The sequence below is a fragment of the Streptomyces sp. NPDC019443 genome, from assembly GCF_044389785.1.
In the GTDB taxonomy this organism is placed as follows: domain Bacteria; phylum Actinomycetota; class Actinomycetes; order Streptomycetales; family Streptomycetaceae; genus Streptomyces.
Map to the genome: position 1 here is coordinate 137,881 of NZ_JBIRYJ010000012.1, position 57,671 is coordinate 195,551.

Here is a 57,671-nt window from a genome sequence, read left to right on the forward strand (position 1 = left end):
GCGGCATGAACTGGAACAAGCGGAACAGAAGGGCCCCGGCGCCGTCGCGCGGCGTCGGGGCCCTTCTCATGTCCGGTACCTGTGCGGCCCGGCGCTACGCGGCGCTGACCTCCACGCCGTGCTCCGCGGCCAGGCGGCGCAGGTCGTCCAGCTCTGCCTGCTCGACATCCGCAAGGAAGTCGTCACCCGTCTCGCGAGCCAGCGTGAGGTCTGTCTCCGCGGCCTTTATGCGCTGCAGCAGTCCTGCGGTGAATGCGTCCATGGTGCGCCCCCTCGTCGTGGGTCGGTGGCACGGGGGTGTGCCGACGGTGGAGTTGATCAACCCGGGAACAGGTCGTGGCGTGCCACATACAGGGCGTGATCTCGGGTGTGCAGTCGTCTTCCCCAGGCCCTCCCTCAGAGAAACCTCAACCGCCCCGGGAATCCGGATATTTCCTCGAGGCTCCGGACGGTCGTCACGGACCTGCATCCGCCTTACAGCCGGTTTACGCGCGTAACGGGCAGGATGGATGCGCACAGCCAGTGCTCACACACCTGCCCTGATCACGGGGTGACGGGCCCAGAGGAAGGATCACGACGTGCGCGTACTCGTCGTCGAGGACGAGCAGCTGCTCGCCGATGCGGTGGCCACCGGACTTCGCCGGGAGGCCATGGCCGTCGACGTCGTGTACGACGGCGCGGCGGCCCTGGAGCGCATCGGGGTCAACGACTACGACGTGGTCGTCCTGGACCGCGACCTTCCGCTGGTCCACGGCGACGACGTGTGCCGCAAGATCGTCGAGCTGGGAATGCCGACCCGGGTGCTGATGCTGACCGCGTCCGGTGATGTGAGCGACCGCGTCGAGGGCCTGGAACTGGGCGCGGACGACTACCTCCCCAAGCCCTTCGCCTTCAGCGAGCTCACCGCCCGCGTACGGGCGCTGGGCCGCCGTACGACCGTGCCGCTGCCGCCCGTCCTGGAGCGCGCCGGCATCAAGCTCGACCCGAACCGCCGTGAGGTCTTCCGCGACGGCAAGGAGATCCAGCTCGCCCCCAAGGAGTTCGCGGTCCTGGAGGTCCTGATGCGCAGCGAGGGCGCTGTCGTCTCGGCCGAGCAGCTGCTCGAAAAGGCATGGGACGAGAACACCGACCCGTTCACCAATGTCGTGCGCGTGACCGTGATGACCCTGCGCCGCAAGCTCGGCGAGCCGCCCGTGATCGTCACCGTGCCCGGCTCCGGCTACCGGATCTGATCGATGGCCACCACCCCGGCGCCACCGGCGGCGCCTCCGAAACCGACCTGGGACCCGCGGGAGCCTGTGCGGCCCTGGCTGCGCCCGACCATCCGGATACGGCTCACGCTGTTGTACGGCGGGATGTTCCTGATCGCCGGAATCCTGCTGCTGTCGATCATCTATCTGCTCACCGCGCAGGCGCTGCAGGTCAGGGTCGGCGACCTGCCCTTCAAGATCGTGACAGGACAGGTGCAGCCCACCACCGAGTGGTGCCGGCTGCCGGAGCAGGGGACCGGCGAGCAGTTCAACGAGGCCGTCGCGGGGTGCCTCCAGCACCAGCGCGAGATGGCACTCGACGACCTGCTGCGCCGTTCGCTCTTCGCGCTGCTCGGCCTCAGCATCATCGCCTTCGCCTTCGGCTACGCCATGGCGGGCCGCGTCCTGTCCCCGCTCGGCCGGATCACCCGCACCGCCCGTCAGGTGGCCGGCTCCGACCTCGCGCGGCGGATCGAGCTGGACGGCCCGGACGACGAGCTCAAGGAGCTCGCCGACACCTTCGACGAGATGCTGGACCGCCTGGAGCGGGCCTTCACCGCGCAGCGGCGATTCGTCGCGAACGCCTCGCACGAGTTGCGTACGCCGCTCGCGATCAACCGCACGCTGCTGGAGGTCCACCTCTCCGACCCCGGGGCGCCGGTGGAGCTTCAGCAGCTGGGCAAGACCCTCCTGGCCACCAACGAGCGCAGCGAACAACTGGTCGAAGGCCTGTTGCTGCTCGCCCGCAGCGACAACCAGATCGTCGAGCGCAAGCCGGTGGACCTCGCCGAGGTGGCAACGCGCGCCGTCGACCAGGCGCGCGCCGAGGCCGAGGCGACAGGCGTGGAGATCCGCGGGAGGCGCGCGCCCGCCGTCGTGCAGGGCAATGGCGTGCTGCTGGAGCGGATCGCCCTGAACCTGGTGCAGAACGCCGTGCGCTACAACATCCCGGAAGGGGGTTGGGTGGAAGTCACCACCGAGACCGAGCAGGGCCAGGCGGTGCTGGTGGTCTCGAACACGGGGCCGGTGGTTCCCGCGTACGAGATCGACAACATCTTCGAGCCCTTCCGGCGGCTGCGGCAGGAGCGCACCGGCAGCGACAAGGGCGTCGGCCTGGGGCTTTCGATCGCCCGCTCGGTGGCTCGGGCTCACGGAGGCCGTATTATCGCGGAGCCTCGGGAGGGCGGAGGCCTCGTGATGCGCGTCACCCTCCCGGTCTGAGATGCTGAGCGACGCGCCTCGCTTCGTTCGCTTTACGCGGAATTTTCGGGACGCGTGCCCGAGAAGGCCGTGTGTGATCGATCACAGAGGCGAATTTCAGGCCATCCACTCTCCGTGATCAAGGATCTGCCGGAAAACCGGGAAAAGTCCGGGTTTCCGGGGGCCGAGATCACGGGAAGTACACGGGGTGGCGCCCGTGAAGTGCGACATTCGGACCGTGTACGGTCCCGATCGCCATCCAACCAGAGCACTCTTGAGGAATCCGGTTGGGTGTCGATTGAGTAACAGACCTTGATGTGAGGCAAAATCTCCGCCTCGGGTCGGGCACAAGTCCGGCCTCTCACGCGTTACGTGCGCTGGAGACACCGCAGACACCCAGAGGGGGAGAGCGACATGGCAACGGACTACGACACCCCACGCAAGACCGACGACGACGTCGATTCGGACAGCCTTGAGGAACTGAAGGCTCGCCGGAACGACAAGACGACGTCGTCCGTCGACGTCGACGAATTCGAGCAGGCCGAAGGCCTGGAGCTGCCCGGAGCGGACCTTTCCAACGAGGAACTGTCCGTTCGCGTGCTGCCCCGGCAGGCTGACGAGTTCACCTGCATGAGCTGCTTCCTGGTGCACCACCGCAGCCAGCTGGCACGAGAGAAGAACGGTCAGCCGATCTGCCGCGACTGCGACTGAGGTCCGGCCGGCCGTGGCAGGCGATACACCGTCCAGGAAGCGGCGCCTTCGGCGTCACAAGCCGCCGGAGGCGCATCAGGGCGGTACGGGCCCGGCACACGACGCCAAGGCGTCTGCCGAGCACTCGGCCGCCTTGCTGCCCCACGGCGCAGCAGACGACGACGGGCGGGGCCTGCCGGCCTCGCTCGAAGCAGCCGGTCAGGCGGGGTCCCCGAGCAGGGCTCCACGCCTGACCGCCGTACGGCACAGCGTCCGGAAGGGTGGCGAGAGCGCCAGAGCGGTGCTCGCGTACATCGCCGACCGGATCATCGAGAACGCACCACGCGTGCCGGTGCGCGATCTCGCGACGCTGCGCAAGCAGTTCCCCGGCCTCGCTCCCGAGCAGCTTGCGGACAAGCTGGTCGCGGGCGCGGCAAACGGCACATCCACGGTCGGCGCGGGTATCGGCGCGGCCGCGATGATGCCCGTACCGCCGGCGATGCCGGCCGAGCTGGCCGCGGAGATCATCAGCGTCGCCGCGATCGAGCTCAAGCTCATCGCCGAGCTTCACGAGGTCTATGGCATTCGGGCGCCGGGCACCCTCACGGAGCGCAGCGCCGCCTATCTGACCTCCTGGACGGAGGAGCGCGGGATCGACGTGACCAAGCCGTCCTCGGTGAACGCCGCACTCGGCGGCCGTTTCAAGCGCGAGCTGCGGCAGCAGATCACGAAGCGCATGGTCCGCAATCTGCCGAACCTGATGCCGTTCATGGTCGGCGCGGCCGTCGGAGCCGTGCTGAACCGCAGGGACACCAAGAAGCTCGCAGAGCGCATCCGCAAGGACCTGCGCAGCAAACAGGTCCCCTGGGACGCGCTGCCGCCACTCCCGCCGCTGGAGCAGCCCAAGGACCCGCTGGAGACGGGTCAGGGCCCCCGCGAACTGGGCCGCTGACGCCTTGGGCCGTCAGGCCGTGCGCACCGCCGTCAGGGCGGCGGCCAGCGCCTTCGGTTTCCGGGTCGAGAGATAGACGTACGGCGTCGGGTCGGCCGGATCAGTGATCTCGATCCGCAGGGCCGTCGGGACATAGCTGCGCAGCAGCATGAAGGCCCGGGGATCCGCCTTGTACGAGCGCCAGGCGCGCGCCTCGTCCGCGTCCAGCACCTCGGCGTCACCGAGCGCCGTCAGCGGGATCCGGGCGTCGCCCGCGACCAGCGAGTCCGCCACCACGCGGATGCGTACCGAGCCGTACGAACTGACCACGATCGCCGCCACCGCTGCCGCGCCGATCAGGCCGCCGAGCATCGGCAGCGTCCCCAGCGGCAACATCAGCAGGCCGCCCGCGACGCCCACGAGGGCGGTGATGACCCACCACGAACGGGGTGCGGTCAGACGTTCTTCGTAGTGCGGGACGGAAGGCTGCATGAAGCCAAGCTTGGCACGGTGCGGCCCGCGGGTAGCCGCGCGGGTAAGGTCTGCGCCTGTGAGCACTGCGAAATCCCGGGGGGCGCCCCCCGGACCCTCGGGCCGGGCCGCGGCTATGACCCCTCCGGCCGACGCCATACCGCCGGTGAGGCACCCCGAAGCCCCGGCGCCCGGTGAGCTCCTCGGCGCGCACTACGAGCACTGTTTCGGCTGCGGCGAGGCTCAGCCGCACGGACTGCACCTTCAGGCGCGGGCCGGCGAGGGTGTAAGCGTCACCGCCGAGTTCACCGTCAAGCCCGCGCACCAGGGCGCGCCCGGCCTCGCGCACGGCGGCGTACTCGCCTCGGCTCTCGACGAGACGCTCGGCTCGCTGAACTGGCTGCTGCGGACCATCGCGGTCACCGGCCGGCTCGAGACCGACTTCGTACGCCCGGTGCCGGTGGACACTGTGCTGCACCTCCAGGCCGAGGTGACCGCGGTCGCCGGACGCAAGATCTTCTCCACTGCCGTCGGCCGGATCGGCGGCTCCGACGGACCCGTCGCCGTCCGTGCCGACGCCCTCTTCGTCGAGGTCAAGGTCGACCACTTCATCGACAACGGCCGCCCGGAGGAGATCCAGGCAGCCATGGCCGACCCCGACCAGATCAGGCGCGCCCGCGCCTTCGAGGTGAACCCCTGATGCGCAACCCTGTCGATGTGCTGATCCGTCGTGTGGACCCCGAGGTGCCGCTCCCGGCGTACGCACACCCCGGCGACGCCGGCGCCGATCTCGTGACCACCGAGGCGGTCGAACTCGCCCCCGGCGAACGGGCCGTGCTGCCCACCGGGGTGTCGGTCGCCCTCCCCGACGGGTATGCGGCCTTCGTGCACCCGCGGTCCGGTCTCGCCGCCCGCTGCGGAGTAGCCCTCGTGAATGCCCCGGGGACGGTGGATGCCGGGTACCGTGGGGAGATCAAGGTGATCGTGGTCAATCTCGATCCGCGCGAGACCGTGCGGTTCGATCGGTTCGACCGGATTGCCCAACTGGTCGTCCAGCAGGTCGAGAAGGTGCGCTTCCACGAGGTGGCGGAGCTTCCCGGCTCGGCGCGGGCCGAGGGGGGCTTCGGGTCCACCGGCGGTCATGCCGCCGTGGACGGCTCAACGGGTGGGAATCGATACGCTTCGGTCGTATCCGACCGGGAAGGACAGTGACGTGTTCGGACGTCGCAAGAAGAGTGGTTCCGCCAGGGACGCGGCGGACGCAGCGGGCGAGGCCGAGCAGGTCGTCGACGAGCGTGACGCTCGGTACTCCGACGAGGCAGCCGAGTCTGCCGAGGAGGGGACGTCCCGCCGGGCGAACCTTCCGCCGGCGCCCCGGCCCGACGGCCCCTGGGACGTCTCCGAGGTATCCAAGCCCGGCGAGGGCCGGGTCGATCTGGGCGGCCTTTTCGTGCCCGGAGTCGAGGGAATGGAGCTGCGCGTCGAGGTCGCGGGTGACGCGATCGTCGCCGCCACCGTCGTGCTGCGCGACAGCGCCGTACAGCTGCAGGCCTTCGCAGCGCCCAAGAAGGAAGGCATCTGGGGCGAGGTCCGCGAGGAGATCGCCTCCGGCATCACGCAGCAGGGCGGCATCATCGACGAGGTCGAGGGGCCTCTCGGCTGGGAGCTGCGGGCCCAGGTGCCGGTACAGCTGCCGGACGGCACGGGCGGTGTGCAGCTGGTGCGCTTCGTCGGCGTCGACGGGCCGCGCTGGTTCCTGCGCGGAGTGATCTCCGGGCAGGGCGCCGTCCAGCCGACGGCCGCCGGGCTGCTCGAGCAGATCTTCCGGGACACCGTCGTCGTACGGGGCGACGGGCCGATGGCGCCGCGCGACCCGATCGTCCTCAAGCTGCCGGACGATGCGCAGATGGTGCCCGAGGGCGTCCAGCAGGAGGAGCAGGGGAGCTCCCGCTTCTCCGGTGGTATGGGGCAGCTGCAGCGCGGCCCCGAGATCACCGAGGTGCGCTGACACCTCGGGCGGAAGTCGACCGGGCCGGTGGGCCGCACTCCTTTACGGGAGTGCGGCCCACCGGTCTGTCCGGCCCCGGCGGGAACGGGCTGCATCAGAATCGCGTCAAATACGCAGCTGAGGCCTGCCTCATGCCCGAAATATCGGAAACTCTGGCCGTAGGGTCGAGGCAGTGTGAACAACTGTCTGAAAGACAATGGGGCCATGGGACGCGGCAAGCTACGGATCTATCTCGGCTCGGCACCGGGCGTCGGAAAGACCTACGCCATGCTCTCCGAGGCGCATCGCCGTGTGGAGCGTGGCACCGACTGCGTGGTCGCCTTCGTCGAGCACCACTGCCGAGCGCGCACCGAGGTGATGCTGCACGGCCTGGAGCAGATCCAGCGCCGCGAGATCGAGTACCGCGCCACGGCCTTCACCGAGATGGACGTCGACGCGGTCCTCGAGCGCCGTCCGGCCGTAGCGCTCGTGGACGAACTGGCTCACACGAATGTGCCGGGCTCCCGCAACGCCAAGCGATGGCAGGACGTCGAGGAGCTGCTCGCGGCGGGCATCGACGTCATAACGACGGTCAACATCCAGCACTTCGAGTCCCTGGGCGACGTCGTCGAGTCGATCACGGGTGTACGACAACGGGAGACCGTCCCTGACGAGGTCGTCCGCCGGGCGGACCAGCTCGAACTGGTCGACATGTCGCCACAGGCGCTGCGCCGTCGCATGGCCCACGGCAACATCTACAAGTCGGACAAGGTCGACGCGGCCCTTTCCAACTACTTCCGACCCGGAAACCTCACCGCGCTGCGGGAGTTGGCCCTGCTCTGGGTCGCGGACCGGGTCGACGAATACCTCCAGCAGTACCGCGTCGAGCACAATATCCGCTCCACCTGGCAGGCGCGTGAGCGCATCGTCGTCGGCCTCACCGGCGGCCCCGAGGGCCGCACTCTGATCCGGCGCGCCGTCCGGCTCGCGGAGAAGGGCGCCGGCAGCGAGGTGCTGGCCGTCTACATCGCCCGCAGCGACGGGCTGACCTCGGCCTCGCCCAAGGAGCTGGCCGTCCAGCGGACCCTCGTCGAGGACCTCGGCGGCACCTTCCACCACGTCATCGGCGACGACGTCCCGTCCGCGCTCCTGGAGTTCGCCCGCGGAGTCAACGCCACCCAGATCGTGCTCGGTGCCAGCCGCCGCCGGACCTGGCAGTACATGTTCGGCCCCGGCGTCAGCGCGACGGTCGCCCGCGAATCCGGTCCCGACCTCGACGTACACATCGTCACGCACGACGAGGCGGGCAAGGGCCGGGGACTGCAGGTGGCCCGCGGCGCCCGGCTCGGCCGGTCCCGTATCGTCGCGGGCTGGCTCGTCGGCGTCGCCGGTCCCGTGCTGCTCTCGCTGATACTGACCAGCCTCGACGACAGCCTGGGGCTCGCCAACGACGTCCTGCTCTTCCTCTTTCTGACCGTGACGTCAGCGCTGCTCGGCGGACTGCTGCCTGCGCTTGCCTCGGCCGCCGTCGGCTCGCTGCTGCTGAACTACTACTTCACGCCGCCAACCCACACCCTGACGATCTCGGACCCGAAGAACATCGTCGCCATCGTGATCTTCTTCGCGGTGGCCGTCGCTGTGGCCTCCGTGGTGGACCTGGCGGCCCGCCGCACCGATCAGGCGGCCCGGCTGCGTGCCGAGTCCGAGATCCTGTCCTTCCTGGCCGGCAGCGTGCTGCGGGGCGAGACCACGCTGGACGCGCTGCTGGAGCGGGTCCGCGAGACCTTCGGTATGGAGTCCGTGGCGCTGCTGGAGCGGCAGAGCGACGTCGAGCCGTGGACCTGCGCGGGCAGCGTCGGCCCCAGCGCCGTCCGGCGCCCCGAGGATGCGGACGTGGACATGCCGGTCGGCGACCATATGGCGCTCGCCCTGTCCGGCCGCGTCCTGCCCGCCGAGGACCGCCGGGTGCTCGCCGCCTTCGCCGCCCAGGCCGCCGTCGTACTGGACCGCCAGCGACTGGTCGGCCAGGCGGAGGAGGCCCGCAGGCTGGCCGAGGGCAATCGCATTCGTACGGCTCTGCTCGCCGCCGTCAGCCACGATCTGCGCACCCCGCTGGCCGCGATCAAGGCAGCCGTCTCCTCGCTCAGGTCCGACGACGTCGCCTGGTCCGACGAGGACGAGGCGGAACTGCTGGAAGGGATCGAGGACGGCGCCGACCGCCTCGACCATCTCGTCGGCAACCTACTTGACATGTCCCGCCTCCAGACCGGCACTGTCACCCCGCTCATCCGGGTGACCGATCTCGACGAGGTCGTCCCGATGGCGCTCGTCGCGGTGCCTGCGGAGAGTGTCGAGCTCGACATACCCGAGACGCTGCCCATGGTGGCCGTCGACCGGGGACTGCTGGAACGTTCCGTCGCCAACATCGTCGAGAACGCCGTCAAGTACAGCCCCTACGCCACACCCGTCACCGTCTCCGCGAGCGCCCTCGGCGACCGCGTCGAGGTGCGGGTCGCGGACCGCGGCCCCGGTGTCCCCGATGACGAGAAAGAGCGGATTTTCGAGCCGTTCCAGCGCTACGGTGACGCTCCACGCGGTGCCGGTGTGGGCCTCGGTCTCGCGGTCGCCCGCGGCTTCGTCGAGGCCATGAGCGGCACGCTCACCGCGGAGGACACCCCCGGCGGTGGCATGACCATGGTCCTCACCCTCAGGGCAGTACCCGGAGCCGCTCCGGTCAGCCCTGAACTTCCCGCCCGGGTCATCTCCTGACCGGGACGCCAGTGATGGCGGTGCAGAGCCGAAATGTCAGTGCAGAGCAGAAAGGCAGGCCCGCAATGACCCGGGTGCTCGTGGTCGACGACGAGCCGCAGATCGTACGCGCCCTCGTGATCAATCTGAAGGCGCGCAAGTACGAGGTGGACGCGGCCCCCGACGGCGCGACGGCGCTCCAGCTGGCTGCGGCCCGCCACCCCGACGCCGTCGTACTCGACCTCGGTCTGCCCGACATGGACGGTGTAGAGGTGATCAAGGGCCTGCGCGGCTGGACCCGCGTCCCGATCCTGGTCCTCTCCGCCCGCCAGACCTCCGACGAGAAGGTCGAGGCGCTGGACGCCGGTGCCGACGACTACGTCACCAAGCCCTTCGGCATGGACGAACTGCTCGCCCGGCTGCGCGCCGCGGTCCGCAGGGCGGAGCCCGTCGGCGGGGACGACGACGCCGTGATCGTCGAGACGGAGGGCTTCACAGTCGATCTCGCGGCGAAGAAGGTGCACCGCGACGGGCGCGATGTGCGGCTGACCCCGACCGAGTGGCATCTGCTGGAGGTCCTCGTACGCAACACCGGCCGGCTGGTCAGCCAGAAGCAGCTGCTCCAGGAGGTCTGGGGCCCGTCCTACGGCACCGAGACCAACTATCTGCGGGTCTACATGGCGCAGCTGCGGCGCAAGCTGGAGGCCGACCCCTCACACCCCAAGCACTTCGTCACCGAGCCCGGTATGGGTTACCGCTTCGAGCGCTGATCCAGAATCGGATCTCCGGCCGGATCCCGTGTCTGTGGCGGCCGGTACGCTTTCTTGTATGAGTGCCGTACCCCGTTCCGAGAAGGCCGAGAGGCCGGCGAAGCCCGCCGGCCGATTCCGCCGCATGCTCGACCGGCTGTCCACGTCCCAGCAGGACCTCGAGTCCGAGGAACTGCAGGAGGACGCGGAGGCATCGGGGTGTACCCGCATCGCGGAGTGCAACGACCGCCAGATAGTCCGGGTGACTGGTACCTTGCGCACGGTCACCCTGCGTCCGCGGGCCGGGGTGCCCGCGCTGGAAGCGGAGCTTTTCGACGGTACGGCCCCGCTGGACGTCGTCTGGCTCGGCCGGCGGTCCATCGTGGGCATCGAACCGGGCCGCAGGCTCATAGCCTCGGGCCGGATCTCGATGAGCCACGGCCGCCGGGTGCTTTTCAACCCCAAATACGAACTCCGACCGCTCGGACAGGAGTAGCCGGTGACGTCTCTCGACAAGCCGACCACCACGACGAACGACCAGAAGCAGCAGGACAGCGACGCCAAAGCAGTCACGGAGGCAGCGCTGTTCGAGGCCTTCGGCGGCGTGCGCGGAATGGTGGAGACGGTCCTTCCCGGACTGCTGTTCGTCACGATCTTCACGATCAACAAGGACCTGCACATCTCGGCCATCGCGGCCCTGGCGCTCTCGCTGCTGCTCGTCGCGGTCCGGCTGATCCGCAAGGACACCGTCAAGCATGCGTTCAGCGGGGTCTTCGGAGTGGCCTTCGGCGTCATCTTCGCGATGATGACGGGCAATGCGAAGGACTTCTATCTGCCGGGCATGATCTACACGCTCGGCCTGGCGGTGGCATACATCGCGACGACGATCGCGGGCGTCCCACTGATCGGCCTGATCCTGGGCCCGGTCTTCAAGGAGAACCTCTCCTGGCGGACGCGTAACCCGGGCCGGAAGAAGGCGTACGCGAAGGCGAGCTGGGCGTGGGGGCTGATCCTGCTCGCGAAGTGCGCGATCCTCTTCCCGCTCTACTGGTGGGCGGACACCACGCACCTCGGCTGGGTCCTGGTCACCCTGAAGATCCCGCCGTTCCTGCTCGCGGTGTACCTGACCTGGGTCTTCCTGGCGAAGGCGCCGGCGCCGATCGACGTCTTCGCGGAGATGGAGGCGGAGGAACGCGCCGAGAAGGAACGCGAAGCGGCGTCGGCGCAGCGCGAGGTGTAGCCGCGGCCGGCACGTAACCGCGGCCGGACACGCGCGAAGGGGCCCGGGGAACCGATCAGGTTCCCCGGGCCCCTTCGCGTACGGAACCCGTCAGCTCGTCGCGTCCTCGCGGCGGACCGACAGCAGGTCCTCCAGCTGCTCCTCGCGGGCCTGCGCCGCCACGAACAGCAGCTCGTCGCCCGCCTCCAGCGTCTCCTCCGCGCCCGGCGTCAGCACCCGCGAGCCGCGGATGATCGTGACCAGTGAGGTGTCCTCCGGCCAGGCCACATCGCCCACCTGCGTGCCGGCGATCGCCGACTCCGGCGGCAGGGTCAGTTCGACCAGGTTCGCGTCGCCGTGGCTGAAGCGGAGCAGCCGTACGAGATCGCCGACGCTCACCGCCTCCTCCACCAGCGCCGACATCAGGCGCGGCGTGGAGACCGCGACATCGACGCCCCAGGACTCGTTGAAGAGCCACTCGTTCTTCGGGTTGTTGACCCGGGCGACCACCCTCGGCACGCCGTACTCCGTCTTGGCGAGCAGCGAGACGACCAGATTGACCTTGTCGTCACCCGTCGCCGCGATCACAACGTTGCACCGCTGCAACGCGGCCTCGTCCAGCGACGTGATCTCGCACGCGTCCGCCAGCAGCCACTCGGCCTGCGGCACCCGCTCCACCGAGATCGCGGTCGGCGCCTTGTCGACCAGCAGCACCTCGTGCCCGTTCTCCAGCAGCTCGCCCGCGATGGAACGGCCCACCGCGCCGGCGCCCGCAATAGCGACCCGCATCAGTGACCGCCTTCCTCAGGGCCCTCGGCGAAGGCCGCCTCGACCTTCTCGATCTCGTCCGTACGCATCATCACGTGGACGAGGTCGCCCTCCTGCAGCACGGTCTGCGACGTCGGCAGAACCGCTTCCCCCAGCCGGGTGAGGAAGGCGACGCGCACGCCCGTCTCCTCCTGCAGCGTGCTGACCTTGTGCCCTATCCAGGACGGCGAAGTGTGCACCTCGGCCAGCTGCACCCCGCCGCTCGGATCCCGCCACAGCGGCTCCGCGCCGGACGGCAGCAGCCGCCGCAGCATCTGGTCGGCCGTCCAGCGGACGGTGGCGACGGTCGGGATGCCAAGGCGCTGGTACACCTCGGCGCGCCGCGGGTCGTAGATACGGGCCGCGACGTTCTCGATGCCGAACATCTCCCGAGCCACCCGCGCGGCGATGATGTTGGAGTTGTCGCCGCTGCTGACCGCGGCGAACGCACCGGCTTCCTCGATCCCCGCCTCACGCAGAGTGTCCTGGTCGAAACCGACTCCGGTGACGCGGCGGCCGCCGAACCCGGAGCCCAAGCGGCGGAAGGCCGTGGGGTCCTGGTCGACGACGGCGACCGTGTGCCCCTGCTGCTCCAGGGTCTGCGCGAGAGCGGCTCCCACTCGCCCGCATCCCATGATGACGATGTGCACGACCGTCCTTCCGGCTGTCAATGGTCTGGCTCAGGCTTAACAGGGTCTCAGACCGCGGCCCAAGCTACACACGCGCGGTCCGTCCCGGGACCCCTTTGTGCTGCGAGAACGGAGATTCCGGGGGAGAGCGGGGTAGTGAGTGGGCGTCGTCGATACGGAACGCTTACGATCCTCTGCGTGTCCAAACTGACCGACGTGCCCAAACGGATCCTGATCGGCAGGGCGCTGCGCAGCGACAAGCTGGGGGAAACACTTCTCCCGAAGCGCATCGCACTGCCCGTCTTCGCGTCCGACCCGCTGTCCTCGGTGGCGTACGCACCGGGCGAAGTCCTTCTGGTGCTCTCCATCGCGGGTGTGTCGGCCTACCACTTCAGCCCGTGGATCGCAGTCGCTGTCGTGGTGCTGATGTTCACGGTGGTCGCCTCCTACCGGCAGAACGTCCGCGCCTACCCGAGCGGCGGCGGCGACTACGAGGTCGCCAACACCAACCTCGGACCCAAGGCCGGCCTCACCGTCGCCAGCGCCCTGCTCGTCGACTACGTCCTCACGGTGGCCGTGTCGATCGCCTCCGGAGTGGAGAACCTCGGCTCCGCGGTCCCCTTCGTCGTCGAGCACAAGGTCCCCTGCGCCATCGCGATAATCGTCCTGCTGACGCTGATGAATCTGCGCGGCGTGAGGGAGTCGGGCAAGCTCTTCGCCATCCCGACGTACGTCTTCGTCGCCGGCGTCTTCATCATGATTGCGTGGGGCGCCTTCAGGGGCATCGTCCTCGACGACACCATGAGGGCCCCGACCGCCGACCTCGAGATCAAGCCCGAGCACCAAGGGCTGGCAGGCTTCGCGCTGATCTTCCTGCTGCTGCGGGCCTTCTCCTCCGGCTGTGCCGCGCTCACCGGCGTCGAGGCGATCAGCAACGGCGTGCCCGCCTTCCGCAAGCCCAAGAGCAAGAACGCCGCGACCACCCTGCTGCTCATGGGCGCCCTGGCCGTCACCATGTTCTGCGGCATCATCGGCCTGGCCATGGCCACCGATGTGAGGATGGCCGAGACGCCCGCGCACGACCTGCTCCGAAACGGCATCCCGGTCGGCGGTGACTACGTCCAGAACCCGGTGATCTCCCAGGTCGCGGCCGCCGTCTTCGGCGACGGCACGTTCTTCTTCGTACTGCTCGCCGCGGCCACCGCGCTGGTCCTGTTCCTCGCCGCCAACACCGCGTACAACGGCTTCCCGCTGCTCGGCTCGATCCTCGCGCAGGACCGCTATCTGCCGCGCCAGCTGCACACCCGCGGCGACCGGCTCGCCTTCTCCAACGGCATCGTGCTGCTGGCCGGGGCGGCAATCCTGCTGGTCTGGCTCTACGGGGCCGACTCGACCAAGCTGATCCAGCTCTACATCGTCGGCGTCTTCGTCTCCTTCACGCTCAGCCAGACCGGCATGGTGCGGCACTGGAACCGCCATCTGAAGACCGAGAAGGCCCCGGCCAAGCGCCGCGCCATGATCCGCTCCCGCGCGATCAACACCTTCGGCGCGTTCTTCACGGGCCTGGTGCTGGTCGTCGTGCTCGCCACCAAGTTCACGCACGGCGCGTGGGTCGCGCTGCTCGGCATGGTGATCTTCTACGGGACGATGTCCGCGATCCGGAGGCACTACGACCGGGTCTCGGAGGAGATCGCCGCGGAGGAGGAGCGCCCCGACGACTATGTGCGCCCCTCCCGCGTGCACTCCATCGTTCTGGTCTCCAAGATCCACAAGCCGACGCTGCGCGCCCTCGCCTACGCCAAGCTGATGCGCTCCGACAAACTCGAAGCCGTCAGCATCAGCGTCGACGTCGCCGAGACGAAGGCGCTCAAGGAGGAGTGGGAGCGGCGCGGCATCAATGTGCCGCTGAAGATCCTCGACTCCCCGTACCGCGAGATCACCCGGCCCGTCATCGACTATGTCAAGGGGCTGCGGCGCGAAAGCCCGCGGGACGTGGTCAGCGTCATCATCCCCGAGTACGTGGTGGGGCACTGGTACGAGCATCTGCTGCACAACCAGAGCGCCTTGCGCCTCAAGGGGCGGCTGCTGTTCACGCCCGGTGTGATGGTGACCTCGGTGCCGTACCAGCTGGTGTCCTCCGAGGTCGCGAAGAAGCGGGCGAGGAAGCGCCAGGAGTGGAACGCGCCGGGTTCGGTACGGCGCGGGCCGGTGGACCAGCGCCCCAAGGAGCCCAGCGGCAAGAGCTGAGCCATATGAGTGGCGGGCGGCCGGACGAGGCGCACGTAGACTGGTGGGCTGGTCGTCCGGCCGTTTTCCGTTGCACCCCTTGATCTCTGGAGTCCCCCCGCCATGCAGAACGCATCCGAGTCTTCGCTGGTCGGGGAGGAGTACGAGGTCGAGGTCGGCCCCGTCGCGCACGGCGGCCACTGCATCGCCCGCACCGAGGAGGGGCGGGTGCTGTTCGTACGGCACACGCTGCCCGGCGAGAAGATCGTGGCCCGCGTCACCGAGGGCGAGGTGGACTCCCGCTTTCTGCGCGCCGACGCCGTACGGATCATCGAGGCGTCCAAGGACCGCGTCGAGGCTCCCTGTCCGTACTCCGGCCCGGGCAAGTGCGGCGGCTGCGACTGGCAGCACGCCAAGCCGGGCGCGCAGCGGCGGTTCAAGGGCGAGGTGATCGCCGAACAGCTGCAGCGGCTCGCGGGCCTCACGCCCGAGGAGGCAGGCTGGGACGGCACGGTCATGCCGGCGCCGGGGGACAAGCTGCCGGCGGGCGAGGTGCCCGCATGGCGCACGCGCGTGCAGTATGCGATCGACCCGGAGGGCCGCGCGGGCCTGCGCAAGCACCGCTCGCACGACGTCCAGCCGATCGACCACTGCATGATTGCCGCGCCTGGCGTCACCGAACTCGGCATCGAGAAGCAGGACTGGCCGCAGATGGCCACGGTCGAGGCGATCGCGGCGACGGGTTCGAGCGACCGCCAGGTCATCCTCACCCCGCGCGAGGGCGGTCGGCTGCCGCTGGTCGAGCTCGACAAGCCGGTCTCGGTGCTGCGCGTGGACGAACGCGACGGCGGGGTGCACCGGGTGCACGGCCGCGCCTTCGTACGGGAGCGGGCCGACGAGCGTACGTACCGCGTCGGCATGGGCGGCTTCTGGCAGGTCCACCCGCAGGCCGCCGACCTCCTTGTGAAGGCGGTCATGCAGGGCCTGTTGCCGCGCAAGGGCGACATGGCGCTCGATCTGTACTGCGGAGTGGGCCTGTTCGCGGGCGCGATCGCCGACCGCGTGGGCGAGAAGGGCGCGGTGCTCGGCATCGAGTCGGGCAAGCGCGCCGTCGAGGACGCCCGTCACAACCTCCAGGACTTCGAGCGCGTACGCATCGAACACGGCAAGGTCGAACAGGTCCTGCCGCGCACCCGGATCACCGAGGTCGACCTGATCGTCCTCGACCCGCCGCGCGCGGGGGCGGGCAAGCAGACGGTGAAGCACCTCGCGGCTCTGGGCGCGCGGCGCATCGCGTACGTGGCCTGCGACCCGGCGGCGCTCGCGCGTGACCTGGCGTACTTCCGCGAGGGGGGCTACAAGCCGCGCACGCTGCGGGCGTTCGACCTGTTTCCGATGACGCACCACGTGGAGTGCGTGGCGATCCTTGAGCCTGCGGCAAAGGGCGTCTGACCTACAGGTTCGTGCCGTGTGCGTTATATGCGCTGTGGGCGTTACGGGCGATATCTTGACGCATATTCGACGCACATGACGCACGTTTGACACACGTTCTGAGGGGTCGTCACCACGCTGATCCTGCAGCTCACGCAGGATGGCGATCCTTGCCCGCCGTCATCCCTGGCCTGGTCGCTGACCGCGCGGTGCGGGCGCCGCGCTCCTGGGCTGCCGCCGGCCCGGCAGCCCGTCACGTCCACACCCCGCCCCCACCGCGTCCCAGCGCGCGGGGGCAGCACGAAGCCGTGGTCCCGGGCGGACCAGGGCTTCGATTGACGGCCAGGAAGGGGGGAACGGGTATCTGCGGCCCCGGCGCCCGCAGCACGATCCCGTGGGGTCTTTGCAACCCGTGTACGCGTCACCGTGACCAACGCGCCCGGCGCCGGATGGACACGGCGCACTCAGGCGGCGGGGGTGAGTTCGGCGCGGCCGAACAGCAGCGCGAACCCGGAAGGGAGCTGGCGCAGGATGCGGGTGAGGAGGTCGGGGCCGGCCAGGGCGGCGACGGCGGCGAAGACGGCTCCGGTGTCCCAGCGGGTGGTGGCCAGGGAGGCTTCGGCGCGGGCGGCGAGGTCCTCGACGAAGGCCCAGCCGGTCAGGGGCTGGGTGTCGGGGATCTGAGCGCTGAGGAGGCGTGCGGCTTCGAAGGGGAGATGGGCGGCGAGTTCGACGCGCTCGTCGCCCGTCAGCTGGCGCCCCAGTCCCGCGACGACCAGACGGATGGCCTCCTCGGCCCGCTCGCGGGTGGGGTAGGCGCCTTCGTAGCGGACCTTCTCCAGCATCTGCTCGTACGACATCGCGGGCACAGTCTGCAGCGGGACGCGCGGGTCGGGGAACACTTGCTGTGGTTGCCTTTCTGTCGCCGGGATGGTGGTCACCGGGTGAGGGGGTGGGTGATCAGGCGGGCTGGGGGCGTCCGAAGAGGAGGTCGTAGCCCGCGGGGAGCTGGAGCAGGATCTGCCCCAGCAGGTCGTCACCGGCCGCGTCGGCGGCAGTGCTGAGGACGGCGCTGACGTCCCAGGCCGCGGTCTGCTCGGTGGCCCCCTCGATCCAGGCCGCCGTCGCCCGAACGAACCGCTCCGGTGGCAGCGGCTCGGCGCTCTGCAGCGGGTTGAGGAGCATCAGGGCGAAGTCTTCCGGCAGGCGCGCCGCGAGCTGGGCCCGCACCTCGCCGACCAGGTGCGCCCCCAGCAGGGCGAGCACCACGCGGGCCGCGCGTTCTGCTTCCTGCAGGCTGTCGTACTCACCGCGTTCCTTCACCCGGTCGAGGAACGCCTCGCGTCGCAGGGTCACCGCCGCCACCTTCTTCGGTCAATGGGGTGCGGAGGACGGGAGAGGGGGGAGATCAGTGCCCCGTCCTCCGCCGCTGTTCGGCCCTTGTCGCCCTCGGGTCAGCCGGAGATCTCCCTGCGGCCGGATCCGCCGCCGATGGCGATCTTGCGAGGCTTGGCGCGTTCCGCGATCGGGATCCGCAGGGTGAGCACCCCGGCGTCGTAGTCGGCCTCGATGTGCTCGGTGTCCAGCGTGTCGGCCAGCACGATCTGGCGGGAGAAGACGCCCAGCGGCCGCTCCGACAGTTCCATCTGCACGTCGTCGGCCTTCGCAACGGGCCGGCGCTCGGCCTTGACGGTCAGCATGTTCCGCTCGACGTCGATGTCGATCGCGTCCGCGCTGACGCCGGGAATGTCGAAGGCCACCACATACCGGTCGCCCTCGCGGTAGGCGTCCATCGGCATCGGGGACGGCCGCGACCAGGTGCCCGGGCCCGTCAGCTGCTGAGCCAGCCGGTCCAGCTCACGGAAGGGGTCAGTGCGCATCAACATCGTGAAAACACCTCCAGAAGGTTCGGGCAGTTGCTGCCAATGCGCTTCACTGAAATCGTTGTAACATGTCATCCAATGGATGACAAGCACGGTGTCGTCCATTCGATGACAAGCCCGAGGGAGGTGCCCGTGACAGCAGCCGACCAGCCGGCCCCGTCCAGCGCCGACGGCCGAAGCCCGGCCTCGCTCCTCGCCGCTGCGGCGGCCCTGCACGCCATAGACGACGCCCTGCACGCCGCCCGGCAGGAGACCTCCGACACCCCCGCCGCCAGCCCCGGCGCGGGGCAGGCCCTGGCCTCCCTGCTGCTGCTGCGGCAGGTCCGCGAGCAGCTCGCCGGATGGGAGACCGGCCTGATCGAAACGGCCCGGCACGCGGGTGCCAGCTGGGCCGACCTCGCCCACCCCCTCGGCGTCGCCAGCCGCCAGGCGGCCGAACGCCGCTACCTGCGCAACCGGCCCGGCCCCGCCGGAGCCACCGGCGAACAACGCGTCCAGGCCACCCGCGAACGCCGCGCCGCCGACCGCACCCAAGCCCAATGGGCCCGCCGCAACGCCGCCGACCTGCGCCGCATCGCCGGCCAGATCACCGCCCTCACCGACCTCCCCACCGCCGCCCGCCACCCGCTCGACCAACTTCACGCGGCCCTCGCACACAACGACCCCGCCGACCTCATCCACCCCCTCAACGCCACCCGCCCCCACCTGACCACCACCCACCCCGACCTCGCCGCCCGACTCGACACCCTCACAGGTCCCGCCACGGCCCCGCCCCCACCCGACTGACCGAACACCCGCGTCGGAGCAGACGACCGTTCCGGCATCGGGTATCCCGCGTACTTCCTGGTCCTGGCACAGTGATCCTCATGCAACCGCTGCCCACACCGTGTCCGCCCGGCCTGGTCCCGGACGCCACCGACGTCGACGCCTTCAACGCCGCCTACCGGCAGGCCAAGCAGCAGCACCAGGCGTTCGTCGCCGTCGAGGAGCAGGCAGGCGGTGGGCGGTGAAGGCCGAGACACTCAACCGCGGGACTGGACCACACTGTCGTCGACAGCACGTACGACGCGATCCGCGCGGCCGTCATCCAGCTCATCCGCTCCCGCCAGATCCGCGCCGACTCCTCGGCCGGCCCGATCTACTTCGTGCTGTACGACGTGGAGAGCGAGCAGCGGGCCCGTGACCTGGCCGCCGCACTGCACGCCGCGCACCGCCACTCGGCCGGCATCCGTAGGGTCCAGGTCTCGCACTGGCGGCGGCACCGAGCCCCTCTCTTCCGCTTCATGCCGTCCTCGGGGAACAGCATCTTGTCCGGGCGGCTCAACTCGACCGTCCGGCCGCCGACCCTGATGGTCTTCGTGGTCGTCATCCGGTCCTCCCGGTGGGTTGTTCACGGACCACCTCGCGGGCGGGCTTGTCGTCGCGCAGCCCGAGGTAGCGGGGATGGCGCAGCATGCCGTCGCGCGTCCACTCGGTGAAGCCGATCTGGGCGACCAGCTCGGGGCGCACCCAGTGCGCGCGGCGCTCCCGGACCTCGCCGTGGAAGGGCGAGCGGGGCTGTTCGAGATGGTTCAGCCTGGCCCGCAGGGTGCGCAAGGCGGCGGCGTCCCAGCCCGTGCCCACCTTCCCCGCGTAGCGCAGGCGCCCGTCCTCGTAGTAGCCGAGCAGGAGCGCGCCGAAGCCGACCCGGCTGCCGGCTGGTTCGGTGAAACCGCCCACCACGAACTCCTGCCCGCCGGCGCACTTGAGCTTGAGCCAGTCGGTCGAGCGGCGATGGACGTACGACGTATCGGCCCGTTTGGCGATCAGGCCCTCCCAGCCACGCGCGCAGGCCTGGTTAAGCAGTTTGTGGCCGTTGCTGTTGCGGTGCGGTGTATAACTCAGCGGCCGGTGGAAGTCGAGAGCGTCACGGAGCAGGATCTTGCGGGTGCGCAGTGGCAGGCGGGTGGTGTCGTGCCCGTCGAGGCGCAGCAGGTCAAAGAGGTAGAGGGTGACCTTGACGCCGCTGCGTCGGGCTGCGGCCGGATCCGTCAGTCCGCTGCGCTGCTGGAGGCGGGCGAAGTCGGTGCGTCCGCGGTGGAGCGCGACCATCTCGCCGTCCACGGTGAAGTCCGCCCGCTGCTCGGCGGTGAGCGCGTCCACGACTTCGGGATAGGTGTCGTTGAGTGATGTGCCGCCGCGGGAGAGCAACCGCGCCTCTTCGCGGTTGCGGGTGGCCAGCACGCGGATGCCGTCGAGCTTTCTTTCAAAGATCCAGTCGTCGTCGAAGTCCCTGCGATCGGTCAGCGTGGCGAGCATTGGGGCGCCGGGCGCCTGCGCGGCGGGGCGGAGCAGCTCGCGCTGCTCCGCAGGGAGGCGGTCCAGCGGCCCGTTCATCACCGTCCACCGCCCGCCTCCGCCGCAACCTGGCGCAGGGTATGGCCGGTGCGGGCCGAGCGGGCGCGGTGCGGGTCCGGCGTGCCGTCGGCCGCAGCACGCTCGTCGGCGATCTTGACAAGCAGCCAGGCATCCCGGCCGCCGTCCCCGCCGGTACGGATGCGGGTGAGCGAGTAGCCGCCGTGCAGCTTCCGGCCGTACAGCCAGAACGAGGCATGTCCGTCATCGAGGGCCCGGGCGAACGGGATCTCGCGGCCATCGCGATCGGTGGAGAGGTTGCGATAGGTGCCCTCGTCCCAGACGATCACGGTGCCTGCGCCGTACTCGCCCTCGGGGATCAATCCCTCGAAGGTCCGGTACTCGATCGGGTGGTCCTCGGTCGGCGTGGCGAAGCGCCTGTCGTGCGGGTCGTTGGACGGGCCTTTGGGAACCGCCCATGACTTGAGCACACCGTCCACTTCCAGCCGGAAGTCGAAGTGCAGGCTCCGCGCATCGTGGATCTGCACCACGAAAACGGGCTTGTCATCCGACGGCCCGTCGTGGCCGCCCTTCGGCTCGGAAGTCCTGGAGAAGTGGCGTCGGCGGCGGTACTCCGCCAGCGCATCCTGCGGGGTCATCGGGAACCTCCTCCCACGAGCTCGGCATGAGTCGTCGGCGCCACGGGTCCGGTGCTGTTGCACACGATGGGGACGACCACACCGCGACCGGTTACCGGGCTGACCATCCGCCCTCGGTGGCCCATGACCAGCATCCCCGCCGCAACGGCCTCGCACGGTGGTGTGGGGTGTGCCAACGGTGATCGGTCGCGCCCTCGAAGATCTGCCAGAGCCCACACCAGAAGCCACTCTCCGGTCTCCCTCACGCCGGACCGGAAACCGCGGCACGTCAGTGCGTCTTCCCCGCATGGTGCGCATCAACCACGTTGTTCGGGCAGCAGTGAGTACGTGCGTCCCTCCCGGCCCCATTCGCCCCACTCGGGCGTCAGCCCGGCGCCCATGGCGCGCAGGCACGGCCGCCCAATGTGGGCGTGGACCAGGCGCCGCACCTGGCGCCGGGCGGCTTCCCGGCCGACCTCGAGAACGTGGGCGTGGCCGCCGACCCCGCCTCGGAACCGGATCCGCCGACCCCAGCCGGCGGCCTCCGCGAACATCAGGTCGGCACCGCTCGCCCATGACGGAAACTCCCAGAACTCCGGTGCCCACACGGCCACGACACGACACCGTCGGCCTCGATCCTGTAGCCGCAGGCCGGGTGCGCGGTGTGCGCGACCGGACTCGGCCTGGCCACTCCGCCCGCCGCCACCGCCAGCAACTGAGCGCCGAGACACACCCGAGCACCGGCACATTCGCGGCCAGGGCGGTCCGCAGCAGCGCCAGTTCCGCATCGCGCGTAGGGAACCCGTTGTCGCCGTACGCCGACATCGGCCCGCCCATCACCACCAGAGCCTCGACCCCGATGAGGCTCTCCGGCAGAGGATCGCCCTCCCGCACCCGGCACAGTCGCGTGCGCGGCCCTGCCGATTCCAGCGCCGTGGCGATCGCACAGGGGGCCTCGTCGGGCACGTGTTGCACGACTATGACGCTCATCGATCCGTCCCTTCGCCCACTCGATCCACAGATGTATCCCGCATGGCGTGAATGGGCGGCAGATGCGAAAGCGTGCCGCAGTTTCGCCTGGCACATGCAGGATTCTGATCGATCTCACAGTGCCGGTCCAGGGTGTGTGTGACGAGCGTTACCGTCCATGATCGGCCGAGGTCACATAGGCGTAACGGGCATTTCGTACGGTCGGGGGCACGATCCGATCCACAGAGAGGCCACCCGGTGACCACACAGGAGTCGCGGATCGGTAGCGCCCAGGTTCGGACGGTCTGCTCGTACTGCGGTGTGGGCTGCGGCATCGTCCTCGACATCACGTCCGGCCCCGATGGCCGTCGTAAGGTTCTCAAGGCATCGGGCGACAAGGCGCATCCCGCCAACTTCGGCCGACTGTGCACCAAGGGTGCGACGACGGCCGACATGCTGGCCGCGCCCGGCCGGCTGACCACCGCACTGATGCGTCCCGAGCGCGGGGCTGAGGCCGTACCCGCTGGTGTGGACGAGGCGATCACCAGCACGGCACGGCGACTGCGGACCATCATCGACGAGCATGGGCCCGACGCCTTCGCCTTCTACGTGTCCGGGCAGATGAGCCTGGAGGCCCAGTACTTGGCGAACAAGCTGGCCAAGGGCTTTGTCCGCACCAATCAGATCGAGTCCAACTCCCGTCTGTGCATGGCGAGCGCGGGCACCGGCTACAAGCTCTCGCTCGGTGCCGACGGCCCGCCGGGTTCCTATCAGGACTTCGAGCACGCGGATGTCTTCTTCGTCATCGGCTCCAACATGGCCGACTGCCACCCGATCCTCTTCCTACGGCTGATGGAGCGGGTGAAGGCGGGGGCCAAGTTGATCGTCGTCGACCCGCGGCGCAGCGCCACCGCAGACAAGGCGGATCTCTTCCTGCAGATCAAGCCGGGGACCGACCTGGCTCTGCTCAACGGCCTGCTGCACCTGCTCGTGGAGAACCGTCACACGGACGCCGGGTTCATAGCGGGGCGCACCGAGGGCTGGGAGGCGATGCCGGAGTTCCTTGCGGACTACCCGCCCGCCACGGTCGCCGGGATCACCGGCATCCCGGAGGCGGACATCCGCCGGGCAGCGCAGTTGATCGGTACGGCGAGGGAGTGGACGAGCTGTTGGACCATGGGGCTCAACCAGTCCACCCACGGCACGTGGAACACCAACGCGCTGATCAATCTGCATCTGGCCACCGGTGCGATATGCCGCCCCGGCAGCGGCCCGTTCTCCCTCACCGGCCAGCCCAACGCCATGGGCGGCCGCGAGATGGGCTACATGGGGCCCGGTCTTCCCGGGCAGCGGTCGGTGCTGGTGGATGAGGACCGCGCCTTCGTGGAGGAGTTGTGGGGCCTCGAGCCCGGCACTGTACGCAAGGACGGATCCGGCAAGGGCACCGTCGAGATGTTCCAGCGGATGGCGGACGGCCAGATCAGAGCCTGCTGGATCATCTGCACCAATCCCGTCGCCTCGGTCGCCAACCGCAGAACCGTCATCGAGGGGTTGGAGCGGGCCGAACTCGTCATCACTCAGGACGTGTTCGCCGACACCGAGACCAACTCCTACGCCGACGTCATGCTGCCGGGTGCCCTGTTGACCGAGACCGAGGGCGTGCTGATCAACAGCGAACGCAACCTCACCCTCGCCCAGCCGGCTGTGGACCCGCCTGGGGAGGCGCTCGCGGACTGGCAGATCATCGCGCGCATCGCCTGCGAGATGGGCTACGAGCATGCCTTCTCCTACACCAGCGCCGAGGAGATCTTCGAGGAGATCAAGCGCGCCGCGAACCCGAAGACCGGATACGACCTGCGGGGCGTGACCTACGAACGGCTGCGCACCACGCCCGTTCAGTGGCCAGCCGCGACTACCGACGGCTCGGACCGCAACCCGATCCGCTACCTGGGCCAGGACCGCACCGGCCCGGTGTTCCCCACCGCGAGCGGACGGGCCGTCTTCTTCGCCCGCCCGCACATCCCGGCCGCGGAGATGCCCGACGACGACTACCCGTTCGTCCTCAACACCGGACGGCTCCAGCACCAGTGGCACACCCTGACCAAGACCGGAAAGGTCCCCAAGCTCAACAAGCTCAACCCGGCACCGTTTGTCGAGCTCCATCCGGAGGATGCCCGACGGCTGGGGATCGGGGAGGGCGACTCGGTGGAGGTGGCGTCCCGGCGCGGCCGGGCCGTGCTGCCGGCCGTTCTGACGGACCGGGTGCGGCCGGGCTGCTGCTTCGCGCCGTTCCACTGGAACGACCTGTTCGGGGAGTACCTGAGCATCAACGCGGTGACCAGCGACGCCGTGGACCCGATCTCGTTCCAGCCCGAGTTCAAGGTGTGCGCGGTGACACTGGCGAAGGTCGCCACGCCGGTAACCGTCGCTCCGGTGGCAACCGCTGCCGCCCCCGTCGAGGAGTCGGAGGAGTCGGAGGAGTCGGAGGAGTCGGCGGTGATCGTGCCGACCGCCGTCACGCCCGGCACGGCAGCCGTGTTCGGGCTGGAGAGCACACCGCCGCCCGTGCTCGCCGAGCAAGAACGCCAGTACCTGGTCGGGTTCCTTGCCGGGCTGGAGTCGGGTGCGCCCGGTGTTCCCGTGCTGCCGCCCGGCGCGCCTTTCAGTGAGGAGCACGCGCGCTGGGTGAACGGTGTGCTCGCCGGCATGTACTCGCGCGCGCCGCAGACGCCCGCCGTGGAATCGGCGACGACCCCCGGAACACCGCAGGGCCGTGAGGTGGTCGTCCTGTGGGCCTCGCAGACGGGCAACGCCGAGGAGTTCGCCGCCGCGGCCGCCGACCGGCTCACCGCAACAGGACACCGCGCCGCGCTCATCGGCATGGACGACACCGATCCGATGTCCCTCCCGCCCGCCGCGGACCTACTGCTGATCACCAGCACCTTCGGCGACGGCGACGCACCCGACAACGGATCCGGGTTCTGGGACGCCCTGACCGCTGCCGACATCCCGCGCATGGACGGCAGACGGTACGCGGTCCTGGCCTTCGGGGACTCCTCGTACGACGACTTCTGCGGCCATGGACGTCGCCTGGACCAGCGTCTGGACGAGCTGGGGGCCGTACGCCTGGCCCCGCGCACCGACTGCGAACCGGAGTACGAGCCCTCTGCCCACGCATGGCTCGACCACGTTCTCAGCAACCTCACCGCACAACCGACGACCGGCTCGGCCCCCGCCCCGGCTGCCGCACCTGTCCGCAGCGCCAAGCCGGCCCCCGCCGCCGCCCGGCTCACCGGCAACCGGCTCCTCAGCCTCCCCGGCGCGGGCAAGGAGGTCCGCCGGTTCACCTTCGACACCAGCGACAGCGAGACTCCGCTCGCCTACGAGGTCGGCGACGCACTCGGCGTGCATCCCGTCAACTGCCCCGATCTCGTGACCGAATGGCTGGCCGTCACCGGTCTCGACCCTGCCGCCGCGGTCGACGTCGCCGGCGTTGGCGAGATCCTCCTCACCGACGCCCTGCACCGGCACCTGGACATCACCAAGCTCACCCCGGCACTGCTGGGCTTCATCACCGAGCGCACCGGCGACCGCGACCTGAAGAAGATGCTGCGCCCCGACAACAAGGGCGAGCTCGCCCGGTGGTCCTGGGGCCGCCAGGCCGTAGACGTCGTCGCCGAGCACCCCGTCCGCGCCACCCCGAACGAGTGGGCTGGTGTTCTCAAGCGCCTGCAGCCCCGCCAGTACTCGATATCGTCCAGCCCGCTCACCGACCCCCACCAGGTGTCGCTGACGGTCTCCGTCGTCCGGTACGAGAACGTCCACGGCCGCTTCCGCAAGGGTGTGTGCTCGCCGTTCCTCGCCGATGCCGTCGACGACGCCACGGTGCCGGTCTTCGTCCAGCGCTCCCCGCACTTCCGGCCTCCGGCGGACCCCGGCACCCCGATGGTGATGGTGGGCCCCGGGACCGGAGTGGCTCCGTTCATCGGCTTCCTCGAAGAACGCCGGGCCCGCGGCCACCGCGCCCCCAGCTGGCTCTTCTTCGGAGAACAGCACCGCGCCACCGACTTCTACTACGAGGACGAACTGGCCGCCTTCCTCGCCGACGGCACCCTCACCCGCCTCGACACCGCCTTCTCGCGCGACCAGCGCGCCAAGATCTACGTTCAGGACCGGATACGCGAACACGGTCCCCAGCTCTGGTCCTGGCTCCAGGACGGCGCACACTTCTACGTCTGCGGCGATGCCGCGCGGATGGCCAAGGACGTCGACCAGGCACTGCGCGACATCGCCGTCTCCCACGGCGGCCTCGACGAGGCCGGGGCGGCTCTGTACGTCAAGCAGCTCGCCGCCGACAAGCGGTATGTCCGCGACGTCTACTGATCCGTGTTGGTCGAGTAGGAGTGGGCTCCGGTTCCCGCCAGGGCACCCTGGTCATCGTCCGCCCGGTTCGCGCGCGGCGGGATCGGCTCAGAGGGCCACTACGGTTGCTTCGGCAGCGGCCGCTGAGACGGCCGTTTCCGGCGGCCGAGCGGACCGGTGCCCCACCCGCCTGTTGCGAATGGGGCACCGGGATCGCCTGTGTCAGCACTCGGTCGTGACCTACACCTGGCCGAAGCCATTGAGGGGGTGCGGGCTGAGGCAGACGTGCCCTGCCAGGGGCTGCTGGATAGTCACCGCTTCTTGACGGCGTCGCAGTCGCCGGCGGCGCACTTGCTCAGCCAGCTTGCGAAGTCGGGGTCGTACTTGGTGCCGATGGTGCTGGTGAGCAGGGTGCGGGCGGCGTTCCAGTTGCCGGTGCGGTAGTGGCCGAGCAGGGTGGTCACGTCCTGGGGGTGGGACTGGATCAGGTAGCGGATGGCCAGGTAGCCCCACTGGTAGATCCGGGTGGTGTCGGAGTTTTCGTAGGTGGTGTCGACGAGCTGGCTGAGCCTGTAGGTGTTCTTGCCCGCCTCGGTGATCGCCTTGTCGTAGGTGACGTTGCGGTACGAGTAGGAGATGTACTCGGCGAAGCCCTCCACCCACATCACGGTCGGGGTGGTCATCCCCGCTTCGAAGTCGCCGTACATGTCGAAGCGGCCGTCGAGGTAGTGGGTGTACTCGTGGTTGAGGTTCCAGATCTGGAAGTCGGGGCGCAGCCACTCCGCCTCGTAGGCGATGAAGCGCGGCAGGTTCCCGGCCTGGGCCGGGTCGCCCTCCAGGTACATGCCGCCGTTGTCGGTGGAGATGCCGTAGAGGACCCCGGCGTAGGTCTTGTAGTCGGTGCTGGAGTCGAAGGCGACCACTTCGAGGGTGGTGTTGTTGTCGTCCTTGACCGGCCCGTTGTCCTTGACGATGCCGTGGAAGTAGGTGTCCTGCTTGAGGAGGCTGTTGCAGCTGGCCGACAGCTCGGTGTCGGTCATCTGCTGGGCAAGGATCTTCAGGCTCGGACCACAGGTGTGCTCGACCTTCAGCACGGCGTCGCGCACCCGGTTCTGCAGGTCGCAGGTGTCGTAGAAGGAGCAGTTGGCCTTGTCGTACTCGTCCGTCATCTCGGCCACGCCGACCCAGAGCGCGGCGGTGCGGCCGGTGATTTCGCTGCGGTCGAGCAGTTGCTTGGCCATCGGGCGGACGGTGGGCTGGAGCGCCGAGTGCTGCACGAAGCGTCCCAGTTCACGCCCGGCGTTGCTGGTCAGGTAGGTCTTGTCGGTGCCGAGCAGGTCGTCGTGGGCGACGGCGAAGTCGCGCAGCACGGTGAGGACGCTCGGGTCGGCCTGCACGGCTGACACGAACTCCGGAAGCTGGTGGCCGCGGAACAGGATGGTGTAGGTGTTGTTGACCGCCGCGAGCATCGACCAGGAGCCGTCGTACGAGGAGTCGTAGTCGGTGAGCAGGCGCTTGACCACGCTGAGGTAGCGGGCGTTCTCCCCAGCGCTGTCGACCAGGGTGACCGTCTCGGACAGGATCTCGCCGTTGCCGTCGTTGACGTCGAAGGCGCGGGGCGAGGCGAAGAAGGCATCGAGGCTGCCCTGGATGGCGCTCTTCAGCGCCGGCCCGTAGTCGCCGACGGTTTCCGGCTGATTCCACTGCACGTAGTACCCGGCACGCAGGTAAAGCACCACCTGGGCGGCCGAAGTGCTGTTGTTGCCAGGGTAGTTGGCGGCTGTTTCGCGCAGTGCGTCCGCCACCGTGACCATCTGTTCCTCACGGAAGAGATCCTTGGCGTTCGAACCGGTCACGATGAAGAACGTGTTGATACAGGTGGTTTCCGAGTCCTTGATCTGCTCGATCAGGGCGCTGCCGGTCTTCGAGGTGAAGTCGCTGACATTGCAGTCCGCCGCGGCCTTCGGTGCGGTCTTGGTGCGCCGAACAGCATCCTTGGTACTGCGGAGCGGGGGACGGTCGGCCGCGTGCACGGCCGGCTTCATCGCTCGCGCGGCGTCGGGGGCGAGTGCGGTGGCAGCCGAGGTGGGGGTGGCCGGCTGCGGGGCGGGGGCCGACCTCGGCTTGAGGGCCTTGGCCCCGGCCGGGGTGGCCTGCCCGTTGGGGGTGAGCAGGGTGAGACCCATGCAGGCGATCAGGGTGGCTATCAGCAGGCGGGCGAACTGCCTTGTTGTGGGGGAACTGCGCATGAGGGTGTGGCCTCCAGGCCGGTCGGCGGTGTGGGGGTCCGCGGACCGTGGTGACAGCGGGAGTCGGACATTCCCAGAGCTGTCATGCCCACGGAAACTGCGCAGGTACAATTTCACATTTCACATGACAATGGAAGGGTCTCGCGGCGATACCAAAGCTGACGTACGATCAGAGATCGCCGAGAGGGAGCCGGTTGCGCTCGTCTGTGCACTTTGTGCGCTTGCCGTTCGCGCTCAGCGCCTTCACCTCGACTGCGGCCAGGCGCGGTGGTGACTTTGCGGGGCTGGTGGTAGCCGGGCAGGTCAGGCGACCGAAGTGGAGTTCCTCGGCGACGGCGATGAAGTAGCGCGCCTGAGCTGCTTCGGAGCCTGAGTGGGAAGCGGTGGGGGCACGCTGATGTCCACGCCAATATCGGGATTCGCAGGAAAATGTGATCCCTGACCCGATTTGATGGCACCGCCGGGCCTGGCTCCCGGCAGGCACACGCAGGGGGCTCCGTGGTGTTCGTCGCTGGCACCCGCGCATGTGACGAGCTCGTCGTCACGTGGAGTGGCAAGGCCAGCCGCTTCCTCCCGCAGGACGCCGATGAAACCGCCCACCGGGCCACGGATCTGCTCAGGCATGACGGACCGCCGTCCGGTTCATCGGGATCCGCCGCTGCTTGATCGCGCGTGCGTCGCGGCGAGAAGCGCCTCGTCGGACAGCCGAAAATCGGACATCACGCACGGGTACGGGCACGGGTCCGGAAGAATGGATCGACGATGACATCCCAGACCGCCCAGCTCTCCCAGCCCTCCGGCCCGGACCCTGTCGACTACGGCCCCTTCGCCCACCTGACCGTCCCCAACGCCGCCCTCTACCGGCAGGTGATGCGTGCGTTCCTCGCCGCCAAGGAGGGGTTCGCGGTGCACCTGCGGCCGGAGGACGTGTACGCCGCACTGGACGCGGGGAGTCGGCCGGCCGATGTGGAGTCGGTGGTGAAGGCGTTGGACAGCCTGGTCACCTGGGGGAATTTACGGGCCGATCCGGACACCGCGCGGGTGACGGCGGTCGAGGACTTCTACCGCAAGCGGTTCATCTACCAGCTCACGCGGGCCGGCGAGGCGGCCGAGGCGGCGCTGGGGACGTACGACGAGGTGCTGGGACGGCGCGGCGAGCTCCAGGCGGTCGCGCTGCACGACATCGTCACCCAGCTGCGGGCGCTGCTGGTGATCGCGTCGGAGGACGAGCCCGACCCGGCCAAGGCATACGTCGCTCTGTCCGTGCTGACGGCGCGCTTCACCGACCTCGCGGACAATGCCCGTGCTTTCATGGGGTCGCTCCAGGGCACCATCGACCTGCACGACATCGAGGTCGAAGCGTTCCTCGCGTACAAGGACCGGCTGATCCAATACCTGGAGCGGTTCATCCAGGACCTCATCACCCTCGGCGGGCGGATCGCCCTGCTGATCGGTGAGCTGGAGGCGCAGGGGCGGGTCGGGCCCCTGCTGCGTCTCACCGCCGCGCGCGAGGCCGCCGACGCCGCTCCCGAGGACTCCGAGCACGCGGAGGCGGCGGCGTACGAGAAGTGGGCCGCTCGGTGGTCCGGGCTCGCCCAGTGGTTCGTGTCGGCGGAGGGGCGTGAGTCGCAGGCCAGGCTCCTGCGCGGGCGGGCGCTCGGTTCGATTCCGCAACTCCTCGCTGTCGTACGGCAGTTGAACGAGCGGCGAGCCGGGCGTTCGGATCGCTCGGCCGACTTCCGCGCGCTGGCGCGCTGGTTCGCCCAGGCGCCGAACGACGCGGCGAGACACCGGCTGTGGCGGGTGGCGTTCGGGCTGTACTCCTCCCGGCACCTCACCGTCGACGCCGACACCCTCGCCGAACGGACGGCCGCGCCGGAGCCGGCCTCGACCCCGTGGGGCGAGGCGCGACCGCTGCGGATCAGCCCTCAGCTGCGCCGTACCGGCAGCTACGAGCGGCGCGGCAAGCCGCGCAGGGTGGCCGACCGGGGCGAGGCGAAGCGCAGGCTCGCCGAGATCGCCGCCCGGCAGGCGGAGCAGGTCGGCGCGGCACGGGATCGCATGGCGACGGGCGGCCCGGTCCGGCTCTCCCGTTTGGGAGACCTCGACCCACTCGCCTTCCAGTTGTTTCTGCGACTGCTCGGCGACGCCCTCGCCACTTGGCGGCCGGGCATGATGACCACCGCGGCCACCAGCGGGGACGGCTCGATGGAGATCCGGCTGACCGCGCTCGACGACGGCTCGACGGCCGAAGTGCACACGCCGGACGGGGTGTTCAGCGGACCCGACCACCTGATCGACATCGTCGACCTCACGGCGGGGATTGGCGGCGGGGTCGGTGCGCCCGGCGGGGCGTTCTCTGCGCCTGCCGTGTCAGGTCCGCAGCCCGCGCCCCTGTCGGTCCCACGGCAGGGCGCCCCTCTCCGGCCCTCCCGCGACACCCGACACTTCACGGAGGACCGATGAACGGCCCCCTGTCCGAGGTCCTGGACGGCCAGCGCGAGGCCGACCTCCAACGGGCCGCGCGAGCCCTGCTGAAGGAGCCGCTGCTCACCGCCGACGGGCCATACACCGATGAGTTCCGGCTGGTGCGCAGGCACGCCGCCGAACTGCGGGAGTGGTTCGAGCGCAACGTCGGCTGGACGCTGCGCACGGACGCCGACGCCGCACGGCTGCGTAAGACGCCGGGCACCCTCACCGACGCCACGCACCCCGCACGTGAGGCCGCCCGGACCGCGCTGCCCTTCACACGCCGCCGCTACGTCCTGCTCTGCCTGACCCTGGCCGCGCTGGAGCGGGGCGAGTCGCAGGTGGCACTCGGACGCCTCGCCGAACAGGTCGTCCTGGCCGCGGCCGATCCCGAACTCGTCGCCGCCGGGATCACGTTCACCCTGGAACGGCGCGACGAGCGCCTCGACCTCGCGGCCGTCGTCCGACTGCTGCTGCGGTTGGGTGTGCTGCGGCGGGTGGCCGGTGATGAGGAGGCGTACGTCAGCGGATCGGGGGACGTGCTGTACGACGTGCGGCGGCGCGTGCTGGCCGGGATGCCCGCGTCCCTGCGTGGCCCCTCCATGATCGAGGCCGAGCACTTCGAGGAACGCCTGGTGGAGATGACGGCGCAGACCGCGCTCGACAGCGACGAGCTCAGGTTCCGTGCGATCCGCTGGAAGCTGACCCGTCGGCTCCTCGACGACCCGGTGCTGTGCTCTACTACGACGCCCTGACCGACGACGAACTGGCCTACCTCACCCGGCAGCGCGGCTTCATCACCGCCCGCATCAGTGAACTGACCGGACTGGTCGCGGAGGTCCGTGCCGAAGGCATCGCCATGGTCGACCCTCTGGACGACCTCACCGACGTACGCATGCCGGAGCAGGGCACACACGGTCACATCACCCTGCTGCTGGGAGGACACCTGGCGCAGGCCGCCGGGCCTGTCGAACCGGCGGAGCTGGCGTCCCGCGTACGGGAACTGGCCGTGGAACACGGCGGTTTCTGGTCCAAGTCCGCGAGAGAGCCGGGAGCGGAGCCCGAACTCGTGGAGCAGGCGCTGACGAAGCTGGTGGCGCTGGGACTCGCCGAGCGCACGGAACGGGGCGTCGTGCCGCGACCGGCCCTCGCGCGGTACGCGGTCGGTGAGCCCGTCGTCAGGGAACCAGGACCATCCCGCCAACCTGCCGTGCTGCCGGAGACGACCGTGAAGGACGAAAGGTGAACCGCGCCTTGACCGCGCTCCCCAGCCCCGCGCCCGGCCGGTGGCGGCCCCTGCGCGTCGGGCTCGTCGACCTGTTCCACTACGACGTCGAGGAGTTCTGGTTCCGCGACGGCCGGCTGCTGCTGCGCGGCAACAACGGCACCGGCAAGTCGAAGGTGCTCGCCCTCACCCTGCCGTTCCTGCTGGACGGCGACCTCTCCGCCCGCCGCGTCGAGCCCGACGGCGACCCGGGCAAGCGGATGGAGTGGAATCTGCTCCTGGGCGGTGAACACCCGCATCCGGAACGGCTCGGCTACACCTGGATCGAGTTCGGACGGCTCGACGAGACCACGGCCGAGCCGCATTTCCGTACGCTGCTCTGCGGGCTTAAGGCGGTCGCCGGACGCGGCATCGCCCGCCACTGGTTCGCGGTGACGGACCAGCGGATCGGCGCCGACCTCGACCTGCTGGACGCGACCGGCACGGCTCTGTCCCGGGACCGGCTCGCGGAGGCCGTCGGTAGCCGCGGCATGGTCTACGACACCGCGAAGACTTACCGCAGAGCGGTCGACGAAGCTCTCTTCGGGCTGGGGGAGCGGCGCTACGGCGCACTCGTAGACCTCCTGATCCAGCTGCGCCAGCCCCAGTTGTCCAAGCGCCCCAACGAAGCCGCCCTGTCCCGGGCGCTGACGGAGGCGCTGCCGCCGATGGACCAGGCGGTCATCGCCGACGCGGCAGAGGCGTTCAGGTCGCTGGACGAGGAGAAGGAGGAGCTGCGGGCGGCCCGCGAAGCCGAGCAGGCCTCGTCGGGGTTCCTCGACCACTACCGGCGCTACGCCCGTATCGCCTCCCGGCGCCGGGCCCGCCTGCCCCGCCGCGAACACGCCCGGTACGAGCACCTCCAGCGTGAACTCCTCAAGGCACAGGGCGACCGCGACCGGGCTGTGGCGGACCGGACGGAGGCCCAGGCGAGGGGCGCCGCACTCGACGAGCGGGCCGCGCGGCTGAGCGCCCAGGACGCGGCACTGCGGTCCGGACCCGAGATGCGTGACGCCCGCGCACTCGATCAGGCGGCGGCCGACGCCTCCCGCACGGCAGGAGAACTGACGCGTGCCGAGGCGGACCGGCAGACGGCGGCCGAAGCACACACCCGGGCCCTGGGCCGGCTCGCCACCGCGAGTAATCGGCTCACCGCGGCTCAGGAGGCCCTGGACGACATCCAGCGCCGCGTGGCGGAGAGTGCCGCGGTGGCCCGGCTCGATGTCCCCAGGACACAGGGGGCCCCCGATGCGGCCCTGCGCCGGGAAGCGGACGAGGCGACAGCGAGCAGGCGGCGCGCCGTCGACCATGTGGAGGAACTCGCCACGCGGGCCGAGCGGACCGAGGAGACGCGCAGGGCCGCCCAGCTGCGCGCCGGCGAGGCCGACGAGGAGGTCGTGCACAGCGGGGATCGGCTGGCCGAGGCGGAGGAGAGCGTCGCCGAGGCAGGACGTGTGCTGATCACGGCTGTGAAGGAACATCTCTCCGGGTGCGTCGAACTGCGTGTACCCGGACTGCCGGGGGTCCTGGACGCGGTTCAGGACTGGGCGAGCACTCTGGACGGCCCTCACCCGGCACGCGCGGCGGCGGCCGCATCCCATCGCACCGCCGCCTCCCACCTGGCCGACCGGGCGGCCGGTCTGGCCCACCGCGAAGCGGCCAGGGCGGAACGCCGGCGCCTGGCGGCGGAGGAGCTGACCGCCCTCGAAACGGGCGGGGAGCGCGGCCCTTCGGCTCCGTACACGCGCACGCCGGATGTCCGGGACCGAGGCCTCGGCGCCCCGCTGTGGCGGCTCGTCGACTTCCGTCCGCACGTCACCGAGGCCGAACGCGCGGGACTGGAAGCCGCGCTGGAGGCGTCGGGGCTCCTCGACGCCTGGGTACGGCCGGACGGCTCCGCGGTCGCGGCGGACGGTCACGACGTGCTGCTCGACCCCACGGGTACGCCCCTGGGAAACGGCCTCGACCGCGCGCTGTGCCCGGCGGTCAACCACGCGGACGTGCGGGCCGCCGCCGTGGGGGAAGGGACGGTTGAGCGTCTGCTCGCCTCGATCGGGCTGTCCGGAAAGAACGGCGACAGCTCCGAAGAGGCCTCCTGGGAGACCGATGGCAACGACACCTGGGTCACCACGGACGGGCGTTTCCGCGTCGGCGCGCTGAGAGGAAGCTGGGCCAAGGACAGTGCCCAGTACGTGGGAGAAGGGGCGCGGGAACAAGCGCGCCGCGCTCGGATCGGCGAACTGCGCACCGAACTGGAGGCGTTGGAAGCGGAAGGGGAACAGCTGGCCGAGGAGTTGCGCGCCGTGGCCGAGCGCCGTGGTGCGCTCGACGCCGAGCTCGCCGCGGTACCGGGTGACGACGACCTGCGTCACGCCCACGCACGCGTCACCGCAGCGGCCGACGCGGCCCACCGGGCCCGTACCCGGCAGGACGAGCGGGCCGCAGAACTGGCCCTGGCGGCCGGGAAGGCCGACCGTGCGGCGGCCGAGCTCACCGAGACCGCGGCCGCCCTGAACCTTCCCACCGACCGGACGGGACTGGGCTCCGTGCGCCAGGCGCTCGCCGACCACACCGCTCTCCTGGCGGCGCTGTGGCCCGCGCTGCGTGAACGCGCGGAGGCCGAGCGCTCGGTCACCGGCGAGCAGGTGGAGACCGGCCGGGCGGAACGCCGCGTGTCAGAACTCGCGGAGCGGACGACGGAAGCGGCGCGTCTCGCCGCGGCGACGGACGAACGCCTCAGGACACTCCGCTCCACCGTCGGAGCGGCCGTCGCCGAACTCCAGCGGCGGCTGGAGGAGACAGCGGCGGCCGTCCGCGTCTGCGAGAGCGAACAGCAGTGCGCCCAGGCGGACTTCGGCGACGCGGACCGGCGCGCCAGTCACGCGGATGGGCGCATCGAGCGGCTCGCCGAGGATGTCACCGTTGCGACAGCCGCGCGTGAACGCGCCATCGCGGCTCTTCAGCGGTTCGCCTCGACAGGACTGCTCGCAGTCGCCCTTCCCGACGTTGTCGTACCGGACGGCGACGGCGCGACGTGGGCAGCGACCCCAGCTGTCAATCTCGCTCGCGCCATCGAGTCCCGTCTTTCCTCCACCGACGACTCGGACGCGGCCTGGGAGCGCGTACAGAAGCGGCTGAGCGAGGAGTTCGGCAGGCTGCAGGATGCGCTCTCCCGGCATGGCCACGCCGCCACCGCCCGTTCGAGCGAGGACGGCATGCGGGTCGACATCGTCTACCAGGGCCGTGAACGTGCCGTTCCCGAACTGGCCGACGCCCTTGCCATCGAAGTCGTCGAACTCACCCGCATCCTGTCCGCACACGAGCGCGAGATCCTGGAGACCCATCTGATCACCGAGGTCGCCGGCACGCTTCAGGAACTGATCGGTGCCGCCGAACGACAGGTGCGCGCGATGAACAGAGAACTGGAGGAGCGCCCGACCTCGACGGGAATGAAGCTGCGGCTGGTGTGGCGGGCGTCCCGCCGGGCCCCGCAGGGACTGGCACAGGCCCGTGAACGGGTGCGCCAGTCCGCCGACGCCTGGTCGCCACAGGACAGGGCCGCGGTTGGCGTATTCCTCCAGGAACAGATCGCACGCCGGCAGGCAGACGACAGCGCCGGCAGCTGGCTGGAGGATCTCACCGCCGCCCTCGACTACCGGGCCTGGCACGAGTTCGGCGTCGAACGTCACCAGCACGGCAAGTGGGTACCGGCCACAGGGCCCGCCTCGGGCGGTGAACGGGTACTGGCGGCGTCCGTGCCTCTCTTCGCCGCGGCATCCTCCCACTACGCGAGCGCGGGTGGCGCCCACGCCCCACGTCTGGTCACCCTGGACGAGGCATTCGCCGGCGTGGACGACGACTCGCGCGCCAAGTGTCTCGGCCTGCTGCGCGCCTTCGACCTCGACGTCGTCATGACCAGCGAACGGGAATGGGCCTGCTACCCCCAGGTTCCAGGAATCGCCATCGCACAGCTCTCGCGCGTCGACGACATCGCCGCTGTGCTGGTGACGAGGTGGGAGTGGGACGGCAGCGACCGACGACGCGGCAGGGAGCCGGGCGGACACGTGGGCACGCCGACGGGCACCCCTGCCAACAGCCTCGACGATGCAGCTGGTGGGGCGGAGAGACCGTTCGTCGGGCCGGGGCGGGCCGCCGTCGCGGACGGCACCGGAGAACAGGAGTCCCTGTGGACATGAAACCTCCGGTGACTCCGTCCGCACAGACCGGGCGGTCGCCCGGCCCCGGGGAACCGGTGGGGCGGGAGAGGCCGGCGGACGTCGTGGAAGCGGTGCCGCCTGCGACACCGCAGGCCGGCGAACAGGTCGACGTTGAACGCCTCGGCCGGTTGCTCGGTGATCCCGGCCTTGCCTGGCTCGTGGAACGCGCTCGGCAGCGGATGGCACGCGCCCGGCCTCTCACCGGCCCGGTCACCCTGTCCAACCCCGGTGAACCCCAACGCCGCGCTGCCGAAAGCCTGTTGGGACGGGCACCGCGCGCCGGTCGCTCCCTGACCGTTCGCCTCGACACAGTGGACGCGATCCTGCGCCGCTCTGGTGTCAGCCCTGACGGACTGGCGCCCGCCGTCATGGCACTCACCGGCCCCGTCACCCTCCACGCAGAGGCGCGGGACAGAGAAGAGCGGGCATGGGAGGAGGCGTACGCCCCGTTCGGCACCCTGGACGCCGAGCTGGCCGAGTGGGCGGAGCGGATACGCAAGGACGGCCTCGTACGGCGACTCGCGCGCACACCTGAAGCCGCCGGACCTTTGGTCAACGCAGCAGTGCGGGCGCTTCGCTCCCTGCCCGTCGTACCTCCAACGTCACGCGCGACGTTCGCGGCGCGACACCTTTCGGGCGCCCACGCCCTGGACGAGGGGACGCCGCTCGCCACTCTCGTCCTGTCAGGGCTCCGTTGCCTCACAGGCTTCCCCGACGGCGCCGGTGCCGAATGGCGACGGGAAGCATGGGCGTCGGCCGGTCTGCTGAAGGACGACGTGTCATCGACCGTCCTTTCCCTCAACCTGCGAGGCATCCCGTTCCTCGACTGGATGGCCGATGCTGGTGAGCCAGCGGTCCTGACGCTACGCTGCCTCACCCGTCACCCACCGGTTCCCGCTCTGCCGACGACGGGAACCGTCCACGTATGTGAGAACCCGGCCGTGCTGTCCGCCGCCGCCGACACCTTCGGCCCGGCATGCCCGCCCATGGTGTGCCTTCAGGGACAGCCGTCAGCCGCCGCGCTTACCCTGCTGCGTGGCCTGTCCGCCCGGGGAGCGGGCCTTATCTACCACGGCGACTTCGACTGGGGTGGTGTGCGCATCGCGACCGCGCTGCGGCGAAGTGTCCCGTGGCGGCCGTGGCGCTACACGGCCGCCCACTATCGAGCAGCGGTGGCCAGGGCAGCCGAGGCCCCGGACCTGACGGGCGCGCCTGCCGCGACTCCGTGGGATCCCGCGCTGGGCGTCGCTCTCGCCGAACGCGGTGTTCGTGTCGAAGAAGAGGTGGTGCTGGACGATTTGCTGTCGGACCTGGAGAGGCAGGCTCGTTGAGACGTATCCCCGGAGGGGCCACGCCGGATGGCCGGGATGGCCCTCCGCCGGATCCGGTCAGCCCTTGCTCCTTTCGCCGGCACTCGCCTGCCACTTGCGTCCGATCGCTCGAAGCATCGCCGAATACACCCCCAGGTACCGGAAGGGCTTGATGGCTGCCATGTACGCGGCGCCGAGCAGCCCGTTCGGCTTCACCAGGACGGCCATCTGGCCGCGGTAACCGCCGGCCCCGTCCGGGACCCAGCCGATGTGCATCACCCCGTGCACGGTCCGGTTGGCCATCTCGGCCACCCACTCGTCGTGCGTCTGGTAGATGGAGGTGAACGGAAGCGCGGCGGGGTCGGGCCCCCGGGGACCGTCTCGGAGGTCCTCCGGCAACCGGTCCCGCAGGGTCCGCACCCGGGCGCCGATGCCGGCGCCGGGCTTGTCCCAGCCGAGCAGTTCCCCGAGCTTCCAACGGACCGCGAAGAGCATGCGCGGCACAGGGGAGGAGAGGTGTGACGCCTGTGCCGGGTCACCGTTCGTGAACTGGCGCACCAGCCGCGCGAGGTCGTCGGGACCGCCTGGTGTCGGTAGCGCCCACACGTCCTCGACGTGGAAGTCGCCGGCGATCTCGTGAATCCGCCAGGGACGGGAAGTATGCGCGGTTCTGGGGAGTCTCATGAGCGGGCCCCGATCTATACGATGGCGTATAGATCGAGGCTAGCACTCATCTATACGGCACCGTATAGATGGGGGGAGACGTGAGGGGAGACACATCATGGGCGCGACCCGCACGCCTCGCGGCAAGTGGATCGAGGAGGGGCTGCGGGCGCTCGCCGCCGGTGGCCCGGAGGCTGTCCGGATCGAGCCGCTGGCGCAGGCGCTCGGCGTCAGCAAGGGCGGCTTCTACGGGTACTTCGGCAATCGGGGCGCGCTGCTCACCGAGATGCTCGACACGTGGGAGCGCGAGGTCACCGAGGCGGTGATCGAGCGTGTCGAGAGCGGCGGGGGAGACGCCCGGGCCAAGCTGGAGCGGCTGTTCACGATCGCCTCGTCCAGCGACGGGCCGATGACGGGCGTCGCGGCCGACCTCGCGATCCGCGACTGGGCCCGGCGCGACGAGGCTGTCGCGCAGCGACTCCGGCGCGTCGACAACCGGCGAATGGAATACCTGCGCTCACTGTTCGGCTCAATCTGTCCCGACGAGGACGACGTCGAGGTCCGCTGCATGCTCGCTTTCTCAGTGCGGATCGGCTACCACTTCATCGCCGCCGACCATCGTGGTCACAGCCGCGCGGAGGTGATGGAGCTGACCAGAAAATGGCTCCTGAGGTAGCCGCCTCCTGGACGACGGCCGGCATCCGGCCCGACCCCTGCCGCCGGGCACTTGTGCGGGTGCCTGCGCCCCTGCCCTCGCTTGCGCCAGTGCCCGCGGAGGTGAACCTCCGGAACCTACCGGCGGAAGCTGTTCATTTGACACTCCCTCAGCGTCCTGTTCGTCATGCTCCGAGACGGAACCTCTGCGAGGCACGCACCTCGGAAGCCACCCCCGCATGACCCACACAGGCTTGACGAAGGACATAGAGGCACCCCTCAGCCGCCCCCTCGAACAGTCATGCCTCGGTGGGGGTGTTGCCGGCTATGACCCGGGCCGTACGGGGCTGTCGCTGGGGTCCTTTCTAGGGGGCGGTTAAGGGTAGGGGTGTGGAGCTCTGTTGCGTAGCGTGTGACGGGCCATGGGATGCACTCCAGATGTGGTTCTTCCGGCGCCTTGTTCGCGCTGATGATTCTCCTTCCTGTGGCACAGCTTTGAATTGAGCTGCTTCCCGGCGGGCGACGACGGCTGCGCGGGAGGGGCGGTTTTGTGCTGAGCGAAGAAGGGAAATCATGGACTCTTTGACTGAGGCACTTCTCGAAGGCGCCTCGCCGGAGGAGCTGGAAAGGCAGACGCTTCCCGCCGAATATCTGGCCGCGCATCTGCGCGCGGAGGACGTCGGCATGTTCGGCAAAGTCGAAGACAAAGACGTCCGGAAGTCGCTGCACGTGGGAAACGTGGAGATGCCGGAAATCGCGCCCGACGAAGTGGTCGTCGCGGTGATGGCGAGCTCCATCAACTACAACACCGTGTGGTCGGCGACCTTCGAGCCGGTTCCCACCTTTGAATTCCTCAAGCGCTACGGCCGGCAGGGCGGCTACGCGGCACGCCACGACCTGCCGTACCAGGTGGTGGGTTCGGACGCGGCCGGGGTCGTGGTGCGGGTCGGCGCGGGGGTGCGGCGCTGGCGGCCCGGTGATCACGTGGTGGTCAGCTGCGTCCAGGTCGACGAGCAGGAGCCCGCGACGCACGCCGACGCGATGCTCGGCGCCGAGCAGCGGATCTGGGGCTATGAGACGAACTTCGGCGGCCTCGCCCACTTCACGGTCGTACGGGCGAGTCAGCTGCTGCCCAAGCCACCGCATCTGACCTGGGAGGAGTCGTCCGCCAATCTGCTGACCGCGGCCACCTCCTACAGGATGCTGGTCGGCGAGAACGGCGCGCGGATCAAGCAGGGCGACATCGTGCTCATCTGGGGCGCCACCGGCGGCCTCGGCGCGTTCGCCGTGCAGCTGGTGAAGAACGCGGGCGGTATCGCGGTCGGCGTGGTCAGCTCCGAGCGCAAGGCGGAGACCCTGCGGCGGCTCGGCTGCGACGTGGTCATCAACCGCAACGAGATCGGGCTGGGCGGAGACGATCCGCTGACCCCGCAGCGCACCATCGAGCTGGGCAAGCGCCTCGGCCGGGCCATCCGGGCGGAGGTCGGGGAGGACCCGCATGTCGTCTTCGACTACATCGGCGCCGCGACGTTCGGGATTTCCGTATTCGTCGTACGCCGGGGTGGTGCGGTCGTCACCTGTGGCTCCAGCACGGGTTACCAGCACCAGTTCGACAATCGCTATCTGTGGATGAACCTGAAGCGGATCGTGGGCAGCCATGCGGCGAATCTCCACGAGCAGGCCGAGTGCAACCGGCTTTTCCGACTCGGTCATCTTTCCCCGATTCTCTCCGAGGTCTATCCGCTGCAGGACGTGGCGGAGGCCGCCCGGCTGGTGCAGACGAACAGGCACACCGGGAAGGTCGGGGTGCTCTGCCTGGCTCCGGAAGAAGGGCTCGGGGTCACGGACCCCGAACTGCGCTCGAAGATTGGTGAGGCACGGCTCAATCCGCTGCGCTCCGTATCGCCGGAAAGGGTTGCCTGAGATGTCGGAACGTGGAATAGGGATACTGTCGACCGGTTCTTATCTGCCCAAGGCGGAGATCGGCAATGAAGAGGTCGCCGAGCGCGTCGGTGTCACCGCCGAATGGATCGAGCGGAAGACGCAGATCCGGTCCCGCCGCTTTGCCGCCTCCGACGAGGCCACCTCCGACCTGGCCGCGCGGGCCGGGGCCGACGCCCTCGAGCAGGCCGGTCTGAGCGCCGACGAGATCGACTACATCATTGTCTCGACGTCCACCGGCGACTTCCCGCAGCCGCCGACGTCCTACCTGGTGCAGCATGCGCTGGGTGCGTACGGTGCCGCGTGCTTCGACGTCAATGTTGTGTGCAGCGGTTTTGTGTACGCGCTCGCCCTGGCCCGCAGCCTTGCGGCGCTCACCCCCGACACCCGTGTCCTGGTCATCGGCGCCGATCTGTACTCCCGGATCCTCGACTTCTCCGACCGCAAGACGGCCGTGCTGTTCGCCGACGGGGCGGGTGCCGCGGTGGTCGGTTCGGTGCCCGCGCCGTACGGGATCATCGGCATCGACCTCGCGAGCCGCGGCGACGCGCACCACCTGATCCGAGTGGAGGCCGGCGGCAGCAGGAACCCGGCGACGGCGGAGACCGTCGCGGAGGGCGGCCACTTCTTCAAGATGGACGGCCGCGGTGTACGGGACTTCGTCGCGGAGCACGTGCCACCGGCGCTGGTCGCGCTCGCAAGGCGAGCCGGCGTCGGGCTCGGCCAGGTCGACCACTTCGTACCGCACCAGGCGAACGGAGTGATGCTCAGCGAGGTCGTGGAGCGCGCGGGCCTGTCGAACGCGCAGACTCACCGGACGTTGAAGAAGTACGGAAACGTGGGGAGCGCGTCGGTCCCCGTCGCGCTCGACGAGGCCAACCGGACGGGCGCCCTGTCCGACGGAGACCTCGTGCTGCTCGCCGGATTCGGCGGCGGCATGTCGATCGGGGCGTCGCTGCTCACCTGGGGGACCGGAGCATGACCATCACTCTGGACACGATCAACGCCGTGGGTACCGACCTCGGCCCGGCCGCAGAGGCCGCGGAGGCCGCGGAGGCCGCGGAAGCAGCCGAGATCGCACGGCGGATCCGCCGTGTAGGCGTGGTCGGCAGCGGCATCATGGGCACGGGGATCGCCGAGCTGTGTGCCAAGGCCGAGCTGGACGTCATCGTGGCCGTCTCCTCCGACGCGTCTCTCGTCAGGGGGCCGCAGCAGCTCACCCGGTCGCTCGACCGCGGTCTGAGCAAGGGCAAGATCACCGAGGAGGAGCGGGACGCGGCGCTGGGCCGGGTGGTCTTCACCCAGGATCTCGGCGAACTGGCCGACCGGCAGCTTGTGATCGAGGCGGTCAAGGAGCACGAGCCCCTCAAGCTGGAGCTGTTCACCACTCTGGACAAGATCGTCGAGGATCCCGAGGCGATCCTGGCGAGCAACACGTCCTCCATCCCGATCGTCCGGCTGGCGAGCGCGACCAGCCGCCCCGGCCGTGTCGTGGGGATCCACTTCTTCAACCCGGTACCGGCGCTCCCGCTGGTCGAGCTGATCGACTCAGTACTGACGGATCGTCACATCAGCCTGCGTGCCGCAGCATTCGTCGCCGACGTGCTCGGCAAGAAGCCGATCGGCTCGCCCGACCGGGCCGGCTTCGTGGTGAACGCTCTGCTGTTCCCCTACCTGCTCTCCGCCATCCGGATGGTCGACTCCGGCCTGGCCACCCCCGAGGTCATCGACCAGGGCATGGTCCTCGGGTGCTCCCACCCGATGGGGCCGCTGCGGCTGGCCGATCTGATCGGGCTCGACACCACCGTCTCGATCGCCGAGGCGATGTACGAGGAGTTCAAGGAGCCGCTGTACGCGCCTCCGCCGCTGCTGCTGCGCATGGTCGAGGGCGGCCTGCTGGGCAAGAAGTCCGGCCGCGGCTTCTACGCATACGCGTAACCACCACGGGGTCCGGCACCGTCCCGCCCCGCTGCAACCGAGCTATCCGAAGCACCTTCCTGCGCGTGGCGGGCTGAGTCACGCGCGGTCGCTGAAAGGAAGAGCCACCTCATGGCTACTGCACCCGGGTCCGGTCTTCCGGAGCGTCACGAAGTACTGGACGTACTGGACGAATCTGTCGCCGTCGTCGGGCTGTCCTGCCGCTTCCCCGGAGCCCAGGGGCCGGAGGCGTACTGGGAGCTCCTCAAGAGCGGGACGAGTGCCGTCTCCGACGGGCCGCCGGACGCGCGCCCTGCGCTGCCGGCCGGGTCGGTGTCCAGGCCCGCCGGATTCCTCGACGGGATCGACCGGTTCGACCCCGAGTTCTTCGGCATCACGCCCCGCGAGGCGGCGGGCATCGACCCGCAGCAGCGGCTGATGCTCGAACTCGCCTGGGAGGCGCTGGAGTACGCCGGGATCGTCCCCGGTGACATCAAGGGCGCAGCGGCCGGGGTGTTCGTCGGTGCGATCTGGGACGACTACGCCAAGCTCGCGCACCAGTACGGAACGGAGGCTGTCACCCACCAGACCATCACCGGCCTCAGCCGGAGCATCATCGCCAACCGGGTGTCCTACCTGCTCGGTCTGCGCGGCCCCAGCCTGGCCGTCGACTCGGCGCAGTCCTCCTCGCTGGTCGCGGTGCAGCTCGCCTGCGAGAGCCTGCGCAAGGGGGACTGCGAGCTGGCTCTCGCGGGTGGCGTCAGCCTGAACCTCGTACCCGAAGGCTTCCTGGTCGCCGAGAAGTTCGGCGCCCTGTCGCCGGACGGCCGTACGTACACCTTCGACGACCGGGCCAACGGCTATGTGCGCGGCGAGGGCGGCGGGCTCGTCGTCCTCAAGACGCTGCGCCGGGCCCTCGCCGACGGGGATCCCGTCCTCAGCGTGATCCGGGGCGGAGCCGTCAACAACGACGGCGGCGGCGAGAATCTGACGGCACCTCATGGTGCCGCCCAGGAAGAGGTGTTGAGGCGGGCCTACCATCGGGCAGGCGTCGACCCCGCGGCCGTACGGTTCGTCGAGCTGCACGGCACCGGCACCCCCCTCGGCGACCCCATCGAGGCGACGGCGCTCGGCGCTGTGCTCGGCAGCGGCGCGGACCGCGCCGCCGACGCCCCGCTGCTGGTCGGCTCCGCCAAGCCCAACATCGGCCACCTGGAGGGGGCCGCGGGAATCGCGGGCCTGATCAAGGCAGTGCTGTGCATACGGGAGAGGACGCTCGTCCCGAGCCTCAACTTCCGTACCCCCAATCCGGCCATCGCCCTGGACGACCTGCGGCTGAGGGTCAACGACGGCCTGCTCCCGCTGGAGACCGAGGACGACACTCCGCTGATGGCCGGCGTGAGCTCCTTCGGCATGGGCGGCACCAACTGCCACCTCGTCCTCACCGACTGGACTCCCGCCCCGGAGAGCCGGACCGCCCCGGACGCGCCCGCCCGTACCGTCGGGGCGCCCGTACCCGCCCTGGTGTCCGGACGGACCGAGGACGCGCTGCGCGCCCAGGCCGCCCGGCTGTACGAGCACCTTGCCGACCGCCCGGACCAGGACCTCGACGATGTGGTCCACTCGCTGGCCGCGACCCGGACCCACTTCGAGCACCGCGCCGTGGTGTTGGCGGACGACCGCGACGACTTTGCCGCGGGCCTGTCCGCACTGGCGGCGGGGAACGCTCCCGCCGGTTCGGCCGTCGGCACCGCCCGGCCCGGCGGACTGGCGTTCCTCTTCACCGGGCAGGGCAGCCAGCGCGCGGGCATGGGCCGGGCGCTGTACGAGACGTTCCCCGTCTTCGCCGCGGCGCTCGACGAGGTCTGTGATCTGCTGGACGCCCACCTGGACCGCCCGCTGCGCGAGCTGATCTTCCTCGCCGACGATGCCGTGGAGGCCGCGGACGCCGAGGGCTCCGCGGACGCGGCCCTGCTCGACCTCACCGGCTACACCCAGCCCGCGCTGTTCGCCTACGAGACCGCGCTCTACCGGCTGCTGGAGGACTGGGGCGTCACCCCCGACGTCGTCCTGGGCCACTCGGTCGGCGAACTCGCCGCGGCGCACGCCGTCGGCATCCTGTCGCTCGCCGACGCCTGCGCCCTGGTGGCGGCCCGCGGCCGGCTGATGCAGGAACTCCCCCCGGGCGGCGCGATGGTGTCCGTCCAGGCCTCGGAGGAGGAGCTGCTGCCGACCCTCGCGCCCCACGTGGGCCAGGTCGCGGTCGCGGCGGCCAACGGCCCCGTGTCCACCGTGATCGCGGGTGACGAGGACACCGTCCTGGAGGTCGCCGCACAGTGGCGGGAGCGCGGGCGCAAGACCAAGCGGCTGCGGGTGAGCCACGCGTTCCACTCGCCGCACATGGACGGCATGCTCGACGCCTTCCGCGAGGTCGCGACGGGTCTGGAGTACCACCCGCCGCGCATCCCGATGGTCTCCAACCTGACCGGCCGCATCGTCACCGCGGAGGAGATCTGCACGCCCGAGTACTGGGTGCGCCACGCCCGCGAAGGCGTCCGTTTCCTCGACGGTGTACGGGCGCTGGAGGAGTCCGGTGCGCGCACCTTCCTGGAGGTCGGACCGGATGCCGTGCTCGCGGCGATGGGCCGCGACTGCGTGAGCGCGGAGAACGAGGCGGACACCGCATTCGTGCCCGCCGCACGCCGGGCCCGGCCCGAACTGCCCGCCCTGCTCACCGCGCTGGCCGAACTGCATGTCCGCGGCGTCCCTGTGGCCTGGCAGAAGCTGCTGTCCGACCGGGGCGGCAGCCGCGTTGCGCTGCCCACGTACGCCTTCCAGCGCGAGAGCCACTGGCTGACGGCACCGGACCGTACGGTCGCGGACGTCGGCTCGGCGGGTCTCGCACCGATCGACCACCCGCTGCTCGGCGCGGTCGTACCGCGCGCCGGCGGCGGGGAGCTGCTGCTCTCCGGGCGGCTGTCGCTGCGGACCCACCCGTGGCTCGGCGACCACCGGATCCTGGACACGGCGGTGCTGTCGGCCGGCGTCTTCGTGGAACTGGCCGTGCAGGCCGGTGCCGAGACCGGCGCCGTGCGGGTAGAGGAGCTCACGCTGGAGGCGCCGCTGGTGCTGCCCGAGGACGGTGCCGTGCAGTTCCAGGTCGCAGTCGGCGACCCGGACCCGGACGGCCGCCGCACGCTCTTGGTGCACACCCGGCCGGAGGGGGACGGGCCCGGCCGCGAGTGGACCCGGAACGCCGACGGCGTACTTGCGCAGGCCGGCCCCGACACCGGTTTCGACCTGAGTGTGTGGCCGCCCGCCGGGGCGGTCCCGGTGGACATCGCCGACCGCTACGAGGCCCTGGCCGACCGCGGGCTGAACCTCGGCCCGGCCTTCCCCCGGCTGCGGGCCGTCTGGAGCCTCGGCGAGGAGCTCTTCGCCGAGGTGTCGGCGACCGAGGAACACCGGGCGTATGCCGCCGAGTTCGCGCTGCAGCCCGGTCTGCTGGACGCCGCCCTGCACGCGACCGCCCCGCACGCCCGGCAGGACGGAACGTCCGACGACCCGGCAGCGGAGCTGCCCTGGCTACCGAGGGTGTGGCGCGGAATCCGGCTGTACGCGGCTGGAGCGGCCGACCTGCGCGTCCGGATCACCCCGGCCGGCCGCGGAGGCGCCCCGTCCGGCCGCGGCGGCGAAGGTACCTTCTCGCTCGCCGTCGCCGACGGCGCGGGGCTTCCACTCGCCGCTGTCGAGGCCGTGCTTCCGGCGCCCCTCTCCGAAGAGGAACTGCGGCGTGCCGCCGGCACGCAGGCCCACGACGCGCTTTTCCGCGTTGCGTGGACGGGCCTGCCGCTCACCCCGGGCGGTGCCCCGTCCGGACGCTGGACCGTGGCCGGGAGCGACAACTTCGGCCTGGCCACCGCCCTCACCACCGCCACCGGAGGCGTGGCGGTCTACCCGGATCTGTCCACGCTCGCCGCGGCCGGCGGCTCCGCCGTGCCCGAGGTGATCCTCGTGCCGCGCCCCTCGCCCGCCGCGTCCGTGACGGCCGGGGGTCTCGCCGGGGCCGTGCGCACCGTCACCGCGGACACCCTCGGTCTGCTGCGGTCCTGGCTCGCCGACGAACGGTTCACCGGATCCCGGCTGGTTCTCGTCACCCGCGGCGCCGTGGCCGCCGCTCCCGGCGACGCCGCACCGGACCTGTCCGGCGCCGCGCTGTGGGGGCTGGTGCGGTCTGTACAGGCGGAGCACCCCGGTCGGATCGCCCTGCTGGACCTGGGCGACGAGCGCGGATCCCTCCGCGCGCTGCCGGCGGCCGTCGCTTCGGGAGAGTCCGAACTCGCCCTGCGCGAGGGCGCCCTCCTCGTGCCGCGGCTGGAGAGGCCGGCCGTGCCCGAGGGCCGTACGGCCGCTTGGGAGTCCGGCGGCACCGTCCTGATCACCGGCGGTACGGGCGCGCTCGGCGCACTGGTGGCCCGCCACCTCGCTGCCGAACAGGGCGTCCGTCACCTGCTGCTGGTGAGCCGCCGGGGTCCGGAGGCCGACGGGGCTGCCGAACTGGCCGCCGAGCTCCGGGAGTCCGGCGGATCGGTGACCGTCGCTGCTTGCGATGTCGCCGACCGGGACGCGCTCGCCGCGCTGCTTGCCTCCATCCCCGCCGCGCATCCGCTCACCGCGGTCGTGCACGCCGCGGGCGTACTGGACGACGGGGTCGCCGAAACCGTCACCACCGAGCAGATCGACCGGGTGCTCCGGCCGAAGGTGGACGGCGCGCTGCACCTGCACGAGCTGACGCGGCACCTCAATCTCTCCGACTTCGTGCTGTTCTCCTCCGTGGTCGGCACGCTCGGCAACGCCGGCCAGGCCAACTACGCGGCGGCCAACGCTTTCCTCGACGCTCTCGCCCGGCGCCGCTGGGAGGAGGGGCTGCCCGCCGTCTCCCTCGCCTGGGGCCTGTGGGATCACCCGGCCGGTCTCACCCGTGACCTGGAGGACGCCGACCGAGCCCGGCTGGGCCGGTCCGGCCTACTGCCGCTCGGGGCGGACGAGGCGCTGGCTCTGTTCGGCCGGGCCCGCTCGGCCGATGCGCCGGTGGTGGTACCCGCCCGGTTCGACCGGGAAGCGCTGCGGGCCAGGGCCGCCGTGGAGAAGCTGCCGAGCGCGCTGCGCGGGCTCGTACGGCTGCCGCTGCGTCAGGCCGCCGGGCCGGAGCGGAGCACCGCTACTGCCGTGCCCGGCGCGTCGGGGCTGCGGGAGCGGCTTCGGAACCTTCCCGAGGGCGAGCGCGAGACGCTCCTCGGCGAGGTGGTTCGTGCACAGGTCGCGGCGGTCATGGGGTACGCATCCGCGGACTCTGTCGACACCGGCCGGAGCTTCAAGGATCTCGGATTCGACTCCCTCACCGGTGTCGAGCTGCGCAACAAGCTGAGCGCGGCAGCGGGGATCCGCGTGCCGGCCACGCTCGTGTTCGACCATCCCACGACCGACGCCGTCATCCGGTATCTGCGTGCCGAGCTCCTCGACATGACGGACCAGGCCGCGGTGCTGCCGGTCTCCACCACGACTGCCGACGGCGACGATCCGGTCGTCATCGTGGGCATGAGCTGCCGCTACCCGGGCGGGGTCTCCTCCCCCGAGGAGCTGTGGCAGTTGGTGGCCTCGGGCGGGGATGCGATCTCCGGCTTCCCGGTCGACCGCGGCTGGGACCTGGAGCGGCTGCACTCCGCCGACCCGGAGCAGTCCGGCACGTCGTACGTGCGCCACGGCGGTTTCCTGCACGAGGCGGCGGAGTTCGATGCGGAGTTCTTCGGGATCTCGCCGCGTGAGGCGCTGGCGATGGACCCGCAGCAGCGCCTGCTGCTGGAAGCATCGTGGGAGGCCGTCGAGCGGGCGGGCATCGACCCGGCCACCCTGCGCGGCAGCAGGACCGGCGTGTACGCGGGAACGTTCACGTTCCGCGGCCACGGTGAAGGACAGGGCGGAGCCGAGGGCCAGCGGATGACCGGCACCGCGGCCAGTGTGCTGTCCGGCCGGGTGTCGTACAGCCTCGGCCTGGAAGGCCCGGCGCTGACCGTGGACACGGCCTGCTCGTCGTCCCTGGTGGCCCTGCACATGGCCGCGCAGGCCCTGCGGCAGGGCGAGTGCTCGATGGCGCTCGTCGGCGGTGTCACGGTCATGTCGACCCCGGACACCTTCGTGGAGTTCAGCCGGCAGAAGGGGCTGTCGCCCGACGGGCGGTGCAAGCCGTTCGCGGCGGCGGCCGACGGCACCGGCTGGGCCGAGGGCGTCGGGGTGCTGGTCGTCGAGCGGCTCTCGGACGCTCGGCGCAACGGCCACCAGGTGCTCGCGGTCGTACGCGGCTCCGCCGTCAACCAGGACGGGGCGAGCAACGGGCTCACCGCGCCGAACGGCCCCTCGCAGCAGCGCGTGATCCGCGCGGCCCTGGCGAACGCCGGGCTCTTGGCCGCGGACGTCGACGCGGTGGAGGCGCACGGTACGGGCACCCGGCTCGGGGACCCGATCGAGGCGCAGGCGCTGCTCGCCACGTACGGACGCGAGCGCTCCGCCGAACAGCCCCTGCTGCTGGGCTCGTTGAAGTCGAACATCGGACACGCCCAGGCGGCGGCCGGCGTCGGCGGTGTCATCAAGATGGTGCAGGCGATGCGGCACGGTGTGCTGCCCCGCACGCTTCATGTCGACGAGCCGTCGCCGTACGTGGACTGGGAGTCGGGCGCGGTCGAACTGCTCACCGATCAGCGGGAGTGGCCGCAGACCGGTCACCCGCGCCGGGCCGCCGTCTCGTCCTTCGGCATCAGCGGAACCAACGCCCATGTGGTTCTCGAACAGGCGCCTGCGGCAGGGGAGTTGGCGGACCGGGCGATTGATGCCTCGTCGCCCGCCGCCGTACCGCTGGTGCTGTCCGCCAGGACCCCGCAGGCGCTCGCCGCACAGGCGGAGCGGCTGAGCGCGCACCTCGACGCGGCCGACGGCGTGGCTCTGCTGGACCTCGGCTACTCGCTCGCCACCGGCCGTGCCGCGCTCGACCACCGGGCGGTGCTGCTCGCCGGGAACCGGGAGGAGCTGGCCGAGGGACTGGCGGCGCTGGCCACGGGCGGCACCTCCGCCCGGCTCGTCACCGCGGAACCGCAGGCAGAACTGTTCGCAGAACCGTCCGGCGATCCTGCCCGCGGCAAGGTGGCGTTCCTCTTCACCGGACAGGGCAGCCAGCGACCCGGCATGGGGCGCGAGCTGTACGAGACGTATCCGGTGTTCGCCGAGGCGCTCGACGCCGTGTGCGCCGAACTCGACACCCGCCTGGGCCGTTCGGTACGCGAAGTCGTCTTCGCCGACGACGAGTCGTGGGACGCGGAGCTGCTGGACCAGACGGTGTTCACCCAGGCCGGTCTCTTCGCCCTGGAGGTCGCCCTGTTCCGGCTCGCCGAACACCTCGGCCTGGCGGCGGACTTCGTGACCGGCCACTCGGTCGGCGAACTGGTCGCCGCCCATGTGTCGGGCGTGCTCTCGCTCGCGGACGCGGCAGCGCTGGTCGCCGCCCGCGGCCAGCTGATGCAGGCCCTTCCGCAGGACGGCGCGATGGTCTCGGTCCTGGCCCCCGAGGACGAGGTCGCGGCACTGCTGGCCGGCCGCGAGCACGAGGTGTCGATCGCCGCCGTCAACGGCCCCGCCTCCGTCGTGATCTCCGGGGACCTGCGGGCCGTACTGGCCGTGGCGGAGCAACTGAACGGGGCCGGGCGCAAGACCCGTCGGCTTCGGGTGAGCCATGCCTTCCACTCGCCGCACATGGAGCCGATGCTCGACGACTTCCGCGCGGTGGCGGAGAAGCTGACGTACACCGCGCCGCGCATCCCGGTCGTGTCCAACGTGACCGGCGAGATCGCCACGGACGAGATCCGCTCGGCCGGGTACTGGGTGCGGCATGTACGGGAGGCCGTCCGGTTCAGCGACGGCATCCGGGCGCTGCAGGACGCCGGCGTCACGACCTTCCTGGAGCTGGGTCCTGACGGCGTGCTGTCGGCCATGGGCCGGGACTGCGTGGTGGACCTGGGCGGTGCCGAGCCGGAGTTCGTGACAGTGCTCCGCAAGGACCGCCCGGAGACCGCGGCGCTCGCCCACGCGCTCGCCCGGCTGCACGTGCGGCAGGCCGGCCCCTCCTGGGAGAAGGTGTTCGAGGGTACGGGCGCCCGCCGGGTCGACCTGCCCACGTACGCCTTCCAGCGCAAGCACTACTGGGCGCAGGCTGTGGCCCGTACCGGCGATGTGAGTTCGGCCGGTCTCGCGGCTGCCGACCACCCGCTGCTGGGCGCGACGCTCACTCGCGCCGACACCGACGAGGTCCTCTTCACGGGCCGGCTCTCCCTGCGCACCCACCCCTGGCTCGCCGACCATGCGGTCCTGGGCCGGGTGCTGCTGCCGGGCACGGCGTTCGTGGAACTGGCCGTACGGGCCGGGGCCGAGGCCGGAGCCGGGCAGCTGGAGGAACTGACCCTGGAGGCACCACTGGTGCTGCCGGAGGACGGCGCGGTGCGCTTCCAGGTGGCGGTGGGCACCGCGGACGAGTCGGGACGCCGCGCGCTGAGCGTCCACTCGCGCGCGGAGGGCGGCACGTTCGAGGAGCCGTGGACCCGGCACGCGAGCGGCACCCTTTTCCCCGAAGGACCGCCGGCGGGCTTCGACCTGGCGGTGTGGCCGCCGCGCGGTGCCGAGCGGGTGGACCTGACCGGACGCTACGACGCCCTCGCGGAGCAGGGCTTCGACTACGGCCCGGCGTTCCAGGGGCTCAGGTCCGTGTGGCGCCGCGGCAACGAGGTCTTCGCCGAACTCGCCCTGCCGGACGCGCAGAACGAGCAGGCGGCCGCCTTCGGTCTGCATCCGGCACTCCTCGACTCGGCGCTGCACGCCATCGAGCTGGGCGTCCTGCCGGGCACGGGTGACGCGCGGCTGCCGTTCGTCTGGAGCGGTGTACGGCTGTACGCCTCAGGGGCCGCCGCGGCCCGGGTGCGGCTGGCCCCGGCCGGCACCGACGCGGTGACCATCGAGGTCGCCGACGCGGCGGGCGGCGCTGTCGCCGCGGTGGAGTCGCTGGTGGTGCGGAGCGTGTCCGCGGAGCAGCTCGGCGCGGCCGGCGGCCGCAGCCACGAGGCGCTGTTCCGGGTGGGCTGGGCGCCGGTGAAAGCCGGGCCGGGCGCGCCGGGCGGATCGCGGGCGGTGCTGGGCGGCGAGGTGCCGGGACTGTCGGGCGCGGAGCGGTTCGCGGATGTGGCGGCGCTGAGCGCCTCCATCGACGCGGGCGCCGCAGTACCGGATGTCGTGGTGGTGCCCCTGACGGCTCCGGAGAGTTCCGTACGTACCGCTGTGCACGGAGCCCTGACGCTGGCCCAGACCTGGCTGGCCGACGACCGGTTCGCCGCGTCCCGGCTGGTCGTGATGACGCGGCACGCGGTGGCCGCGTCGGTGGACGAGGACGTGGCCGATCTGCCGCGGGCCGCCGTGTGGGGCCTGCTGCGATCGGCGCAGACGGAGAACCCCGACCGGCTGGTGCTGGTGGACGTGGACGACGAGGGGGCCGCGGCCCAGGGCGTCGAGCGGGCGCTGTCCTCCGGCGAGCCGCAGGTGGCCGTCCGTGACGGCAGCCTCTCCGTGCCCCGTCTGGAGAGGGTCGCGGTGCCCGCGGACGCCTCCGGGCCGTGGGGCCCCGACGGCACCGTACTGATCACCGGCGCCACGGGCGCCCTGGGCGGCCTGCTGGCCCGGCACCTGGTCACCGAACACGGCGTGCGGCACCTGCTGCTGACCAGCCGCCGCGGACCGGCGGCGGAGGGCGCGGCCGAGCTGGAGGCCACTCTGGCGGCGCTCGGCGCGGAGGTGACCATCGCGGCCTGCGACGTCGCGGACCGCGGGGCGCTGGACGCCCTGTTGGCCACGATCCCCGCCGGACGCCCCCTGACCGGGGTGGTGCACGCGGCCGGTGTGCTGGACGACGGTGTGCTGGGGGCGTTGACGCCCGAGCGGTTCGACGCCGTACTGCGGCCCAAGGCGGACGCCGCGTGGAACCTGCACGAGGCCACCCGTGACCTCGGGCTCACCGCCTTCGTCCTGTTCTCCTCCATCCAGGGCCTGGTCGGAGGCGCGGGGCAGGCCAACTACGCCGCCGCAAACACCTTCCTGGACGCGTTGGCGCACCACCGCAGGGCGCAGGGCCTCCCGGCCACGTCGCTCGCCTGGGGACCGTGGGCGGAGGGCGGCATGGCAGCCGCGCTCACGGAGGCCGACCGTAACCGGTTCGCCCGTACGGGCATGACCGCGATCACCTCCGTCCAGGGCATGCAACTGTTCGATGCCGCACTGGTGCTGGACTCGGCCGCGGCGGTTCCGCTGCCGCTCGACGCCGCGGCACTCAGGGCGCTCGGCAGCGCACTGCCGCCGCTGCTGAGCGGACTGGTCCGGGTCCCGGCCCGGCGCGCCGCGTCGGCGGGGGCAGCCACGGCAGGCGGCCCTCCCCAGCAGTCCCTGGCCGACCGGCTGGCGGCACTGACGGAGGAGGAGCAGCAGCAGGTCCTGCTGGATCTCGTACGGGCCGAGGTCGGCGCGACGCTCGACTACGACGGTACGGACTCCATCGATGTGAAGCGGGGTTTCAAGGAGCTCGGACTCGACTCGCTCACCGCCGTCGAGCTGCGCAACCGGCTGGGCAGGGCAACCGGACTGCGGCTGCCCGCGACCCTCGTCTTCGACTATCCGACCCCCGCCGCGGTCGCCGGGCATCTGCGGGCCGAACTGGCGCCCGCCGCCTCGGCCGCTCCGGCCGGCGAAGTCGACGAGGCGAGGATCCGCGGCATCCTCGCGGCTCTTCCGATGCATCGCATCGAGGAGGCCGGTCTGCTCGACGGTCTACTGAGGCTCGCGGACGCGACGGGCGCCGACAGCGGCGGCCACGGCAGCGGCCCGGACCCGGCCTCCGACGACAGCGGCACGGACCGCATCGACGACATGGACGTCGACGCCCTCATCCGCATGGCCCGGACAGGCGCCGAGTTCTAGAGAGTTCTGAAGGAGAGAGATCATGACGAACACATCGTCCGAAGCAGTCGTCGAGGCCTTGCGGGACTCCCTGAAGGAGACCGCCCGACTGCGGCAGCAGAACCAGCAGTTGGTCGCCGCCTCGCAGGAGCCGATCGCGATCGTGGGCATGAGCTGCCGCTACCCGGGCGGGGTGTCCTCCCCCGAGGAGCTGTGGCAGTTGGTGGCCTCGGGCGGGGACGCGATCTCCGGCTTCCCGGTCGACCGCGGCTGGGACGTGGAGGAGCTGTACGACCCGGAGGCCGAGCGGCCGGGGACGTCGTACACCCGTGAGGGCGGCTTCCTGCACGAGGCGGCGGAGTTCGATGCGGAGTTCTTCGGGATCTCGCCACGTGAGGCGCTGGCGATGGACCCGCAGCAGCGGCTGCTGCTGGAGGCATCGTGGGAGGCGTTCGAGCGGGCGGGCATCGACCCGGCCACCCTGCGCGGCAGCAGGACCGGCGTGTACGCGGGCCTGATGTACCACGACTACGGTCCCTACCTGCACCAGCCGGTGGAGGGCGTCGAGGGCTACCGGCTGACCGGTGGTCTGGGCAGCGTGCTGTCCGGCCGGGTCGCGTACACCTTCGGCCTGGAGGGCCCGGCCGTCACCGTGGACACGGCCTGCTCCTCGTCCCTGGTCACGCTGCACATGGCGGTCCAGGCCCTGCGGCAGGGGGACTGCGCCCTGGCGCTGGCCGGCGGTGTCACGGTCATGTCGGCGCCCGGCACCTTCGTGGAGTTCAGCCGCCAGCGCGGGCTGTCGGCCGACGGCCGGTGCAAGGCGTTCGCGGCGTCGGCCGACGGCACCGGCTGGGCCGAGGGCGTCGGGGTGCTGATCGTCGAGCGGCTCTCGGACGCTCGGCGCAATGGCCACCAGGTCCTCGCGGTCGTACGCGGCTCCGCCGTCAACCAGGACGGTGCGAGCAATGGCCTGACCGCGCCGAACGGCCCCTCGCAGCAGCGCGTGATCCAGCAGGCGCTGGCCAACGCACGGCTCACGCCGCGCGAGGTGGACGCGGTGGAGGCGCACGGCACGGGCACCAGGCTCGGGGACCCGATCGAGGCGCAGGCGCTGCTCGCCACGTACGGCCGGGACCGGGGTGAACACCCGCTGTGGCTGGGCTCGATCAAGTCCAACATCGGGCACACCCAGGCGGCGGCCGGTGTCGGCGGTGTCATCAAGATGGTGATGGCGATGCGGCACGGCGTGCTGCCCCGCACCCTGCATGTCGACGAACCGTCCCCGTTCGTGGACTGGGAGCCGGGCGCGGTCGAGCTGCTCACCGAGGAGCAGAAGTGGCCGGACAACGACCGGCCCCGCCGGGCAGCCGTGTCCTCCTTCGGCATCAGCGGCACCAACGCCCACGTCATCATCGAAGAGCCGCCCGCCGACGAGCAGCCGCCCGCCGACGGGGAGGGCGCCGGACCGGCCGTACTGCCGCTGCTGTTGTCCGCCCGCAGTGGGCAGGCGCTCCGGGCGCAGGCGGGCCGACTGCGCGAGCGGCTGGAGGCGACCGGCGAAAGCCGGCTGCTGGACACCGCGTTCACGCTCGCCACCACCCGGTCCTCGCTGGACCACCGTGCGGTGGTGGCCGGCACCGACGCGGCCGAGCTGCGTGCCGGACTGACGGCACTGGCAGAGGGGCGGCCCGCACCCGGACTGGTGCAGGGCATCGCTGACCGGGACGGCAAGGTGGCGTACCTGTTCACCGGCCAGGGCAGTCAGCAGCCGGGCATGGGACACGGCCTGTACAAGGCATATCCGGTGTTCGCCGAGGAGCTCGAAGCGGTCTTCGGCGCTCTGGACGGGCGGCTCGAACGACCCCTGCGTGAGGTGATGTTCGCCGCGGACGGCACCGAGGACGCCGCCCTGCTGAACGAGACGGTGTACACCCAGGCGGGACTCTTCGCCCTCGAGGTCGCGCTGTACCGGCTGGTCGAATCATGGGGCCGGGCACCGGACTTCGTGATGGGCCACTCGATCGGCGAGCTGGCGGCCGTGCATGTGGCCGGAGTGCTCTCGCTCGACGACGCGGCCGCGCTGGTGGCCGCCCGGGGCTCGCTGATGCAGGCGCTTCCGCGCGGCGGCGCGATGGTGTCGGTGCTGGCCGACGAGGACGTGGTCGCCGGACTGCTGGCCGGCCGGGACCACGAGGTGACGGTCGCCGCCGTCAACGGCCCTGCCTCCACGGTGATTTCGGGCGATGAGGAGGCGGTGACGCACATCGCCGCCGAGCTGGACGCGCGCGGGTTCAAGACGCGCCGGCTGCGGGTCAGCCACGCCTTCCACTCGCCGCACATGGAGCCGATGCTCGACGAGTTCCGCGCGGTCGCCGGCCGGCTGACGTTCGCCGCACCGCGGATCCCGGTCGTGTCGAATGTGACCGGCCGGCTCCTCACACCCGAAGAGGCAACGTCTCCCGAGTACTGGGCGCGCCACATCCGTCAGGCAGTGCGCTTCCACGACGGCATCCGCACCCTGCGGGACCAGGGCGTGCGGACGTACGTCGAACTCGGCCCGGACGCCGTACTGACAGCCATGGCACAGGACAGCCTCTCCGGGCCGGACGAGGCGGAGCCGCTGCTCATCGCCGCGCAGCGGCGCGGCAGGCCGCAGCCCCTGACGCTCACGGCCGCCGTCGCCGAGGTCCATGCCCGCGGGGCCGCCGAGGTCGACTGGAAGGTGCTGTTCGCCGGTTCCGGCGCACGCCGCGTGGACGTTCCCACCTACCCCTTCCAGCGGCAGCGGTACTGGCTGGACACCCGCTCGGGGCAGGCAGGCAGCGGCACCGCCGAGGACGGCACCGACGCCCTGTTCTGGGAGGCGGTGGAGGGCCAGGACCTCGGGACGCTCTCGGACACGCTGGGTCTGGCGGATTCCGGCGCCCTCGCCGAGGTGCTGCCGGTGCTGGCGGCCTGGCGCGAGGGCAGCAGGCAGCGGTCCGTGGTGGATTCCTGGCGCTACCGGACGGCCTGGTGGCCTGCCCGCCCGGCCGACGAAGCAGCCCTCTCGGGCACCTGGCTGGTCGTCGTGCCGGCCGCCCTCGAGGACTACGGCACCGGCCTGGCCGATGCGGCGGAGGCCGCGCTCGCGGAGCGCGGGGCGCACCCCGTCCGGGTCGTCGTCGACGCGGCAACGACCGGTTCGGCCGCACTCGCCCGACAGCTCGCCGAGACCGCGGGCGACCGGCCGGCCGAGGGGGTCGTGTCGCTGCTCGCGCTGGACACCGCCCCGCACCCCGCCCACCCGGTGGTGTCGCGGGGAACGGCGGGCACCCTGCTGCTGATCCAGGCGCTGGCCGCCGACGGGGCAGTCGCCCGCGGCCCGCTGTGGCTGCTGACCCGGGGCGCAGTCTCGGTCGGCGGATCGGACACCCTCGACGC

At 70.8% G+C, this 57,671-nt stretch carries 40 protein-coding genes (1 of these 40 running past the window's edge); 27 read left to right on the forward strand and 13 right to left on the reverse strand.

Annotated features, from left to right (window positions below; all coding sequences use genetic code 11):
- Positions 1 to 94 precede the first annotated feature (94 nt).
- Positions 95 to 262: a hypothetical protein gene (locus tag ACH492_RS30035; protein ID WP_186356888.1), complete on the reverse strand. Its 168-nt coding sequence runs from the start codon at positions 260 to 262 to the stop codon at positions 95 to 97.
- A gap of 316 nt (positions 263 to 578) precedes the next feature.
- On the opposite strand from ACH492_RS30035, the gene ACH492_RS30040 reads away from it, so the two are divergent.
- The 4 genes from ACH492_RS30040 (at position 579) to ACH492_RS30055 (ending at position 4,092) form a co-directional block, all read left to right on the forward strand.
- Complete coding sequence (locus ACH492_RS30040; RefSeq protein WP_142213241.1) at positions 579 to 1,232, forward strand: response regulator transcription factor; 654 nt, start codon at positions 579 to 581, stop codon at positions 1,230 to 1,232.
- A gap of 3 nt (positions 1,233 to 1,235) precedes the next feature.
- Entirely contained in the window at positions 1,236 to 2,471 is a 1,236-nt protein-coding gene (locus ACH492_RS30045) for a sensor histidine kinase (protein ID WP_398991024.1), read from the forward strand.
- Positions 2,472 to 2,864: 393 nt separating this feature from the next.
- Positions 2,865 to 3,161: a DUF4193 domain-containing protein gene (locus ACH492_RS30050; protein WP_142213239.1), complete on the forward strand. Its 297-nt coding sequence runs from the start codon at positions 2,865 to 2,867 to the stop codon at positions 3,159 to 3,161.
- A 13-nt stretch (positions 3,162 to 3,174) separates the two neighbouring features.
- On the forward strand, positions 3,175 to 4,092 hold the full coding sequence (locus ACH492_RS30055; protein WP_398991026.1) for a hypothetical protein: 918 nt from the start codon (positions 3,175 to 3,177) through the stop codon (positions 4,090 to 4,092).
- A gap of 12 nt (positions 4,093 to 4,104) precedes the next feature.
- On the opposite strand, the gene ACH492_RS30060 is transcribed toward ACH492_RS30055, so the two are convergent.
- Positions 4,105 to 4,563 (reverse strand): DUF3093 domain-containing protein, encoded by a 459-nt coding sequence (locus ACH492_RS30060; RefSeq protein WP_398991028.1) that lies wholly within the window; start codon positions 4,561 to 4,563, stop codon positions 4,105 to 4,107.
- 115 nt (positions 4,564 to 4,678) lie between these two features.
- Here ACH492_RS30060 and ACH492_RS30065 point away from each other — a divergent pair, with 115 nt between their 5' ends.
- The 7 genes from ACH492_RS30065 to ACH492_RS30095 all read left to right on the forward strand — a co-directional run bounded on the left by ACH492_RS30065 (position 4,679) and on the right by ACH492_RS30095 (position 11,266).
- The gene (locus ACH492_RS30065) at positions 4,679 to 5,242 is read left to right on the forward strand and encodes a PaaI family thioesterase (protein ID WP_398991030.1); all 564 of its coding nucleotides are present in this window, start codon (positions 4,679 to 4,681) and stop codon (positions 5,240 to 5,242) included.
- The gene (dut, locus tag ACH492_RS30070; RefSeq protein ID WP_307660644.1) at positions 5,242 to 5,754 is read left to right on the forward strand and encodes a dUTP diphosphatase; all 513 of its coding nucleotides are present in this window, start codon (positions 5,242 to 5,244) and stop codon (positions 5,752 to 5,754) included. The genes ACH492_RS30065 and dut overlap by 1 nt, the downstream gene beginning before the upstream one ends.
- A 1-nt stretch (position 5,755) precedes the next feature.
- On the forward strand, positions 5,756 to 6,550 hold the full coding sequence (locus tag ACH492_RS30075) for a DUF3710 domain-containing protein (protein WP_398991032.1): 795 nt from the start codon (positions 5,756 to 5,758) through the stop codon (positions 6,548 to 6,550).
- 204 nt (positions 6,551 to 6,754) lie between these two features.
- On the forward strand, positions 6,755 to 9,298 hold the full coding sequence (locus tag ACH492_RS30080) for an ATP-binding protein (protein WP_398991034.1): 2,544 nt from the start codon (positions 6,755 to 6,757) through the stop codon (positions 9,296 to 9,298).
- Positions 9,299 to 9,363: 65 nt separating this feature from the next.
- Positions 9,364 to 10,047, forward strand: a complete 684-nt coding sequence (locus tag ACH492_RS30085) for a response regulator (protein ID WP_398991036.1) — start codon at positions 9,364 to 9,366, stop codon at positions 10,045 to 10,047.
- A gap of 58 nt (positions 10,048 to 10,105) precedes the next feature.
- Entirely contained in the window at positions 10,106 to 10,522 is a 417-nt protein-coding gene (locus tag ACH492_RS30090; RefSeq protein WP_307660640.1) for an OB-fold nucleic acid binding domain-containing protein, read from the forward strand.
- 3 nt (positions 10,523 to 10,525) lie between these two features.
- A complete protein-coding gene (locus ACH492_RS30095) occupies positions 10,526 to 11,266 on the forward strand; it encodes a DUF3159 domain-containing protein (protein WP_398991038.1) in 741 nt (246 codons plus the stop codon).
- Between the two features lie 90 nt (positions 11,267 to 11,356).
- Here ACH492_RS30095 and ACH492_RS30100 read toward each other — a convergent pair whose 3' ends face one another.
- Together ACH492_RS30100 and ACH492_RS30105 are read right to left on the reverse strand one after the other, a co-directional pair.
- The gene (locus ACH492_RS30100) at positions 11,357 to 12,034 is read right to left on the reverse strand and encodes a potassium channel family protein (RefSeq protein ID WP_398991040.1); all 678 of its coding nucleotides are present in this window, start codon (positions 12,032 to 12,034) and stop codon (positions 11,357 to 11,359) included.
- Complete coding sequence (locus tag ACH492_RS30105) at positions 12,034 to 12,702, reverse strand: TrkA family potassium uptake protein (RefSeq protein WP_307660637.1); 669 nt, start codon at positions 12,700 to 12,702, stop codon at positions 12,034 to 12,036. Before ACH492_RS30105 ends, ACH492_RS30100 begins: the two co-directional genes overlap by 1 nt.
- A 177-nt stretch (positions 12,703 to 12,879) precedes the next feature.
- Between ACH492_RS30105 and ACH492_RS30110 the strand changes: the two genes are divergently transcribed.
- Together ACH492_RS30110 and ACH492_RS30115 are read left to right on the forward strand one after the other, a co-directional pair.
- Positions 12,880 to 14,928, forward strand: coding sequence for an APC family permease (locus tag ACH492_RS30110; protein ID WP_398991042.1), 2,049 nt, complete (start codon positions 12,880 to 12,882; stop codon positions 14,926 to 14,928).
- Positions 14,929 to 15,030: 102 nt separating this feature from the next.
- Positions 15,031 to 16,359, forward strand: a complete 1,329-nt coding sequence (locus ACH492_RS30115) for a class I SAM-dependent RNA methyltransferase (RefSeq protein ID WP_398991044.1) — start codon at positions 15,031 to 15,033, stop codon at positions 16,357 to 16,359.
- A 443-nt stretch (positions 16,360 to 16,802) separates the two neighbouring features.
- Here ACH492_RS30115 and ACH492_RS30120 read toward each other — a convergent pair whose 3' ends face one another.
- The 3 genes from ACH492_RS30120 to ACH492_RS30130 form a co-directional block, all read right to left on the reverse strand.
- The gene (locus ACH492_RS30120) at positions 16,803 to 17,198 is read right to left on the reverse strand and encodes a DUF2267 domain-containing protein (protein WP_398991046.1); all 396 of its coding nucleotides are present in this window, start codon (positions 17,196 to 17,198) and stop codon (positions 16,803 to 16,805) included.
- A gap of 100 nt (positions 17,199 to 17,298) precedes the next feature.
- Positions 17,299 to 17,694, reverse strand: coding sequence for a DUF2267 domain-containing protein (locus tag ACH492_RS30125; protein WP_398991048.1), 396 nt, complete (start codon positions 17,692 to 17,694; stop codon positions 17,299 to 17,301).
- A gap of 98 nt (positions 17,695 to 17,792) precedes the next feature.
- Entirely contained in the window at positions 17,793 to 18,224 is a 432-nt protein-coding gene (locus ACH492_RS30130; RefSeq protein ID WP_398991049.1) for an Hsp20/alpha crystallin family protein, read from the reverse strand.
- A 129-nt stretch (positions 18,225 to 18,353) separates the two neighbouring features.
- Between ACH492_RS30130 and ACH492_RS30135 the strand changes: the two genes are divergently transcribed.
- A complete protein-coding gene (locus ACH492_RS30135; RefSeq protein WP_398991052.1) occupies positions 18,354 to 19,007 on the forward strand; it encodes a type III effector protein in 654 nt (217 codons plus the stop codon).
- 80 nt (positions 19,008 to 19,087) lie between these two features.
- A complete protein-coding gene (locus tag ACH492_RS30140; RefSeq protein WP_398991054.1) occupies positions 19,088 to 19,231 on the forward strand; it encodes a hypothetical protein in 144 nt (47 codons plus the stop codon).
- Positions 19,232 to 19,359: 128 nt separating this feature from the next.
- Here the strand turns inward: ACH492_RS30140 and ACH492_RS30145 are convergent, their stop codons facing one another.
- The 4 genes from ACH492_RS30145 to ACH492_RS30160 all read right to left on the reverse strand — a co-directional run bounded on the left by ACH492_RS30145 (position 19,360) and on the right by ACH492_RS30160 (position 21,807).
- A complete protein-coding gene (locus ACH492_RS30145) occupies positions 19,360 to 19,590 on the reverse strand; it encodes a hypothetical protein (protein WP_398991055.1) in 231 nt (76 codons plus the stop codon).
- Positions 19,587 to 20,597, reverse strand: a complete 1,011-nt coding sequence (gene ligD / locus ACH492_RS30150; protein WP_398991057.1) for a non-homologous end-joining DNA ligase — start codon at positions 20,595 to 20,597, stop codon at positions 19,587 to 19,589. The genes ACH492_RS30145 and ligD overlap by 4 nt, the downstream gene beginning before the upstream one ends.
- The gene (locus ACH492_RS30155; RefSeq protein ID WP_398991059.1) at positions 20,597 to 21,214 is read right to left on the reverse strand and encodes a DNA polymerase ligase N-terminal domain-containing protein; all 618 of its coding nucleotides are present in this window, start codon (positions 21,212 to 21,214) and stop codon (positions 20,597 to 20,599) included. Before ACH492_RS30155 ends, ligD begins: the two co-directional genes overlap by 1 nt.
- Positions 21,215 to 21,510: 296 nt before the next feature.
- Positions 21,511 to 21,807 carry a hypothetical protein gene (locus ACH492_RS30160; RefSeq protein ID WP_398991061.1) on the reverse strand — a complete coding sequence of 99 codons (297 nt, stop codon included), beginning with the start codon at positions 21,805 to 21,807 and terminating at the stop codon, positions 21,511 to 21,513.
- Between the two features lie 688 nt (positions 21,808 to 22,495).
- Here ACH492_RS30160 and ACH492_RS30165 point away from each other — a divergent pair.
- On the forward strand, positions 22,496 to 26,545 hold the full coding sequence (locus ACH492_RS30165; RefSeq protein ID WP_398991099.1) for a molybdopterin-dependent oxidoreductase: 4,050 nt from the start codon (positions 22,496 to 22,498) through the stop codon (positions 26,543 to 26,545).
- A 290-nt stretch (positions 26,546 to 26,835) separates the two neighbouring features.
- On the opposite strand, the gene ACH492_RS30170 is transcribed toward ACH492_RS30165, so the two are convergent.
- Positions 26,836 to 28,773: a collagenase gene (locus tag ACH492_RS30170; RefSeq protein ID WP_398991063.1), complete on the reverse strand. Its 1,938-nt coding sequence runs from the start codon at positions 28,771 to 28,773 to the stop codon at positions 26,836 to 26,838.
- A 762-nt stretch (positions 28,774 to 29,535) separates the two neighbouring features.
- Between ACH492_RS30170 and ACH492_RS30175 the strand changes: the two genes are divergently transcribed.
- From ACH492_RS30175 to ACH492_RS30195, 5 genes are read left to right on the forward strand one after another with little or no spacing between them, the layout of a single operon-like run.
- Positions 29,536 to 31,239, forward strand: coding sequence for a TIGR02677 family protein (locus ACH492_RS30175; protein ID WP_398991065.1), 1,704 nt, complete (start codon positions 29,536 to 29,538; stop codon positions 31,237 to 31,239).
- A complete protein-coding gene (locus ACH492_RS30180; protein WP_398991067.1) occupies positions 31,236 to 31,997 on the forward strand; it encodes a TIGR02678 family protein in 762 nt (253 codons plus the stop codon). Before ACH492_RS30175 ends, ACH492_RS30180 begins: the two co-directional genes overlap by 4 nt.
- Positions 31,976 to 32,488, forward strand: coding sequence for a TIGR02678 family protein (locus ACH492_RS30185; protein ID WP_398991068.1), 513 nt, complete (start codon positions 31,976 to 31,978; stop codon positions 32,486 to 32,488). Before ACH492_RS30180 ends, ACH492_RS30185 begins: the two co-directional genes overlap by 22 nt.
- Complete coding sequence (locus ACH492_RS30190; RefSeq protein ID WP_398991070.1) at positions 32,485 to 36,702, forward strand: TIGR02680 family protein; 4,218 nt, start codon at positions 32,485 to 32,487, stop codon at positions 36,700 to 36,702. Before ACH492_RS30185 ends, ACH492_RS30190 begins: the two co-directional genes overlap by 4 nt.
- Positions 36,699 to 38,054, forward strand: a complete 1,356-nt coding sequence (locus ACH492_RS30195; RefSeq protein ID WP_398991072.1) for a TIGR02679 family protein — start codon at positions 36,699 to 36,701, stop codon at positions 38,052 to 38,054. Before ACH492_RS30190 ends, ACH492_RS30195 begins: the two co-directional genes overlap by 4 nt.
- 57 nt (positions 38,055 to 38,111) lie before the next feature.
- On the opposite strand, the gene ACH492_RS30200 is transcribed toward ACH492_RS30195, so the two are convergent.
- Positions 38,112 to 38,717, reverse strand: coding sequence for a DUF2867 domain-containing protein (locus ACH492_RS30200; RefSeq protein WP_398991074.1), 606 nt, complete (start codon positions 38,715 to 38,717; stop codon positions 38,112 to 38,114).
- Between the two features lie 97 nt (positions 38,718 to 38,814).
- Here ACH492_RS30200 and ACH492_RS30205 point away from each other — a divergent pair, with 97 nt between their 5' ends.
- The 6 genes from ACH492_RS30205 to ACH492_RS30230 all read left to right on the forward strand — a co-directional run.
- Positions 38,815 to 39,372, forward strand: coding sequence for a TetR/AcrR family transcriptional regulator (locus ACH492_RS30205; RefSeq protein ID WP_398991076.1), 558 nt, complete (start codon positions 38,815 to 38,817; stop codon positions 39,370 to 39,372).
- 551 nt (positions 39,373 to 39,923) lie between these two features.
- A complete protein-coding gene (gene ccrA, locus ACH492_RS30210; RefSeq protein ID WP_398991078.1) occupies positions 39,924 to 41,273 on the forward strand; it encodes a crotonyl-CoA carboxylase/reductase in 1,350 nt (449 codons plus the stop codon).
- A 1-nt stretch (position 41,274) separates the two neighbouring features.
- Positions 41,275 to 42,273: a 3-oxoacyl-ACP synthase III family protein gene (locus ACH492_RS30215; RefSeq protein WP_398991079.1), complete on the forward strand. Its 999-nt coding sequence runs from the start codon at positions 41,275 to 41,277 to the stop codon at positions 42,271 to 42,273.
- Positions 42,270 to 43,229 carry a 3-hydroxybutyryl-CoA dehydrogenase gene (locus ACH492_RS30220; protein WP_398991080.1) on the forward strand — a complete coding sequence of 320 codons (960 nt, stop codon included), beginning with the start codon at positions 42,270 to 42,272 and terminating at the stop codon, positions 43,227 to 43,229. Before ACH492_RS30215 ends, ACH492_RS30220 begins: the two co-directional genes overlap by 4 nt.
- Positions 43,230 to 43,340: 111 nt before the next feature.
- Complete coding sequence (locus tag ACH492_RS30225; RefSeq protein ID WP_398991081.1) at positions 43,341 to 54,266, forward strand: type I polyketide synthase; 10,926 nt, start codon at positions 43,341 to 43,343, stop codon at positions 54,264 to 54,266.
- A 58-nt stretch (positions 54,267 to 54,324) separates the two neighbouring features.
- Positions 54,325 to 57,671: the 5' portion of a type I polyketide synthase gene (locus tag ACH492_RS30230; protein WP_398991100.1), read on the forward strand. The gene runs 1,588 nt beyond the window's last position; only the first 3,347 of its 4,935 coding nucleotides appear in the window; the start codon lies at positions 54,325 to 54,327; the stop codon falls past the right edge of the window.

Coding starts and splice junctions, on each gene's coding strand:
- ACH492_RS30035 (WP_186356888.1), bottom strand. CDS start 262: ATGGACGCATTCACCGCAGGACTGCTGCAGCGCATAAAGGCCGCGGAG.
- ACH492_RS30045 (WP_398991024.1), top strand. CDS start 1,236: ATGGCCACCACCCCGGCGCCACCGGCGGCGCCTCCGAAACCGACCTGG.
- ACH492_RS30050 (WP_142213239.1), top strand. CDS start 2,865: ATGGCAACGGACTACGACACCCCACGCAAGACCGACGACGACGTCGAT.
- ACH492_RS30060 (WP_398991028.1), bottom strand. CDS start 4,563: ATGCAGCCTTCCGTCCCGCACTACGAAGAACGTCTGACCGCACCCCGT.
- ACH492_RS30065 (WP_398991030.1), top strand. CDS start 4,679: ATGACCCCTCCGGCCGACGCCATACCGCCGGTGAGGCACCCCGAAGCC.
- dut (WP_307660644.1), top strand. CDS start 5,242: ATGCGCAACCCTGTCGATGTGCTGATCCGTCGTGTGGACCCCGAGGTG.
- ACH492_RS30080 (WP_398991034.1), top strand. CDS start 6,755: ATGGGACGCGGCAAGCTACGGATCTATCTCGGCTCGGCACCGGGCGTC.
- ACH492_RS30085 (WP_398991036.1), top strand. CDS start 9,364: ATGACCCGGGTGCTCGTGGTCGACGACGAGCCGCAGATCGTACGCGCC.
- ACH492_RS30090 (WP_307660640.1), top strand. CDS start 10,106: ATGAGTGCCGTACCCCGTTCCGAGAAGGCCGAGAGGCCGGCGAAGCCC.
- ACH492_RS30100 (WP_398991040.1), bottom strand. CDS start 12,034: ATGCGGGTCGCTATTGCGGGCGCCGGCGCGGTGGGCCGTTCCATCGCG.
- ACH492_RS30115 (WP_398991044.1), top strand. CDS start 15,031: ATGCAGAACGCATCCGAGTCTTCGCTGGTCGGGGAGGAGTACGAGGTC.
- ACH492_RS30120 (WP_398991046.1), bottom strand. CDS start 17,198: ATGTCGTACGAGCAGATGCTGGAGAAGGTCCGCTACGAAGGCGCCTAC.
- ACH492_RS30130 (WP_398991049.1), bottom strand. CDS start 18,224: ATGTTGATGCGCACTGACCCCTTCCGTGAGCTGGACCGGCTGGCTCAG.
- ACH492_RS30140 (WP_398991054.1), top strand. CDS start 19,088: ATGCAACCGCTGCCCACACCGTGTCCGCCCGGCCTGGTCCCGGACGCC.
- ACH492_RS30145 (WP_398991055.1), bottom strand. CDS start 19,590: ATGACGACCACGAAGACCATCAGGGTCGGCGGCCGGACGGTCGAGTTG.
- ligD (WP_398991057.1), bottom strand. CDS start 20,597: ATGAACGGGCCGCTGGACCGCCTCCCTGCGGAGCAGCGCGAGCTGCTC.
- ACH492_RS30155 (WP_398991059.1), bottom strand. CDS start 21,214: ATGACCCCGCAGGATGCGCTGGCGGAGTACCGCCGCCGACGCCACTTC.
- ACH492_RS30170 (WP_398991063.1), bottom strand. CDS start 28,773: ATGCGCAGTTCCCCCACAACAAGGCAGTTCGCCCGCCTGCTGATAGCC.
- ACH492_RS30175 (WP_398991065.1), top strand. CDS start 29,536: ATGACATCCCAGACCGCCCAGCTCTCCCAGCCCTCCGGCCCGGACCCT.
- ACH492_RS30180 (WP_398991067.1), top strand. CDS start 31,236: ATGAACGGCCCCCTGTCCGAGGTCCTGGACGGCCAGCGCGAGGCCGAC.
- ACH492_RS30195 (WP_398991072.1), top strand. CDS start 36,699: ATGAAACCTCCGGTGACTCCGTCCGCACAGACCGGGCGGTCGCCCGGC.
- ACH492_RS30200 (WP_398991074.1), bottom strand. CDS start 38,717: ATGAGACTCCCCAGAACCGCGCATACTTCCCGTCCCTGGCGGATTCAC.
- ACH492_RS30205 (WP_398991076.1), top strand. CDS start 38,815: ATGGGCGCGACCCGCACGCCTCGCGGCAAGTGGATCGAGGAGGGGCTG.
- ccrA (WP_398991078.1), top strand. CDS start 39,924: ATGGACTCTTTGACTGAGGCACTTCTCGAAGGCGCCTCGCCGGAGGAG.
- ACH492_RS30215 (WP_398991079.1), top strand. CDS start 41,275: ATGTCGGAACGTGGAATAGGGATACTGTCGACCGGTTCTTATCTGCCC.
- ACH492_RS30220 (WP_398991080.1), top strand. CDS start 42,270: ATGACCATCACTCTGGACACGATCAACGCCGTGGGTACCGACCTCGGC.
- ACH492_RS30225 (WP_398991081.1), top strand. CDS start 43,341: ATGGCTACTGCACCCGGGTCCGGTCTTCCGGAGCGTCACGAAGTACTG.